Source organism: Aquamicrobium aerolatum DSM 21857, assembly GCF_900113935.1.
Taxonomy (GTDB): Bacteria; Pseudomonadota; Alphaproteobacteria; order Rhizobiales; family Rhizobiaceae; genus Aerobium; species Aerobium aerolatum.
In genome coordinates, this window is sequence record NZ_FORF01000007.1 from 55590 (window position 1) to 113260 (window position 57671).

The 57671-nt window shown below is 61.1% G+C and carries 53 protein-coding genes (2 of these 53 cut by a window edge); 36 read left to right on the plus strand and 17 right to left on the minus strand.

Annotated features, from left to right (window positions below; genetic code table 11):
* The 3 genes in view from BMZ42_RS07325 to BMZ42_RS07335 are tightly spaced (each overlapping or abutting the next) and all read right to left on the minus strand, a layout consistent with a single transcriptional unit that may run on beyond the window.
* Positions 1–134: the 5' portion of an FGGY family carbohydrate kinase gene (locus BMZ42_RS07325; protein WP_091520453.1), read on the minus strand. 1288 nt of this gene lie to the left of the window's left edge; 134 of the gene's 1422 nt are visible here — the first part of the coding sequence; it begins with the start codon at positions 132–134; its stop codon lies beyond the left edge, outside the window.
* Complete coding sequence (locus BMZ42_RS07330; protein WP_091520456.1) at positions 131–1339, minus strand: FAD-dependent oxidoreductase; 1209 nt, start codon at positions 1337–1339, stop codon at positions 131–133. Before BMZ42_RS07330 ends, BMZ42_RS07325 begins: the two co-directional genes overlap by 4 nt.
* Entirely contained in the window at positions 1339–2724 is a 1386-nt protein-coding gene (locus tag BMZ42_RS07335; RefSeq protein WP_091520458.1) for an NAD(P)/FAD-dependent oxidoreductase, read from the minus strand. The genes BMZ42_RS07330 and BMZ42_RS07335 overlap by 1 nt, the downstream gene beginning before the upstream one ends.
* Before the next feature lie 175 nt (positions 2725–2899).
* Between BMZ42_RS07335 and BMZ42_RS07340 the strand changes: the two genes are divergently transcribed.
* The 4 genes from BMZ42_RS07340 to BMZ42_RS07355 are packed head-to-tail and all read left to right on the plus strand — an operon-like array spanning position 2900 to position 6639.
* The gene (locus BMZ42_RS07340; RefSeq protein WP_091520460.1) at positions 2900–3655 is read left to right on the plus strand and encodes a DeoR/GlpR family DNA-binding transcription regulator; all 756 of its coding nucleotides are present in this window, start codon (positions 2900–2902) and stop codon (positions 3653–3655) included.
* A gap of 39 nt (positions 3656–3694) precedes the next feature.
* Positions 3695–4207 (plus strand): TRAP transporter small permease subunit, encoded by a 513-nt coding sequence (locus BMZ42_RS07345; RefSeq protein WP_091520462.1) that lies wholly within the window; start codon positions 3695–3697, stop codon positions 4205–4207.
* On the plus strand, positions 4204–5535 hold the full coding sequence (locus BMZ42_RS07350) for a TRAP transporter large permease (protein WP_091520465.1): 1332 nt from the start codon (positions 4204–4206) through the stop codon (positions 5533–5535). Before BMZ42_RS07345 ends, BMZ42_RS07350 begins: the two co-directional genes overlap by 4 nt.
* 24 nt (positions 5536–5559) lie before the next feature.
* Positions 5560–6639 (plus strand): type 2 periplasmic-binding domain-containing protein, encoded by a 1080-nt coding sequence (locus tag BMZ42_RS07355; RefSeq protein WP_091520467.1) that lies wholly within the window; start codon positions 5560–5562, stop codon positions 6637–6639.
* A gap of 148 nt (positions 6640–6787) precedes the next feature.
* On the opposite strand, the gene BMZ42_RS07360 is transcribed toward BMZ42_RS07355, so the two are convergent.
* A complete protein-coding gene (locus BMZ42_RS07360; protein ID WP_091520470.1) occupies positions 6788–7870 on the minus strand; it encodes a GGDEF domain-containing protein in 1083 nt (360 codons plus the stop codon).
* A gap of 302 nt (positions 7871–8172) precedes the next feature.
* Here BMZ42_RS07360 and BMZ42_RS07365 point away from each other — a divergent pair, with 302 nt between their 5' ends.
* From BMZ42_RS07365 to BMZ42_RS07425, 13 genes are all read left to right on the plus strand, one after another.
* Positions 8173–8451, plus strand: a complete 279-nt coding sequence (locus tag BMZ42_RS07365; protein WP_091520472.1) for a helix-turn-helix domain-containing protein — start codon at positions 8173–8175, stop codon at positions 8449–8451.
* A complete protein-coding gene (locus BMZ42_RS07370; protein ID WP_091520475.1) occupies positions 8448–10163 on the plus strand; it encodes a SulP family inorganic anion transporter in 1716 nt (571 codons plus the stop codon). Before BMZ42_RS07365 ends, BMZ42_RS07370 begins: the two co-directional genes overlap by 4 nt.
* A gap of 60 nt (positions 10164–10223) precedes the next feature.
* Complete coding sequence (locus tag BMZ42_RS07375; RefSeq protein ID WP_091520477.1) at positions 10224–11366, plus strand: PQQ-dependent sugar dehydrogenase; 1143 nt, start codon at positions 10224–10226, stop codon at positions 11364–11366.
* A 143-nt stretch (positions 11367–11509) separates the two neighbouring features.
* On the plus strand, positions 11510–12136 hold the full coding sequence (gene rimP, locus BMZ42_RS07380) for a ribosome maturation factor RimP (protein WP_091520479.1): 627 nt from the start codon (positions 11510–11512) through the stop codon (positions 12134–12136).
* A gap of 47 nt (positions 12137–12183) precedes the next feature.
* The gene (gene nusA, locus BMZ42_RS07385; protein WP_091520721.1) at positions 12184–13800 is read left to right on the plus strand and encodes a transcription termination factor NusA; all 1617 of its coding nucleotides are present in this window, start codon (positions 12184–12186) and stop codon (positions 13798–13800) included.
* A gap of 9 nt (positions 13801–13809) precedes the next feature.
* Positions 13810–14487 (plus strand): RNA-binding protein, encoded by a 678-nt coding sequence (locus BMZ42_RS07390; protein WP_091520481.1) that lies wholly within the window; start codon positions 13810–13812, stop codon positions 14485–14487.
* Positions 14484–17087 (plus strand): translation initiation factor IF-2, encoded by a 2604-nt coding sequence (gene infB / locus BMZ42_RS07395; RefSeq protein ID WP_091520483.1) that lies wholly within the window; start codon positions 14484–14486, stop codon positions 17085–17087. The genes BMZ42_RS07390 and infB overlap by 4 nt, the downstream gene beginning before the upstream one ends.
* Positions 17088–17196: 109 nt before the next feature.
* Complete coding sequence (rbfA, locus tag BMZ42_RS07400; protein ID WP_091520486.1) at positions 17197–17604, plus strand: 30S ribosome-binding factor RbfA; 408 nt, start codon at positions 17197–17199, stop codon at positions 17602–17604.
* Positions 17604–18593, plus strand: coding sequence for a tRNA pseudouridine(55) synthase TruB (truB, locus tag BMZ42_RS07405; RefSeq protein ID WP_091520488.1), 990 nt, complete (start codon positions 17604–17606; stop codon positions 18591–18593). Before rbfA ends, truB begins: the two co-directional genes overlap by 1 nt.
* A gap of 358 nt (positions 18594–18951) precedes the next feature.
* The gene (locus tag BMZ42_RS07410) at positions 18952–20628 is read left to right on the plus strand and encodes a sensor histidine kinase (RefSeq protein WP_091520491.1); all 1677 of its coding nucleotides are present in this window, start codon (positions 18952–18954) and stop codon (positions 20626–20628) included.
* A 145-nt stretch (positions 20629–20773) separates the two neighbouring features.
* Positions 20774–21043: a 30S ribosomal protein S15 gene (gene rpsO, locus BMZ42_RS07415; RefSeq protein WP_091520494.1), complete on the plus strand. Its 270-nt coding sequence runs from the start codon at positions 20774–20776 to the stop codon at positions 21041–21043.
* Positions 21044–21360: 317 nt separating this feature from the next.
* Positions 21361–23511, plus strand: a complete 2151-nt coding sequence (pnp, locus tag BMZ42_RS07420; RefSeq protein ID WP_091520496.1) for a polyribonucleotide nucleotidyltransferase — start codon at positions 21361–21363, stop codon at positions 23509–23511.
* A 77-nt stretch (positions 23512–23588) separates the two neighbouring features.
* Entirely contained in the window at positions 23589–24617 is a 1029-nt protein-coding gene (locus BMZ42_RS07425) for a class I SAM-dependent methyltransferase (RefSeq protein ID WP_091520498.1), read from the plus strand.
* A 56-nt stretch (positions 24618–24673) separates the two neighbouring features.
* Here BMZ42_RS07425 and fabI read toward each other — a convergent pair whose 3' ends face one another.
* Genes fabI through fabA form a run of 3 tightly spaced genes read right to left on the minus strand, consistent with a single transcriptional unit; the run spans position 24674 to position 27279 of the window.
* Entirely contained in the window at positions 24674–25480 is an 807-nt protein-coding gene (gene fabI / locus BMZ42_RS07430) for an enoyl-ACP reductase FabI (protein ID WP_091520501.1), read from the minus strand.
* A gap of 15 nt (positions 25481–25495) precedes the next feature.
* Entirely contained in the window at positions 25496–26716 is a 1221-nt protein-coding gene (gene fabB, locus BMZ42_RS07435) for a beta-ketoacyl-ACP synthase I (protein WP_091520504.1), read from the minus strand.
* Between the two features lie 47 nt (positions 26717–26763).
* Entirely contained in the window at positions 26764–27279 is a 516-nt protein-coding gene (gene fabA / locus BMZ42_RS07440) for a 3-hydroxyacyl-[acyl-carrier-protein] dehydratase FabA (RefSeq protein ID WP_091520506.1), read from the minus strand.
* 252 nt (positions 27280–27531) lie between these two features.
* On the opposite strand from fabA, the gene irrA reads away from it, so the two are divergent.
* From irrA to olsA, 5 genes are all read left to right on the plus strand, one after another.
* Positions 27532–27960 carry an iron response transcriptional regulator IrrA gene (gene irrA / locus BMZ42_RS07445; RefSeq protein ID WP_280139862.1) on the plus strand — a complete coding sequence of 143 codons (429 nt, stop codon included), beginning with the start codon at positions 27532–27534 and terminating at the stop codon, positions 27958–27960.
* A 129-nt stretch (positions 27961–28089) separates the two neighbouring features.
* Complete coding sequence (locus BMZ42_RS07450) at positions 28090–30264, plus strand: malate synthase G (protein ID WP_091520725.1); 2175 nt, start codon at positions 28090–28092, stop codon at positions 30262–30264.
* 18 nt (positions 30265–30282) lie between these two features.
* Entirely contained in the window at positions 30283–30930 is a 648-nt protein-coding gene (gene tsaB / locus BMZ42_RS07455) for a tRNA (adenosine(37)-N6)-threonylcarbamoyltransferase complex dimerization subunit type 1 TsaB (protein ID WP_091520511.1), read from the plus strand.
* Entirely contained in the window at positions 30927–31415 is a 489-nt protein-coding gene (rimI, locus tag BMZ42_RS07460; protein ID WP_091520513.1) for a ribosomal protein S18-alanine N-acetyltransferase, read from the plus strand. Before tsaB ends, rimI begins: the two co-directional genes overlap by 4 nt.
* On the plus strand, positions 31412–32203 hold the full coding sequence (gene olsA / locus BMZ42_RS07465; RefSeq protein ID WP_091520516.1) for a lyso-ornithine lipid O-acyltransferase: 792 nt from the start codon (positions 31412–31414) through the stop codon (positions 32201–32203). The genes rimI and olsA overlap by 4 nt, the downstream gene beginning before the upstream one ends.
* On the opposite strand, the gene BMZ42_RS07470 is transcribed toward olsA, so the two are convergent.
* The 3 genes from BMZ42_RS07470 to lepA form a co-directional block, all read right to left on the minus strand.
* Complete coding sequence (locus tag BMZ42_RS07470; protein ID WP_091520518.1) at positions 32187–32372, minus strand: hypothetical protein; 186 nt, start codon at positions 32370–32372, stop codon at positions 32187–32189. The two genes, olsA and BMZ42_RS07470, sit on opposite strands and share 17 nt — an antisense overlap.
* Before the next feature lie 4 nt (positions 32373–32376).
* Positions 32377–32820: a D-aminoacyl-tRNA deacylase gene (gene dtd, locus BMZ42_RS07475; protein ID WP_091520521.1), complete on the minus strand. Its 444-nt coding sequence runs from the start codon at positions 32818–32820 to the stop codon at positions 32377–32379.
* 202 nt (positions 32821–33022) lie between these two features.
* Positions 33023–34831 (minus strand): translation elongation factor 4, encoded by a 1809-nt coding sequence (lepA, locus tag BMZ42_RS07480; protein WP_091520522.1) that lies wholly within the window; start codon positions 34829–34831, stop codon positions 33023–33025.
* Positions 34832–35038: 207 nt separating this feature from the next.
* Between lepA and BMZ42_RS18430 the strand changes: the two genes are divergently transcribed.
* Positions 35039–35857: a type IIL restriction-modification enzyme MmeI gene (locus tag BMZ42_RS18430; protein WP_342028929.1), complete on the plus strand. Its 819-nt coding sequence runs from the start codon at positions 35039–35041 to the stop codon at positions 35855–35857.
* A 13-nt stretch (positions 35858–35870) separates the two neighbouring features.
* A complete protein-coding gene (locus tag BMZ42_RS07485; RefSeq protein ID WP_342028931.1) occupies positions 35871–38456 on the plus strand; it encodes a class I SAM-dependent DNA methyltransferase in 2586 nt (861 codons plus the stop codon).
* 50 nt (positions 38457–38506) lie between these two features.
* Here the strand turns inward: BMZ42_RS07485 and BMZ42_RS07490 are convergent, their stop codons facing one another.
* Positions 38507–39751 (minus strand): DNA recombination protein RmuC, encoded by a 1245-nt coding sequence (locus tag BMZ42_RS07490; protein WP_091520524.1) that lies wholly within the window; start codon positions 39749–39751, stop codon positions 38507–38509.
* A gap of 114 nt (positions 39752–39865) precedes the next feature.
* Between BMZ42_RS07490 and def the strand changes: the two genes are divergently transcribed.
* The 4 genes from def to truA are packed head-to-tail and all read left to right on the plus strand — an operon-like array spanning position 39866 to position 42580.
* Positions 39866–40393 carry a peptide deformylase gene (gene def / locus BMZ42_RS07495; protein ID WP_091520526.1) on the plus strand — a complete coding sequence of 176 codons (528 nt, stop codon included), beginning with the start codon at positions 39866–39868 and terminating at the stop codon, positions 40391–40393.
* 2 nt (positions 40394–40395) lie between these two features.
* Positions 40396–41331 (plus strand): methionyl-tRNA formyltransferase, encoded by a 936-nt coding sequence (fmt, locus tag BMZ42_RS07500; protein ID WP_091520528.1) that lies wholly within the window; start codon positions 40396–40398, stop codon positions 41329–41331.
* On the plus strand, positions 41328–41831 hold the full coding sequence (locus tag BMZ42_RS07505) for a GNAT family N-acetyltransferase (protein ID WP_091520530.1): 504 nt from the start codon (positions 41328–41330) through the stop codon (positions 41829–41831). The genes fmt and BMZ42_RS07505 overlap by 4 nt, the downstream gene beginning before the upstream one ends.
* A gap of 2 nt (positions 41832–41833) precedes the next feature.
* Entirely contained in the window at positions 41834–42580 is a 747-nt protein-coding gene (gene truA, locus BMZ42_RS07510; protein WP_091520532.1) for a tRNA pseudouridine(38-40) synthase TruA, read from the plus strand.
* On the opposite strand, the gene BMZ42_RS07515 is transcribed toward truA, so the two are convergent.
* On the minus strand, positions 42574–43170 hold the full coding sequence (locus tag BMZ42_RS07515) for a transporter (protein ID WP_091520535.1): 597 nt from the start codon (positions 43168–43170) through the stop codon (positions 42574–42576). The genes truA and BMZ42_RS07515 overlap by 7 nt on opposite strands.
* Position 43171: 1 nt before the next feature.
* Complete coding sequence (dapE, locus tag BMZ42_RS07520; protein WP_091520729.1) at positions 43172–44362, minus strand: succinyl-diaminopimelate desuccinylase; 1191 nt, start codon at positions 44360–44362, stop codon at positions 43172–43174.
* Positions 44363–44509: 147 nt separating this feature from the next.
* On the opposite strand from dapE, the gene BMZ42_RS07525 reads away from it, so the two are divergent.
* The 6 genes from BMZ42_RS07525 (at position 44510) to BMZ42_RS07550 (ending at position 53158) form a co-directional block, all read left to right on the plus strand.
* Positions 44510–46123, plus strand: a complete 1614-nt coding sequence (locus BMZ42_RS07525; protein WP_091520536.1) for an EAL domain-containing protein — start codon at positions 44510–44512, stop codon at positions 46121–46123.
* A gap of 72 nt (positions 46124–46195) precedes the next feature.
* Positions 46196–49009 carry a [protein-PII] uridylyltransferase gene (locus BMZ42_RS07530; protein WP_091520539.1) on the plus strand — a complete coding sequence of 938 codons (2814 nt, stop codon included), beginning with the start codon at positions 46196–46198 and terminating at the stop codon, positions 49007–49009.
* Positions 49010–49021: 12 nt separating this feature from the next.
* A complete protein-coding gene (gene murJ, locus BMZ42_RS07535; RefSeq protein WP_091520541.1) occupies positions 49022–50620 on the plus strand; it encodes a murein biosynthesis integral membrane protein MurJ in 1599 nt (532 codons plus the stop codon).
* Positions 50621–50785: 165 nt separating this feature from the next.
* Entirely contained in the window at positions 50786–51853 is a 1068-nt protein-coding gene (gene trpS / locus BMZ42_RS07540) for a tryptophan--tRNA ligase (protein WP_091520543.1), read from the plus strand.
* A gap of 85 nt (positions 51854–51938) precedes the next feature.
* Positions 51939–52430: a universal stress protein gene (locus tag BMZ42_RS07545; protein WP_091520546.1), complete on the plus strand. Its 492-nt coding sequence runs from the start codon at positions 51939–51941 to the stop codon at positions 52428–52430.
* A gap of 146 nt (positions 52431–52576) precedes the next feature.
* A complete protein-coding gene (locus tag BMZ42_RS07550; RefSeq protein WP_091520547.1) occupies positions 52577–53158 on the plus strand; it encodes a NifU family protein in 582 nt (193 codons plus the stop codon).
* Positions 53159–53348: 190 nt separating this feature from the next.
* Here the strand turns inward: BMZ42_RS07550 and BMZ42_RS07555 are convergent, their stop codons facing one another.
* Entirely contained in the window at positions 53349–53966 is a 618-nt protein-coding gene (locus BMZ42_RS07555) for a L,D-transpeptidase (protein WP_091520549.1), read from the minus strand.
* Positions 53967–54229: 263 nt separating this feature from the next.
* Between BMZ42_RS07555 and cueR the strand changes: the two genes are divergently transcribed.
* Entirely contained in the window at positions 54230–54634 is a 405-nt protein-coding gene (cueR, locus tag BMZ42_RS07560) for a Cu(I)-responsive transcriptional regulator (protein WP_091520552.1), read from the plus strand.
* 38 nt (positions 54635–54672) lie between these two features.
* Complete coding sequence (locus tag BMZ42_RS07565) at positions 54673–55173, plus strand: MmcB family DNA repair protein (RefSeq protein ID WP_091520554.1); 501 nt, start codon at positions 54673–54675, stop codon at positions 55171–55173.
* Positions 55174–55180: 7 nt separating this feature from the next.
* Here BMZ42_RS07565 and BMZ42_RS07570 read toward each other — a convergent pair whose 3' ends face one another.
* From BMZ42_RS07570 to hrpB, 3 genes are all read right to left on the minus strand, one after another.
* Positions 55181–55747, minus strand: coding sequence for an ActR/PrrA/RegA family redox response regulator transcription factor (locus BMZ42_RS07570; RefSeq protein WP_091520556.1), 567 nt, complete (start codon positions 55745–55747; stop codon positions 55181–55183).
* Between the two features lie 66 nt (positions 55748–55813).
* Positions 55814–57127, minus strand: coding sequence for an ActS/PrrB/RegB family redox-sensitive histidine kinase (locus BMZ42_RS07575; protein WP_091520558.1), 1314 nt, complete (start codon positions 57125–57127; stop codon positions 55814–55816).
* An 87-nt stretch (positions 57128–57214) separates the two neighbouring features.
* Positions 57215–57671 carry the 3' portion of an ATP-dependent helicase HrpB gene (gene hrpB, locus BMZ42_RS07580; RefSeq protein WP_091520560.1) on the minus strand. It continues 1997 nt past the right edge of the window, so the window shows 457 of its 2454 coding nt (coding positions 1998–2454); its start codon lies off the right edge, out of view; its stop codon occupies positions 57215–57217.

The window sequence follows — 57671 nt, forward strand, 5'->3', positions numbered from 1 at the left end:
GGATCATGCTCGACATGGTCCGGGGCAGGGTAGATCTGCCGGTGCTCGACGGAATGAATGAGGCTGATGCCGGTCTCGTCCAGCAGTAGCGCGCGGGTCGAGGTCGTGCCCTGATCGATTGCAAGAACTCTCACTGTTCCTCCAGCATGATCTCCACCGGCGCGCCGCGCGGCGGTAGCGGCAAGGTGATGCGCCGTTCGGGACGGCTGTCGATCTTCTGCGACGCATATTCGGCACCGCCGGCGCGCGCGACGATGCGGCCCTTGGCTGGTCGGTTGACGCGCAACTGCAGGCATGTGTGGGCGCGTTCGTCCGCTTCAGCGACACGTTGTGGCATCACCCAAGCGAGCGCATCGCCGGTGAGCGTTACGGGATGCGTCGTGTCTTGGCCCAAGGATCCGGCAAGTGCTGCGCGGATCGATTTTGCCACGGCGATGCCTTCAGCCCAACTCCAGCCGGCTGTTTCGACGGGGCGCAGGAGATTGCCCGCGGCAAAATAGGCCGGATCGCTGCATCTGCCGACACTGTCGATCACCGGGCCGCCGGTTGCGGCGTCCTTTGCCAGATGGCTGCCGTCGAGCAGCGCCGCTTCCGGTCGGAACTTGCCGCTGATGATGACGCCGTCCGTTTCGATGCTGCGCGTTCCACTGGGGCCGTCGATCACGATACGCTCGACGCGCTCGCGTCCCTCAATCGAACGGATCGAGGTTGAAAGATGCAGTGCGATTCCGTTGAGGCGCGGAAAGAGTGCGGCAGGCCAGCGTGCCGTTGTCTGCGGGTTCGGCTCGATCATTGCGACGGGTTCGATCCCTGCGTGACGGCAGGTCATGATCGCAGAGAAGGAAACGAGCTCGGTGCCGAGAATGACGGGGCGGCGGAACGGGCGCTTGCCTTCGAGATAGACCAGCCCCTGAAGCGCACCGGTGGGAAGAATGCCGCCTGGTTTCTCTCCGCCGATAAGACGTTGCGCGCGTGAGCTTTCACGCACGCCAGTGGATAGCAGCACGAATCTCGCGCGGATTTCAGACACGCCCGCATCGCAGGTCACCGTCACGCGCGGGCCGGGTTCAAGTCGCACGACATTGACTCCGTTGGCGATCTGGACGCCGGCTTCTTGCGCCCGTTTCACAAGGGCGCGTGCGTAGTCGGGGCCCTTCATCAGTCGGTGAAATTCGCGTATACCGAATGGATAATGGCCGCAATGGCGCGGAATCCCGCCTGCAACTGCCTCGCGCTCGACGACCAGAACCCGCGCGGTTCTGGCAAGGATTGTCGCGGCAGCGAGGCCTGCAGGTCCTGCACCAATCACAAGGACATCGGTTTCCAGCGGCAAGTTCATTACGCCTTCTCCGCCATCGGCCGGTCGAAGTGGCCTTCGGTGAGGCGGGCAAGTTCGGCCGAGCAGAAGAAGCCCTGGCAGCGGCCCATGGTGACGCGCGTGCGTCGTTTCAGGCCGGCGAGGCTGCGCGCAGGCAGGGGGCCGTCAAGCGCGGCAAGGACTTCGCGCCGAGTCGTCATCTCGCAATGGCAGACGATGCCGCCATGGCCCTCGCTCTGCCAGTCGCGCGGAAAATATTCGCTGATGTTGGAGACAACCGGCCAGGCCGGATCAGCCGGTTTGGTCAAGTCGAGTGCCGCCAGCTTCAGCACATGCTGCGCAATACCAAGGGCCGCCGACAGCCCCGTCGAGCGGATACCGCCGACGGTGATGTAGCTCTTGTCATGCGCCTTGATGCAATAGTCCTTGAACTCGGTTGCGGGGCGCAGGCCTGCATAGATCGCGCTGACCTGATGATCCCTAAGCGCGGGCAGGATTTCCTCGCCGCGCTTTTTGAGCGCTTCGAGCGTTTCGGGAACCAGTGTCGCATGTTCTCGGTCGTCCTGATCTTCCGCCGTTGGGCCGACCAGCAGGTTGCCGAAGGCGGTGCGGCAGACGACGACGCCCTTGGTGATCTTGTTGGGAACGGGCAGCAGTATGTGCGAGGCCAGTTGCGCTGCCGGCTTGTCGTAGACGACGAACTGCCCCTTGCGCGGCTTCATGTGGAAATCGCGTCGGCCGATCAGCTTTTCGTCGAGAAGATCGCCCCACAGGCCGGCCGCGTTGATGACAAGTCCGGCCTGAACCGTCCCGCGGCTTGTTTCCAGCGACCAGTCGATGCCGTCGCGGCGGCCGCCGGTCACTTCCGCGCCGCGCAGCACCTGCGCCCCGTTCTCGATCGCCTGCAGCAGATAGGCGAACGGCGCCGACCACGGGTCGATCAGATATTCGCGTGGCACGCGGAAAGCTGCCCGCGCACCCGCGCCAAGACCGGGTTCAGCACGCCGCATTGCGGCTTCACCAAGTGGCTCGACATCGGCGACGCCGTTCTGGCGTGCCTGCTCCATCAGCGAGGGAAGAAGCGCCTTTTCTTCCTCGCTCCACGCGATGACAAGCGCGCCGGATTTGATGAGGGGGAGGCCGAGACGGCCATGGATTTCGAGGTATTCGGCATAGCCCGCTGCAATACAGGCCTGTTCGAGCGACCCCACGGGCGCATCAAAACCGGTGTGCAAGATCGCGGAGTTGCCTTTGGACGCTCCATCGAGAATGTCGGACGCCTTGTCAATGATGGCGACGCTTGCGCCTTCGAGCGCAAATCGACGCGCCAGCGCGCAGCCGACGATGCCCGCGCCGATGATAGCAACGTCGAAACGTCCGGAAAGGGCGAAAACATCGTTCGACATGGAGCTTTCTGACTGTTTTGTCGCTGAAATCTGCGTGCTAATGACCGAATAGTCAATTGTGTATGAAAAATATGCCCATTTTCCCACATTAAACCCAGAGCATGTGTTGACACGGTCACTTGAGTCGCCAAGATTGTCGTAGCCAACCGGGAGGGGTGGCAGAGGGGGATGCTGAGTGAAGCCACGACGTCGCCAGGCTGGCATTATTGCGCTCGTCGAACGGGACGGCGAGGTCACGGTTGATGGCCTTGCAGATGAATTTCAGGTTTCAGCCGAAACGATCCGCCGTGATCTGGCGTTACTTGCTGAAACCGGAATGCTTCTGAAGGTGCATGGCGGCGCGCGGCGCGTGCGCATGATCGCCGAGGGATCGTTCGACGAACGGATGAACGAAGCTGCCGCCGGGAAGGCGGAAATTGCTCGCAAACTCGCTCACATGATCAGGCCCGGTGATGCCTTCTTCATCGACACGGGGTCGACGACGCTTGCCTGTGCCCAGCGTCTCAGTGAAACGCCGGAGCTGACGGTTGTCACCAATTCTGTCCGCATCGCGCATGTCATGGCGCGCGGCAGTGGCAAGGCCACCGTTCACCTCGTCGGCGGCATCTTCGATCCGGATAATGGCGAAACGGTCGGGGCGGACGCCATCGAGCAGATTGGCCGTTTCCGGGTCGATTACGCCATCATCGGCGCGGCAGCTGTCGATGTGTCGGCAGGTATCTTCGACGCCGATTTCAACGAAGCATCGGTAGCGCGCGCAATGTGCGCCAACGCACGAAAGATCGCCGTCGTCGCTCATTACGACAAATTCGCTCGCCAGGCAGCCCACCGCATTCGTCGGCTTGGCGAAATCGATGTGCTCGTTTGCGATATCCCGCCGGGGGAAGAAGAGATCTCCATCATCAAAACCGCAGGGGTGGCGTTGTCGTGACATCATCCAATACGAGAAGCTCAACCCGAAAGGTAATAGATGTCTTCGGTCATTAGATCCTATGTGCGGTTGATGGACCGCCTGGCGGATTTCATCGGTGAGTTCGCCAAATATCTGATTTACCTGATGATTGCCGTCCTCCTTTTCGATGTCATTTCAGACAAGGCTTTCAGCACCGTCCAGAACTGGACGGTCGAGATGGCGCAGTTCACGCTGGCAGCTTTCTATTTCATGGCAGGCCCGCAGACGCTGAAGGATGACAAGCATGTGCGTCTCGACCTGATCTATTCGCATCTGTCCGACCGGGCGAAAGCGATGATCGACATGGTCACCGTGTGGATCGTGATTTTCTACCTGTCGGTCATGCTGTGGGGCGCGACCTCGTCGCTGAAATATTCCTGGGCGACCAATCAGAAACTTCCCTCACTGTGGGCGCCGTCGTTGGTGCCAATCAAGGTGCTCATGGTGGTCTGCATCGTGCTGATGATCCTTCAGTGCTTTTCCATTTTCTTCAAGGACGTCGCCAAGGTGCGAGGCAAGGTGCTTGCATGAGCCATGAAATGATCGCTCTCATGATGTTCGCCGGCATGGTTTTCCTCATGCTGACCGGACAGAGGGTTTTCGCAATGATCGGCGCAGTCGCCGCCGCGAGCGCACTGTCCCTTTATGGCAATGCTTCCGCGGAACTGCCGTTCAATGCGGCGTTCAAGCTATTTTCCTGGCATGCGCTGCTGACACTGCCGCTATTCGTTTACATGGGCCACATGATGTCGAAGAGCGGCATCGCCGAGGAACTCTACCAGATGATGCATGTCTGGTTCGGCAAGCTGTCCGGCGGCCTTGCGCTGGGGACCATCTTCCTGATGGTCATCATCAGTGCGATCAACGGCCTGTCGGTGGCCGGCCTTGCGATCGGCTCTGCCATTGCGCTTCCCGAAATGCTGCGACGCGGCTACGACAAGGTGCTTATCACCGGCGTGGTGCAGGGTGGGTCTACGCTTGGGATCCTGTTGCCGCCGTCGGTGGTGATGGTGCTGTTTGCGGTAATTGCCCGCCAACCCGTGTCCGATCTGTGGCTGGCCGGCGTTTTCCCGGGCCTGCTCATGGCGGTCATTTTCGCCATCTACGTCTATGTCCGCGTCAAGCTGAACCCTTCTCTGGCACCGAAGCTGAGCGAGGAAGAACTCGCGATGCCGCTCAGTGAGAAACTGAAGCTTCTGCGCGCCGGCATCATCCCCGTCCTCATCTTCGTCTTGATGATCGGCCTGTTCGTCACCGGCAATACCAGCCTCCTGGAAAGCGCTGCCGTCGGCGCGACTTCCGCGACACTGGCGGCGGCCTGGAAAGGGCGTCTTTCCTGGTCGCTGATCAACGAGACCGCGCGCGAGACGATGTCGATCTCGGCTCTGTTCATGTGGGTGATACTTGGTGCGCTCGCGTTCTCGTCGGTGTTCGACGGCATCGGCGCAGTGCGCGCGATCGAGAATGTGTTCATCCACAATTGGGAACTGTCGCCGTGGATGGTCATCGTGCTGATGCAGCTGAGCTTCATCGTGATGGGCATGTTCCTTGATGACACCGCGATGCTCGTCATCGTCGCGCCGCTCTATATCCCGCTGGTGGCTGCCCTCGATCTGGGTATTGAAAACCAGATGATCTGGTTCGGCATTCTCTACACGATGACCTGCCAGATTGCCTATATCAGCCCGCCCTTCGGCTACAATCTGTTCCTGATGCGTGGGTTGGCTCCCAAGGAGATAACGCTGGTCGACATCTACAAGTCGATCTGGCCGTTCGTTCTGATGATTATGTTCACCATCGCGCTGATCATGATGTTCCCGCAGATAGCGACATGGCTTCCAAGCTACGTCCGTGGATAGAAAAGAAAACCGAAGGAGAGTGGAATGACTGGAATCATCAAGCCGCAATCGCCGTCCGAGCGCATTCTGGCCACCCGCCGCAAATTCCTGACCGTTGCTGGTCTGGCAGCACCGGCAGCGCTTGCCGCGCCTGCGATTGTGCGCGCCCAGGCACCGATCAAGTGGCGTTTGCAGACCTATTCTGGCGCGCCGCTTGGCGCTCATGTGATCAAGCCGCAGATCGACGCCTTCAACGCGGCAGCCAATGGCGAGATGGAAATCGAGCTCTACTACGCCGACCAGCTGGTGCCGACCGCCGAGCTGTTCCGTGCGTTGCAGAACGGCACGCTCGATGCGATTCAGTCCGACGAAGCGACAATGGCGTCGCCGGTCGACATCGCTGTCTTCGGCGGCTACTTCCCGTTCGCTACGCGCTTCAGCCTCGATGTGGCGTCGATGTTCATGTATTACGGCCTCGACAAGATCTGGGAAGAAGCCTACGCCGAGGTCGAGAACGTTACCTATCTGTCGACGGGTGCATGGGATCCGCTCCACATCTTCACCGTCAACAAGCCGATCCGCAGCCTTGCCGACCTCAACGGTCTTCGTGTTTTCGGCGTGCCGACGGCCGGTCGCTTCCTGTCGAAGTATGGCTTGATCCCTGTCACCGTCCCCTGGGATGACGTTGAAGTTGCCATGCGCACTGGCGACCTCGATGGCGTCGCCTGGTGCGGCTTCACCGAAACCTACGAGGTCGGCTGGGCCGATATCTGCAAATACGCCCTGTCCAACTCGATTACCGGTGCATGGTTCGGCTCTTACTTCGCCAACACCGCCAGCTGGGAAAAGGTGCCGCCGCATCTGCAGCAGCTCTACCGTAGCACGATCGACCAATCGCACTACTACCGCAACGTCTGGTACTGGGGCGGTGAGGCGCAGTTGCGCGTCCACGGCGAGAAGATGGAGCAGACGCAGCTTCCGGCCGACGAGTGGGCACAGGTAACGAAGGATGCCGAAGGCTTCTGGGATGAGATGGCAGCCGGCTCCGACCGCGCGGCTCGCGTCGTGGAAATCTTCAAGCGCTACGCAGCCGACCAGCAAAAGGCTGGCTATCCGTACCGCTGATCGATGTCGTACCTGGAGCGACGCGCGGACTAAGTCCCCGGGTCGCTCCAGATCAGCACCGTGCTGGCGGCCCCTTCGGTAATCTTTGCTGCATGATCGGCCACAGGTCAGGCACTCTTTGTGCTGCCTGTCAGTAATTGCACGATCGCTACTTGTAGAGTTGCCAGTTTTTCGTGAAATTGCCGTCTGAAAGGGAGGAGAAGCGGGTTACGCGATTTCTCCCGCCGCTTTTCGCGCTGTAGAGTGCCCGGTCTGCTTTGGTGTAGAGATCGTCCGGGTTCTGCGCCTGTGTAGCCATGCAGGTGCCCACAGATACCGTGATGGGGCCGTAGTTTGCTCCGGAGGCAACGTTGATGAACGGGGCAGTCATGATTGCCTGTCGGATGTCGTCGCCGAGTTGCGCGCACGCCTCCTCGCCAAAGCCGTCGAGGATCAGGGCAAATTCCTCGCCACCGGTCCGGGCAACGAAAGTGCCGGGCTTGGCAGTTGCGGTAATGATGTTCGCAATGATCTGAAGGATGCGGTCGCCAACCGGGTGTCCAAATCTGTCATTGATCGTTTTGAAGCGGTCGATGTCGATCATCAGCAGGGCGCTGAATGTGATATTCCGGTTCGATGCATAAATTTCGGTCAGACGACGATCGAAGGCGCGGCGGTTTCTGAGCTGCGTCAGTGCATCTGTTTCTGCAAGGCGCTTATACTCTTCCAGCTTCAGTTTCACATCGTGCAGTTCACTTGACTTGGTGATGATGGATTGGGTGGTCACACCCTGATGCTCCAGCGACTTGCGTGTCGCTGCAACCGTCACATTGACGATCTTTTCCAAAAACTCGCTGGTAAATTCCTGCCGAGTGCTGAGCCCGTTCGACGTTTCGTCGAGAATCCTGCCGTAAGCTTCGATGGCATGGCGTTCTTTTTTCAGAAGCGCCAATATTTCATCCAGCCGGGTGGTGACCTCCCGGTGAGCGTCGGATACGAGCTTTTCGGTGCTGCGGCTGAGGAATTTTTCGGCGATTTCATCCAGCTGCTTTTGCGAGGGGCGGCTGCCAAGCGCAGAAAGCGCGTCGGTCAGCTCTTTCGAGCCGGCAGTCATCGCCTCATAGAAAAGTTCGTAGTTGCGCGGCAGCCCGGCGACGCCAAGCTGACGCATCGCCAGCACAACTGATGTTGCAGAATCGCTGCGCTGGGCGCGCGGCGGGCTACTCCCGCGGCTTTCATTCTGCTCGGGCATTTTTAGTGTTCTTGCGACCATACCAGGCGCATCCCCCAAGTGCCTGCAAAGCCAAGTCCGCGAGTCGGAAAACGGCCCGCGTTTGCTCTGCAGTCACATCCCCTCCGATTCTGCGTGTACCGCTTGACGGTCTGCAGTCCGGCAAAGCTAACGCAGCGTCATTAAGCTTGAGTTAAATTAGCAAAGACCGCTTTTGCCTGTCGTCGCAAGGCGAAATGCGCTAAAACTACGCATCACAGTTTACGCCAATCACCTCTCTATGTATGTTTTAGACATCATTATTCAACGGCAGACAGTTAATCTTGATCACAGGAATGCAAATGCGCGCCGCACGGGCTCTTGTCGGGCTGGACCAGAAAAAGCTGGCGGCGCTCGCCAGCGTGTCTTTGCCGACGGTCCAGCGCATGGAGGCGAGCGACGGTGTTGTTCGCGCGACCGTGGATACGCTCATGAAGATTGTCGATGCTCTTGAGCGCGCAGGAGTCGAATTGATTGGCGACAACCAACCCAGCAATGCTGGTGGTCGCGGCGTGCGCCTCAAGGAGCGCAGCGACAATTCCCGAGAGATCCAGACAAAATGAGCAAATTTCCTGTGTCGCGAAGTCTCAATCCCGGATCTTCGCCGAATTTCCGTGAGTTGTTCACCCCAAAGCTGGTGACAGTCTTGCGGGAGGGCTACGGGCTCGCGCAGCTGCGTGCTGACGCGATTGCCGGATTGACGGTTGCGATTGTTGCCTTGCCGCTTTCGATGGCAATCGCCATCGCTTCAGGTGTCTCCCCGGATCGCGGCGTCTACACTGCGATCGTTGGCGGTTTTCTTGTATCACTTCTGGGGGGCAGTCGGTTTCAGATCGGCGGTCCTGCCGGAGCGTTTATCATCCTCGTCGCTGCCAGTGTTCAGCGGCACGGCATCGACGGGCTGGTGCTTGCGACGGCAATGTCCGGCGTCATGCTGATGATCGCCGGCTATTTGCGGCTGGGAACCTACATCAAGTTCATCCCCTATCCGGTGACGGTTGGGTTCACAGCCGGGATCGCGGTGATCATCTTTGCCAGCCAGCTGCGCGACCTGTTCGGTCTGAGACTGGACGACCCAGAACCCGGCGCGCTGGTCGAAAAGCTCGGTGTGTTGGCGTCCGTGGCCGACACGCTCAATCCGCAGGCTCTGCTCGTCGCCGTTGGCACAATAGCCATCATCGTTATTACCAAACGCCTTCGGCCGAACTGGCCAGGGATGCTGATTGCGATTGCCTTTGTGTCCATCGCGACTACGCTTCTGACGCTGGACGTCGAGACCATCGGGTCCCGCTTCGGCGGTATCCCGCGCACCCTGCCTTTGCCGGTCTTGCCGGAATTCTCCCTGGCAAAAGCTCAGGCAGTTCTGCCTGATGCCATCGCTTTCACGCTGCTGGGTGCAATCGAATCTCTTCTGTCAGCCGTCGTCGCGGATGGGATGACCGGTCGTCGCCATCGTTCCAACTGCGAGCTCGTGGCGCAGGGCGTCGCCAATATCGGGGCAGCTTTTGTGGGCGGTGTGCCGGTCACGGGCACCATCGCCCGAACGGCGACAAATGTACGCTCCGGTTCGGTAGGGCCTGTATCCGGCCTTCTCCATGCGGTGTTCCTGCTGCTCTTCATGCTGATCGCCGCTCCGCTCGCCTCCTATATTCCGCTGGCGGCGCTTGCCGGGCTGCTCGCGGTGGTGGCGTGGAACATGGTTGAAAAATCTGCGATCTCTTCCCTGTTGCGCTCTTCATGGGGCGATGCGGCGGTGGTCTCGATCACTTTTCTGCTCGTCATCTTCCGCGACCTGACAGAAGGTATCGTTGTCGGCTTCGCTTTGGGCGCGCTGCTGTTCATCCATCGCATGGCTACGACGATCGTCGTGGAGGAGGACGTGCCAGACAGTGCCGAGACGACGCCTGCAGTGCACGAGGCGGAAGCTGCAACGCAGTCGAACACGTCGGTCTATAGGGTGTCGGGCGCGTTCTTCTTTGGAGCAGCGGCGACGGTCGGCACGGTCCTTGACGGCATCATCGGTCGCGACGGCAATTTCGTGCTGGACTTCAGCAAGACGCCGTTGATTGATTCGACCGCGGCCAATGTCGTTGAAAGCGTAGCACGCAAGGCGCAGCGCGCCGGCGTGCGGATGTTCATCACGGGCACGTCGCCATCGGTCCGCCAGACCTTGATAGCCAACGGCGTTCGAGCACCGCTTGTGACCTACGAGCCGACGATCGCGGCCGCGCTCGATCAATTGCGGAATGTCCCGTTGCGGTCTTCTCCCTATTGAGGGGGAGACAACGAGGTTTTATCCGGTCACCATGGCGGGCCCGCGAACAGAGGATACGTCATGACCCGCAAAGCGCTGACATCGATTGCCTTCGGCCTTGGCCTCATGTTGGCGACACCTTTGCAGGCGGCAGTCGATGAGGTTTTCACGGCTGAAGATGGGCCGATCCGGGTGACGAGCTTTGTCGAGGGGCTGTCTCATCCGTGGGCAATGGCCTTCCTGCCAGATGGCGGATTGCTTGTAACGGAACGTGCCGGATCGTTGCGTCATGTGACGTCCGATGGCCAGCTGTCCGCTCCGTTGCGCGGCGTGCCATCGGTCGTGGCGCAGCGCCAGGGCGGTCTGCTGGATGTCGTGCTTGATCCTGAGTTTGCCCAGAACCGTCTAGTCTACCTCAGCTATGCTGAAGCCGGGATGGGTGGCAGCGGCACGGCGGTTGCGCGTGGGGTTCTGGAGGAGGGCGCTTCCGCATTGCGGGATGTTCGGGTGATCTTCCGGCAAAAGCCGAAGGTTGTCAGCAGCGGCCACTATGGCTCGCGCCTCGTATTTTCACCTGAAGGACATCTTTATATCACCATGGGTGATCGCGAATCCTTTCGCGACAACGCGCAGGACCTGACCACCCACATCGGCACCATCGTGCGCATCAACCCTGACGGCACGGTCCCGCAGGACAATCCGTTTGTGGGCCAAGCGGATGCGCTGCCGGAAATCTGGGCCTACGGCGTGCGCAATTCGCAAGCTGCGGCGACTCATCCTGAGACTGGCGTGCTGTGGGAAATCGAACACGGCCCGCGCGGCGGCGATGAACTGAACATCATCGAGGCTGGCGGCAATTACGGCTGGCCGGTCGCGACTTTCGGGGTCGAATATTACGGGCTTCGCATTGGCGAGGGCATCACGTCGGCACCCGGTATGATCGACCCGATCCATCAGTGGACCCCCGTGATCGCTCCATCAGGGATGATGTTCTATCAAGCAGATGCTTTTCCTCGCTGGCAGGGGAACCTGTTTGTCGGCGGGTTGGGATCTACCGCACTCGTGCGCCTTGAGCTTGATGGCGACACTGTCACGCGTGAGGAGCGGCTTCTAGAAAAACTGGGTCTGCGCATTCGTGACGTCGCGCAAGGACCGGACGGCGCGATCTATGTGGCGACAGACGAGAAGAAGGGCGAAATTCTGCGCATTGCGCCAGCGGATTGATGTTTCCACCGCAGTGATCGCTGGTGACCTTGATAAAATAACGGGATTGCTTTATATCTCGCTCAAATTCTTGGTCGATATGGCGAAGAGTGGGTCCACCCGGTCCCGCTCTTTTTTGTTGGCAGCGACCGTTTGGAGACACGATGACATCGGCATCTGCTGAAGGAAATAGCGGCGACGATCGCCTGATTCGCGAGACGGGCATTGATGCTCGCGTTGCATCCATCATTCTTCCGGTCATGGAAACTGCCGGGTTTCGTCTGGTTCGCGTTCGCCTGTCGGCGCAGAACGGTGCTACCCTTCAAATCATGGCAGAACGCCTCGATGGCACGATGACCGTTGAAGACTGCGAAGAGCTGAGCCGGGCTGTTTCGCCGATTCTCGATGTGGAAGATCCGATCGACAAGGCGTATCATCTCGAAGTGTCGTCGCCGGGTATCGACCGGCCGCTGGTGCGTCAGCGCGACTTTGAGCTCGCTACCGGTCATCTGATCAAGATGGACACCGCGGTCATCGTTGCCGATCGCAAGCGCTTCCGCGGCAAGATCGTGTCTGCTGACGACAATGGCGTCACCATTCTGCGCGACCAGGCCAGCTACGGCGACGAGCCGAATGTCACCGTCCCGTGGGATGCGATTTCCGACGCGCGGCTTATCCTGACTGACGATCTGATCAGCGAAACGCTGAAGCGCGACAAGCAGGCAAAGAAATTGCGTGGCCTCGAAGACGATGAGGCCGACGTTCAGGACGAAGACGAAAACACTAACTGAGAACGAGCACCCGGCCAGGGCCGGCGGATTTGCCCGAGGAGACCAAGATGGCAGTCAGTGCAAACAGACTGGAGCTTCTGCAGATTGCAGATGCGGTCGCACGCGAAAAGTCGATCGACAAGCAGATCGTGATCGCGGCGATGGCCGATGCCATTCAGAAAGCGGCGCGCTCGCGCTACGGTCAGGAAACCAATATCCGCGCCGACATCAACCCGACCACCGGTGAGATGAAACTGCAGCGCCTGCTCGAAGTTGTCGAGAACGTCGAAGAATATGCTCGCGAAATCGCCATCGTCGATGCGCGCACCCGCAACCCTGACGCGCAGATCGGTGACTTCATCGCTGAGCAGCTTCCGCCGATGGATTTTGGCCGTATCGCGGCGCAGTCGGCCAAGCAGGTCATCGTCCAGAAGGTGCGGGAAGCCGAGCGTGATCGTCAGTTCGACGAGTACCGCGACCGCGTTGGCGAGATCGTCAACGGCACCGTCAAGCGCGTCGAGTATGGCAACGTGGTTGTCGACCTTGGTCGCGGCGAGGCGATCATCCGTCGCGACGAACTGATCCCGCGCGAAAACTTCAAGTACGGCGATCGTGTCCGCGCATACGTCTATGACGTGCGTCGCGAGCAGCGCGGTCCGCAGATTTTCCTGTCGCGTACCCATCCGCAGTTCATGGCGAAGCTGTTCACCATGGAAGTGCCGGAAATCTACGACGGCATCATTGAGATCAAGTCGGTGGCCCGCGATCCGGGTTCGCGCGCAAAGATCGCCGTGATCTCGCGCGACTCGTCGATTGATCCGGTGGGTGCCTGCGTTGGTATGCGCGGCAGCCGTGTTCAGGCGGTTGTGGCCGAGCTTCAGGGCGAAAAGATCGACATCATTCCGTGGTCGCAGGACGCGGCTGCCTTCATCGTCAACGCCTTGCAGCCGGCTGAAGTGGCCAAGGTCGTTCTCGACGAAGACGCTGAGCGCATCGAAGTCGTGGTGCCTGACGATCAGCTGTCGCTGGCTATTGGTCGTCGCGGTCAGAACGTGCGTCTGGCTTCGCAGCTGACCGGTTGGGATATTGATATCCTCACCGAGCAGGAAGAGAGCGAGCGCCGTCAGAAGGAATTCGTCGAGCGTTCCAACCTGTTCATGGACGCGCTGGACGTAGACGAGATGGTCGGCCAGGTGCTGGCGTCGGAAGGCTTCACTTCGATCGAGGAAGTCGCCTATGTCGAGGCTGAGGAAATCTCCTCGATCGATGGTTTCGACGACTCGACCGCAGATGAAATTCAGACCCGCGCCCGCGAGTATCTTGAGAAGATCGAGACCGAGCACGACGAGAAGCGTCGCGCACTGGGTGTCGAGGACGAACTGCGTGAACTGCCGGGCGTCACCACCGCGATCCTGGTCGCGCTGGGCGAGGACGGCGTCAAGACGGTTGAGGATTTTGCAGGTTACGCAATCGACGATCTCGTCGGTTGGAAAGAGCGCAAGGACGGAGAGACCAAGTTCTATCCCGGCGTGCTTGCAGATTTCGGCGTCACCCGCGCCGATGCAGAACAGATGGTAGTTGCCGCACGGCTCAAGGCTGGCTGGATCTCGGAAGATGATCTGGTCGTCGAAGGCGAGGAAGACCTCGCTGAAGAGGCTGTGGCAGAGGACGAAGCCGGCGCATGATGCGTACGGATGGAAGCAGTACCCTTGAAAGCAAAGAACGAACGCACATGTATAGTGACACGCCAGGTGGGCGAGCCGGACGGCTTGCTGCGCTTCGTGCTGGGTCCCGATATGTCGGTCGTTCCCGATCTCAAGCGGCAGCTTCCAGGGCGCGGTTGCTGGGTCACAGCTGACCGTGCCCACGTCGAGGAGGCAGTGCGAAAGAATTTGTTCGCACGTGCCTTCAAGGCAAAGGTGACTTTGCCTGAAGACCTCGGTGGAATGGTCGACAGATTGTTGACACAGGCGACGTTGGGGTCGCTTGGGCTGGCCCGCAAGGCCGGCCAGCTCGTATTGGGCGCTGCCAAGGTGGAAACCAACGTGCGTACCGGCAAGGCATTGTTCGTGCTGCACGCACAGGAAGCGTCGCCCGATGGCGTTCGCAAGATCGATCAGGCCCGCCGCGCTGTGGTCTGGCAGGAAGGCCCCTCCATCCCGGCCTACAATCTCTTTTCGGAAGCCGAATTGGGTTTGGCATTGGGGGGCACTAATGTGATACATGCAGCCGTGCTCGCCGGTGATACGGGCAAGGCGGTGCTCAAGCGCGTGGGTGCGCTTAACCGATACAGGGGCGGTTCCCCCGAAGAGCGGATTGCGGTTGCGGCGACCGGCGATCATGATGACGCCGCAGCAGAGGATACGGAATGAGCGATACCAACGACGACGACAAGACGCTGAGCGTGAACACGAAGAAGACCCTGACGATGAAGCGTCCCGGCAGTGAGACGGGGACTGTGCGTCAGAACTTCTCGCACGGACGCACGAAAGCGGTCGTCGTGGAAACCAAGAAGCGCAAGTTTGCGATGCCTGGCGAGAAGCCCGAGGCCGCCGTCCAGCAGCCTGCTGTGACGTTGAAGCCGCGTGCCCCGCAGCCAGCTGCGCCTCAGGCTCCAGCACGTCCGACGCCGCCGCGTCCGGCGCCGCGGCCTGCTGCGCGCTCCGGAATGGTTCTGAACACCCTGTCGAACGAAGAGATGGAGGCACGCCGTCGCGCGTTGCAGGATTCTCAGCTTCGTGAGGTAGAAGAGCGCAAGCGCGCTGCTGAAGAGGCAAAGCGCCGCGCCGAGGAAGATGCACGCCGCGAGAAGGAGCGCGAAGAATCCGCGCGCCGCCAAGCGGAAGAGGAGCAGCGTCTGCAGGCAGAGACGGAAGCGCGTCGCCGTGCCGAGGAAGAATCGCGCCGCCGTAACCCTGTCGTCGAGCCGGTGGTCAAGCCTGCGGTCGTTGAAGAGGAACAGGAAGAGCGCAAGCCACGAGGTGCTGGTGCTGCGGGTGCGCCTGCTGGCGCCGCTATCAAGCGTGGCCCGATCAAGCCTGAAGTTGCAACCCCCAAGCCGAAGGCGAAGGGTGAGGAAGAGCGCCGTCGCGGCAAGCTGACCCTCACGGCTGCGCTGTCCGGTGACGAGGCCCGTGGTCGTTCGCTGTCGTCGATGCGTCGTCGCCAGGAAAAGTTCAAACGTGCGATGCACAACGAGCCGCGTGAGAAGATCGCGCGTGAAGTCGTGCTGCCCGAGACGATCACCATTCAGGAACTCGCCCAGCGTATGGCTGAGCGCGCCGTTGATCTGGTCAAGTTCTTCATGAAGCAGGGCCAGATGATGAAGCCGGGCGACGTGATCGATGCTGATACCGCCGAGTTGGTGGCGTCGGAATTCGGCCACACCGTCAAGCGGGTCTCCGAATCCGATGTTGAAGAAGGCATGTTCAACATCGAGGACAAGGCAGAAGATCTGAAGTCGCGTCCGCCGGTGGTGACCATCATGGGCCACGTCGACCACGGTAAGACTTCGCTGCTGGACGCGTTCCGCAACGCCAATGTGGCATCCGGTGAAGCCGGTGGCATCACCCAGCACATCGGTGCCTATCAGGTCGAGCAGAACGGTCAGAAGATCACCTTCCTCGACACGCCGGGTCACGCCGCCTTTACCGCGATGCGTGCCCGTGGTGCGCAGGCAACCGACGTCGCCATCCTCGTGGTGGCGGCTGACGACAGCGTGATGCCGCAGACGATCGAGTCCATCAGCCATGCAAAGGCTGCCGGTGTGCCGATCATCGTGGCGATCAACAAGATCGACAAGCCGACGGCTGATCCGACAAAGGTCCGCACCCAGCTTCTCCAGCACGACGTGTTCGTCGAGTCGCTTGGCGGTGAGATTCTGGACGTCGAAGTTTCGGCGACCAAGAAGCTCAACCTCGACAAGTTGCTCGAGGCGGTTCTGCTGCAGTCCGAGATTCTCGACCTCAAGTCGAACCCGGATCGCACCGCAGAAGGCGTCGTCATCGAAGCCAAGCTCGACAAGGGCCGCGGCCCGGTTGGTACGGTTCTCGTTCAGACCGGTACGCTCAAGGTCGGCGACATCATCGTTGCCGGCAGCGAGTGGGGCCGTGTGCGTGCGCTGGTCAACGACCGTGGCGAGCAGATCAAGGAAGCAACGCCGTCGACCCCGGTCGAGGTGCTGGGTCTCCAGGGTCCGCCACAGGCCGGCGATCGTTTCGCAGTGGTCGAGAACGAAGCCCGTGCTCGCGAAATCTCTGAGTACCGTCAGCGTCTTGCACGCGACAAGGCGGTTGCCCGTCAGGCTGGCCAGCGCGGTTCGCTGGAACAGATGATGTCGCAGCTCCAGACCAGCGGCCTCAAGCAGTTCCCCCTGGTTATCAAGGGCGACGTGCAGGGTTCTGTCGAAGCCATCGTGGCAGCGCTCGACAAGCTCGGAACCGACGAAGTTCAGGCGCGTATCGTACATGCTGGCGCAGGTGCCATCACGGAAAGCGACGTCTCGCTCGCCGAGACTTCGGGTGCCGTGATCATCGGCTTCAACGTCCGTGCCAACAAGCAGGCGCGTGCGGCAGCTGACCACATCGGCATCGAGGTGCGCTACTACAACATCATCTACGATCTCATCGACGACATTAAGCAGGCCATGTCCGGTCTGTTGTCGCCAGAGCGTCGCGAGACGTTCGTCGGTAATGCCGAGATCCTTGAGGTGTTCAACATCACCAAGATCGGCAAGGTCGCGGGTTGCCGCGTCACCGAAGGCCGGATGGAGCGTGGTGCAGGCGTTCGTCTTATTCGCGACGACGTCGTCATTCACGAAGGCACGCTCAAGACCCTCAAGCGCTTCAAGGACGAAGTGTCCGAAGTGCCGGTCGGCCAGGAGTGCGGCATGGCGTTCACCAACTACGAAGATCTTCGTGCCGGCGACGTCATCGAGGCCTTCCGCGTCGAGATGATCACCCGCTCGCTCTAAGAGCGGGATCGAAGCAAGTCATCACTGGGCGGTGGGTTAAACCCGCCGCCGGTTTGCGCTTTGAATCGGCGTCGGTCCTATCCCGGCTGCCGCGAGCAAGGAATTTGTCATGTCCCGCAATGCCAGTTCAGGTCCTTCGCAACGTCAGCTTCGCGTCGGCGAACAGGTGCGTCACGCACTTTCCGAGGTGCTGCAGCGCGGCGAAGTGCAAGACGAGGTGATCGAAAACGCCGTGATCTCGATCACGGAGGTGCGCATGTCTCCAGACCTGAAGATCGCCACCGCCTATGTCTCGCTTCTGGGGACCGATGATGGTCAGGCGGTGATCAAGGCATTGGCCAGGAACGCAAAGTTCATTCGCGGCCGAGCCTCAGGCGCACTGCGTCAGATGAAATACATGCCGGAGTACCGTTTCCGGCTCGATACCAGCTACGACAACATGGCCAGGATCGACCAGCTGCTGCGCTCGCCGGAAGTCGCGCGCGATCTGGGCGACGACGACAAAGAAGAGAATTGATGTCGCGACATCGCAAGAAGAAGGGCCGGCCCGTCTCCGGCTGGATCGTGCTCGACAAGCCGCACGGCATGGGTTCCACCGATGCAGTGTCGAAGATCAAGTGGCTGTATGGCGCCGAGAAGGCTGGCCACGCCGGAACGCTTGATCCCCTCGCCTCCGGAATGCTGCCGATTGCCTTGGGCGAGGCAACCAAGACCGTTCCCTATGTGCAGGACGGCGCGAAGATCTATCGTTTCACGGTGACCTGGGGCCAGGAGCGTACCACCGACGATCTTGAAGGCGAGGTCACCAAAACCTCTGACCTGCGTCCCGACGAGGCGTCCATCCGCGCACTGCTGCCCAACTATACCGGGCTCATCATGCAGACGCCGCCACAGTTCTCGGCGATCAAGATTGCTGGCGAGCGTGCCTATGATCTGGCGCGCGGCGGTGAAGCTGTTGAAATTCCGGCCCGTGAGGTCGAGATTGGCCGTTTCGATCTGCTCGAGATGCCCGATGCGAACACGACTGTGTTCGAGATCGAATGCGGCAAAGGCACCTATGTGCGCTCGCTGGCGCGCGACCTCGGACGTGATCTGGGTTGCTACGGCCACATTTCATTCCTGCGCCGCACGGAAGTCTATCCGTTCACGGCCGACGATCTGGTCACTCTCCCCGAGATCGAAGAAGCGATGGCGAGCGTGCCCATGATTGCTCCCGAGCCGCGCGAAGGCGACGAGCGTCCGCGCTCACCGCGCCCTGGTCCCGAGCAGTGGAAAGCAATGGATACGCTGGTACTCGACACCGGTGCCGCGCTCGACAGTCTTCCGCAGGTGATCGTCAACGACGATTCCGCCAGCCGGTTGCGGCTTGGAAATCCGGTGATCGTGCGTGGTCGCGACGCACCTGCCGAAGCCGAGGAGGCCTGTGCCTTCGCACGTGGTCAGCTGGTTGCGATCGGTGCGATTGAGGCTGGTATGTTCAAGCCGAAGCGGGTGTTTGCCGGCTAAAGCATGTCGCTCGAAATTGGGAACCGGTTTCGGGATCAAGACATGCGTAATAACAAGAACCTAAAGCGCAAGGAGCGGATCTGAAAGATCGCGACGCGCTTTAGGATATGGGCTGGAGTGGCAGGGAAACGACGCTCTCCAGCGCCCAAGTCATTGTTTCGACGCAATTTCCCCCGCACAGCTGGTGTGGGCGATCCGGACCTTATGGTCGCGGATGCATCGGTGCGATCGGTATGCTTGCGAAAGTGAGGTATTTTCCTTACGTCATCTGGCAGGCATAGTTGGTCGCGAACGAGGGGACACCGTGCCGAAGAGAAAGAGAGCGTCAACTGAGGCTGTGGCGACGGCTTCTGCGCCAATGTCGTCGACGCGTTCCGCGCGCCGCGTCGGTCGCATCTCGATTGTCTCAGTTCTCATCTTGCTGATGGCCGCAATCGTCGTGCCTGGCATGTTCTTCTCGCTTGTTCTGCTGCAAAGGAACAATCAGGCCCAGCAGACGATGCTGTCGTCGCTGGCAGAGGTCACCGCCAGCTCCATTACTGAAAGCGTGGACCGTCAGTTGACGGGCATGTTGACGACCCTTCGTGTCCTGGCGACATCACATCACCTCCACTACGACAGCTTTGAGGATTATTATCTAAGGGTCGGAGACGCACTGGCCGGCAGTGGTGCCTATCTCATCGTGACCGATGCGAACTTCCGGCAGCTTATGAATACCCGCATGCCCTACGGCACTGCGCTTGGACCCATCAATGATCTGGAGACCGCCCGGCAGGTCATGACGACTGGCAGGCCCGGCGTTTCGAAGGCGTTTTTCGGCCGGACGGCGGGAAAATGGGTGTTCAATGTCCTGCTGCCAATTCCCAATCCGCGCGGCCTCGCGCGCCTTCTCATCCTTACGCATGACGCTGAGCATCTGGCGCCGGTTCTGGCGAGAAGCAGCCTTCGTGGTGGATGGAACGCGGTCGTCACCGATTCTGACGGCGTGGTTCTGTCTTCGTCGGTTTCGGCCGATGACATCGGAAAGCCGTTCTTTCTGAGCCAGGCCTCGACACCGTCACCGGGTGTCCAGAGTCAGAAAATCAATGTTGGTGGCATCGCCTATGAGTTGATCCAGACCGCTTCCGCCGTCAGTGGCTGGCGGATTTTCGTCTGGGCGCCGTCCGCAACGTTACAGGCTCCGCTCGCCCATTCGCTGCGCATGCTGGCGCTTGGAGGCATCGCACTGGTTGCTATCGGCATTCTCCTGGCGTGGCTGTTGGGCCGACAGATCGCGTCGCCGATCCGCCGTCTGGCACGCGATGCGCGCAGTCTGGGTGCCGGCGAGAAGGTTGAGCCGGTGGATTATCTGGTGACCGAAATCGCCACCGTGTCGCAGGCGCTCGCCCATGCTTCGACTGACAGGCTTGCGGCGGAAAACGAGATCCGCTTCCTCATGCGCGAGGTGGCCCACCGCTCCAAGAACCAGCTGACTGTCGTCTCATCCATCGCAAAGCAGACGGCGCGACACGCCCGGACCCTTCCGGGATTCCAAGACAGTTTTCTCAAGCGTATTCACGGACTCGCTCGCTCAACCGATCTGCTGATCGCTGGCGGTGTGGCTGGCATTGAGCTGCGTGAACTCGTTGATGCGCAGCTGGAGCCGTTCCGTCCCGCGGATGGTGATCGGGTCGAGGTCAAGGGCGATTCCGTGCGCCTGTCTCATCAGGCCGCTCAGACAATCGGTCTGGCCTTGCACGAGCTGGCAACCAATGCGGCAAAGTATGGCGCGTTCTCGATGCCAGAAGGCAAACTCGCCATCAGCTGGAAAACATCCGGCACACACCTCGAAATGGTATGGCGCGAATTTGTACCGAAGATGCGCCGACGTAGTCGGACCACCGGTTTCGGCACAGAGGTGATAGAGCGGATGCTAGGCGGTGCACTTTCCGCTGCCATCGAGCGTATTTTTCATCGCAACGGTCTTGAGTGCCGCTTCTCCATTCCGATGGATCGCTTGCTGCCGGACCGTGAGCCCCGCGCCGCCGAGGTCTGATCCTTCGATTTCACTGGCAATGTGGGTCGTTTTGCCCTATATGCCGCCCCACATACGCTGACGAGGCGCATGTTTAACGGCCCCTGCTGGACGACATCCTGGCTGAGGGCGACCTGTTTCCACTCACATACAAAGGAAAAACGCGATGTCGATTACCGCACAGCGTAAATCGGAACTGTTGGCAGAATTCGCAACCACCAAGGGCGACACCGGCTCGCCGGAAGTTCAGGTTGCAATCCTCTCGGAACGTATCCGCAATCTGACCGAGCACTTCAAGGGCCACAAGAAGGACAACCACTCCCGTCGTGGTCTTCTCGCTCTCGTCTCCCAGCGCCGCAGCCTGCTTGATTATCTCAAGCGCAAGGATGAAGCGCGCTACCAGACGCTGATCGAAAAGCTCGGCCTGCGCCGCTAAGCAATCTGACCGGCGGGCGTAGCGTTCGCCGGTCATTTCTTCCTATCGGGGTGAACATTTCTCACCCCTTCCAGGCTCCGCCTTGATAAGGCAAGGCACGGAGCCGCCCCTGGACAGGGTCATGGGGCAGGATTGCAGGGCGCTTTCGGCGGTTGTCCGTCGCCCGCGCATCATGATCGAAGCGTGTTCGGGTTTCGGCTCTTGATGCACCATTGAAGCGTCCCGTTGTCTTGCCCGTGGCTCGTTCCAAACGAAGCCAGGAGATGGCCGCGCAGCCCGTTGGCAGCCGACCATGTCTCCGCATTGAAGGACAGAATATGTTCAATCACCACAAAGTCGAAGTCGAGTGGGGCGGTCGTCCGCTGATCCTCGAGACCGGCAAGATCGCGCGTCAGGCTGACGGCGCTGTTCTGGCTACCTACGGCGAGACCGTTGTTCTCGCGACCGTCGTGTCGGCCAAGGAGCCGAAGCCCGGTCTCGATTTCTTCCCGCTGACCGTCAACTACCAGGAAAAGACCTTCGCCGCCGGCAAGATCCCTGGCGGCTATTTCAAGCGTGAAGGTCGTCCGTCGGAAAAGGAAACCCTCGTTTCCCGCCTGATCGACCGTCCGATCCGCCCACTTTTTGCTGAAGGTTACCGGAACGACACGCAGATCGTCGTCACCGTTGTCCAGCATGACCTTGAGAACGATCCAGACATTCTGGCAATTGTTGCCACCTCGGCGGCTCTGACCCTTTCGGGCGTTCCGTTCATGGGTCCGATCGGCGGCGCGCGCGTTGGCTATATCGACGGCGAGTACGTCCTGAACCCGCACATCGACACGATGCCGGAATCGAAGCTCGACCTGGTTGTCGCTGGCACCTCTGATGCCGTGCTGATGGTCGAGTCGGAAGCCCAGGAGCTTCCGGAAGACATCATGCTTGGCGCGGTGATGTTTGGTCATAACGCCTTCCAGCCGGTCATCGATGCGATCATCAAGCTGGCCGAAGTTGCTGCCAAGGATCCGCGCGATTTCACAGCGCCGGATTATTCCGAGCTTGAAGGCGAGATGCTCAAGCTGGTGGAAGGCGAACTGCGCGAAGCCTACAAGAACACCGTCAAGCAGGACCGTTATGCCGCCGTCGACGCCGTCAAGGCGAAGGTGAAGGGGCATTTCACGCCTGCGGAAGGTGAAGAGGCAAAGTGGTCCTCCGAGCAGATCGCAACCGTGTTCAAGGAATTGCAGGCGAAGATCGTTCGCTGGAACATCCTCGACACCAGTTCGCGCATCGACGGTCGCGATCTGTCGACCGTGCGCGCAATCGTGTCGGAAGTCGGCATCCTGCCGCGCACCCACGGCTCGGCCCTGTTCACGCGTGGCGAGACGCAGGCGATCGTGGTGGCAACGCTTGGAACCGGTGAAGATGAGCAGTTCATCGACTCGCTGACCGGCACCTACAAGGAACGCTTCCTGCTGCACTACAACTTCCCGCCCTATTCGGTCGGTGAGACGGGTCGCATGGGTTCCCCAGGTCGTCGCGAAATCGGTCACGGCAAGCTCGCATGGCGCGCAATCCGTCCGATGCTGCCATCGGCTGAGCAGTTCCCGTACACGCTGCGCGTCGTCTCCGAGATCACCGAGTCCAACGGCTCGTCCTCGATGGCTACCGTCTGCGGCACCTCGCTGGCTCTGATGGACGCTGGCGTCCCGCTGCAGAAGCCGGTTGCCGGTATTGCCATGGGTCTGATCAAGGAAGGCGAGCGTTTCGCAGTCCTGTCCGACATCCTTGGCGACGAAGATCACCTCGGCGACATGGACTTCAAGGTCGCGGGTACCGATGCAGGCATCACCTCGCTGCAGATGGACATCAAGATCTCGGGTATCACCGAAGAGATCATGAAGGTCGCTCTAGACCAAGCAAAGGGTGGCCGTGAGCACATCCTCGGCGAGATGGCCAAGGCGATTGCCGAAGGCCGTTCGGAGCTGGGCGAATTTGCACCGCGCATCGAAGTGATGCAGATTCCGACCGACAAGATCCGCGACGTGATCGGTTCGGGCGGCAAGGTCATCCGCGAGATCGTGGAAAAGACCGGCGCCAAGATCAACATCGAGGACGACGGCACGGTCAAGATCGCTTCGTCTAACGGTAAGGAAATCGAGGCTGCGCGCAAGTGGATCCACACGATCGTTGCAGAGCCGGAAGTCGGTGAAATCTACGAAGGCACGGTCGTCAAGACTGCCGACTTCGGCGCTTTCGTCAATTTCTTCGGCCCGAAGGACGGTCTGGTGCATATCTCGCAGCTGGCTGCTGATCGCGTCCAGAAGACCACCGACGTCGTCAAGGAAGGCCAGAAGGTCTTCGTCAAGCTCATGGGCTTTGACGAGCGCGGCAAGGTTCGCCTGTCGATGAAGGTTGTCGATCAGGAGACCGGCAAGGAAATCGTCAAGGAAGCCAAGAAGGAAGACTCGGAAGAGGCCGACGCCTGATTTTCCTGACTGCTTGAACCGGGACGGGCGCGGCCGCAAGGCCTGCGCCCGTTTCCTTTGCAAGGATAGTATCGACGATGAACGATGGATCGCTGAAGACGCTTTTTCATCCCTTTGAGGCCGGATTGCTCGACAGCCCCGGCCTGAATGAACACGTCTTGTTCATCAACGCCCAGCCGGACTTTCGGCTTCCGGAGGGGTTTCCTTCCACAATCACTCTGCAGCAGGATTTCCGGCCGACGTTCCGCGCACTGGAAGCCACGCCGCACACAGTCCGCCCTCAGCCGGACGGCGAGGGCTATGGGTTGGTTCTGGTGCTTGCCGGGCGTCATCGCGGCCAGAATGAACTCTGGATCGCCGAGGCGCTGAAACGCGCCCGCATCGGGGCGCGCATCGTCGTGGCAGGCGGCAAGACCGATGGTGCCGCAAGCCTGCGCAAGCGCATGGCGTCCCTTTATCCCGTCGATGATCACGCTTCCAAGAACCATGGTGTCGTTTTCTGGTTGACGAAAACGGATGGCGACGCGCCAGCCCACGCAATCGAGGCACTCGAAAGCGCCAACCCGCCGCTCATTCTCGACGGCGGTTATCTCACGGTGCCGGGCGTGTTCTCGCAGGAGCACGCGGATGCGGGGTCGACGCTTCTCGTCGCGAACCTGCCATCCAGCCTGAAGGGCCGTGTTGCCGATTTCGGCGCCGGATGGGGATATCTGTCAGTTTCGCTTGCGGGGCTGTCGTCGGAGATCGCGGCCATCGACCTGTTCGAGGCGAGCTTTACCGCCTGCATCGCGGCCAAGGCCAATATGAGCAATCTGGCAGCGAATATCGACTGCCGTGTGCATTGGTACGATTTGCTCAAGGAGCCGGTGGAGCGTCGCTTCGATGCGATCATCATGAACCCGCCATTCCATCAGGGCAGGGCAGCGGAGCCATCCATCGGCGAAGGCATGATCCGCGCGGCGTCTGCGGCCCTCAAGCCGGGCGGCAAGCTGTTCATGGTGGCCAACCGGTCGCTGCAATATGAGCCGCTGCTGCAGGCTGGCTTCGCCCGTTCGGGCGAGACCGTCAGAGACGAGCGCTTCAAGGTCCTCTGGGCGGTACGCTGAAAACAAAAAAAGCCGGGAGATCACATTGATTTCCCGGCTCTTTAATTATTGCTCGATCAGTCCTGATCTGTGCGCTTCAACTCTTCCAGCGTCGGCATCGAAACGACGTGATAGCCCGAATCGACATAGTGGATTTCACCGGTCACCGCCGACGACAGGTCTGACAGCAGGTAGAGCGCGGAGCGGCCAACTTCATCCGGGCCGATGGCGCGACGCAGCGGCGAATTGCGCTGCTGGTAGGTGTACATCAGCCGCGCATCGGCGATTCCTGCGCCTGCAAGGGTGCGCACCGGGCCAGCCGACAGGCCGTTGACGCGGATGCCGCGTGGGCCATAGTCGTTGGCAAGATAGCGCACGCTGGCTTCCAGTCCGGCCTTGGCAACGCCCATGACGTTGTAGTTCGGCATCACCCGCACCGAACCCGCATAGGTCAGCGTCAGCATCGAGCCGCCGTCGTTCATCATGCCGGCCGCATGGCGGGCAACTTCGGTGAACGAGTAGCAGGAGATCACCATCGTGCGCACGAAATTGTCGCGCGTGGTGTCGGCATAAAGACCCTTCAGCTCGTTCTTGTCGGAGAAGCCGATCGCGTGGACGATGAAGTCCAGCGATCCCCACTCGGCCTTCAACGTATCGAACACCGAGGCAACCGAGGCGCTGTCTTCGACATCGCAGGGCAGCACCAGCTTGGTGCCAATCTTTTCGGCCAGCGGCTTCACGCGGCGGCCAAACGCATCACCCTGATAGGTGAATGCCAGTTCCGCGCCGTGCTTTGCCAGTTCCTGCGCGATTGCCCAGGCGATCGAGTGGTCGTTGGCAACGCCCATGATCAGGCCGCGTTTGCCCTTCATCAATCCGTCCATCTGTAGTGCCCCCGATCAGCCCTGGTAGCGCTGGAACACCAGCGTCGCGTTGGTGCCGCCAAACCCGAACGAGTTCGACAGGACCGTGTCGATCTTGGCGTTGTCGATGCGCTCGCGCACGACCGGCATGCCTTCGAATTCAGGGTCGAAATTCTCGATATGCGCGCTTTCGCCGATGAACCCGCCCTGCATCATCAGGATCGAGTAGATCGACTCCTGTACGCCAGCCGCGCCCAGCGAGTGGCCGGTGAGGGACTTGGTCGAGGTGATAGCCGGCAGCTTGTCGCCGAACACTTCACGGATCGCGCCCATTTCCTTGGAATCGCCGACCGGGGTCGAGGTGCCATGGGTGTTGATGTAATCAACGTCGCCGGTCACCGTGGACAGCGCCTGGCGCATGCAGCGGATGGCACCTTCGCCGGAAGGCGCGACCATGTCGAAGCCGTCTGAGGTCGCACCATAGCCGACGATCTCGGCATAGATGGTCGCGCCACGCGCCTTGGCGTGCTCGAGTTCCTCAAGAACCAGAACGCCAGCGCCGCCGGCGATAACGAAACCGTCGCGGTTGAGGTCGTAGGCGCGTGAGGCGGAAGCCGGCGTGTCGTTGTATTTGGAGGACATTGCGCCCATCGCATCGAACAGGTTCGACATTGTCCAGTCGAGATCCTCATGGCCGCCAGCGAACACCACGTCCTGCTTGCCCCACTGGATCAGCTCATAGGCGTTGCCAATGCAGTGCGCCGAAGTCGAGCAGGCCGAGGAGATCGAGTAGTTGACGCCGTGGATCTTGAACCAGGTCGCAAGCGTTGCCGAAGCGGTCGACGACATTGCCTTGGGCACGGCGAACGGCCCGATGCGCTTTGGGCTGTTGTTCTTCGCGGTGATCTCGGCAGCTTCCACGATGGTCTTGGTGGACGGGCCGCCGGAGCCCATGATGATGCCGGTGCGCTCGTTGCTGATGTCGCTGTCTTCCAGACCCGACGAGGCGATCGCCTGCTGCATGGCGACATGGTTCCACGCCCCGCCCTTGTGCAGGAAGCGCATGGCGCGCCGGTCGACCAGATCGGTCGGGTCCAGCGTCGGCATGCCCCACACCTGGCTGCGGAAGCCGTGCTCGGCAAAGTCATTCGAGAATGAAATGCCGGATTTTGCGTCCCGCAGGGATGCTTGGACTTCGTTCGCATCATTTCCGATTGCGGAAACGATACCGATCCCGGTTACGACCACTCGTCTCATGTGAGGCTCCCTTATCTGGGCTTGGCGATGCATGCCTGGGCCGAAGCTCAGGCAGCTTCCTGCTTGGAAAGGCCCACGCGCAGGTCGCTGGCCTTGTAGATCTGTTCACCGTCTGCCTTGAGCCAGCCATCGGCCGTGCCCAGAACCAGACGACCGCGCATGACGCGCTTGAAGTCGATGCCGTACTCGACCTTCTTCACCGAAGGCGTCACCATGCCCTTGAACTTCACTTCGCCGGTCGACAGCGCCATGCCCTTGCCGGGCTCGCCGAGCCAGCCAAGGAAAAAGCCGGTCAGCTGCCACATGGCGTCGAGGCCAAGGCAGCCTGGCATGATCGGGTTGCCGGGGAAGTGGCATGGGAAGAACCACAGGTCGGGATGGATTGCGAGTTCTGCGCGGACAAAGCCCTTGTCGAATTCGCCGCCAGTTTCACTGATTTCCGTGATGCGGTCGAACATCAACATTGGCGGAGCAGGCAACTGGGCGTTGCCGGGACCGAAAAGTTCCCCTCTGGAGCAGGCAAGAAGGTCTTCGTATTCGTAGCTCGACTTTTGTTCGAACATGGTCCTCGCTCTTTCGTCCCCTGGGGCCGGTCCTGGCCGTTTGACTGCGACCGCTGGCCGCCTTAGTGGGAATTCCCTACCACAGACTGTTTGGCGCGGGAAACCGTCGAGGGCTGTATTCCGCAGCTATTGCCAGGTCAATCGGCTGCTATTGATCGATTAAGCCCGAACGAATATATGTTGTCATGGTGGACACACCAAGAAATTGGCTCCAAGCGTCAGAAAATCTTTGGAAAAAGGACGAGTGCCGGCTTGATAGAAGCACCCTTTGAGCATTGGGAGAGCACCGAGAAACGCGTGCGCGAGGCTGGACTGCGGCCCACGCGTCAACGCGTCGCGCTTGCTGGCTTGCTTTTCGCCAAGGGAGACCGGCACCTTTCCGCTGAAGAGCTTCATGAAGAAGCCGTCAGCGCCGGCGTCGCGGTTTCGCTCGCCACCGTCTACAATACGCTGCACCAGTTCACCGGTGCCGGATTGTTGCGTATTCTGGCGATCGAGGGTGCACGCACCTATTTCGACACCAATACCTCAGATCACCACCATTTCTTCATCGAAGGTGAGAATAGGGTGATGGATATCGGGTCTGGTCCCGTTTCGGTGACCAACCTGCCTGAGCCACCAGAGGGCATGGAAATCGCAAACGTCGATATTATCGTACGATTGCGTCCGAAGTCGAACTGACCCACCAGTTCTGATAGGCCAGCTTTCACTTGAAGCTATGTCTCGCAAACCTGCGATTGACCCCGTGTGCCCGTCATGGTGAAAGCGGCGGGTAATCAATCGCCTGCCAGCAGCATCGGAGGAATCAAGATGACGCAGTATGTCGAAATTCACGGTCTGAAAGTCGCACAGGCGCTTCAGCAGTTCGTGGAAACCGAGGCGCTTCCAGGAACGGGTGTAGTCGCGGACGCTTTCTGGTCGGGTTTTTCGGCCATTGCGCATGAACTCGCTCCGAAGAACAAGGCTTTGCTCGCCAAGCGTGGTGAGTTGCAGGCCAAGATCGACGCCTGGCATCGCGAAAACGGTGCGCCTTCCGATTTCGGCGTCTATCAGGACTTCCTGCGCGAGATCGGCTACCTCCTGCCGGAAGGCCCGGAGTTCAAGGTGTCGACGGCAAATGTCGATCCGGAAATCGCGACCATGGCCGGACCGCAGCTGGTGGTGCCGGTGATGAATGCGCGCTACGCCCTCAACGCCGCCAATGCGCGCTGGGGCTCGCTCTACGATGCGCTTTACGGCACCGATGCCATTTCGGAAGAAAATGGCGCCGACAAGGGCAAGGGCTACAACCCTGTGCGCGGCGACAAGGTCATCGCCTGGGCGCGCAACTTCCTCGACACCAGCGCGCCGCTTGAAGGTGCCAGCTGGGTCGACGTGAAAAGCCTTGCCGTTGCTGACGGTCGCTTGTCGGTTGCGCTTGAAAACGGCACCACGACTGGCCTTGCCGACGCAGCACAGTTCGCCGGCTACCGTGGCGATGCCGCGACGCCCTCGTCGATCCTGCTACGCAAGAACGGTCTCCACGCCGAAGTCGTGATCGATCGGGACAGCCCGATCGGCAAGACTGACAAGGCCGGCATTGCCGATGTGATCCTCGAATCGGCACTCTCCACCATCCAGGACTGCGAAGACTCGATCGCCGCCGTCGATGCGGAGGACAAGGTCGATGTCTACCGCAACTGGCTCGGCCTGATGAAGGGCGACCTCGCTGAGGAAATCGAGAAGGGTGGCAAGACGTTCACCCGCAAGCTGAACCCTGATCGCGACTATACCGCGCCGGATGGCTCCAGCCTGACCTTGCCGGGTCGTTCGCTGATGCTGGTGCGCAACGTTGGTCACCTGATGACCAACCCCGCGATCACCCTGCAGGATGGCAGCGAGATTCCAGAAGGCATCATGGATGCCGCCATCACCGCGCTGATCGCGCTGCATGACGTTGGGCCGAACGGCCGCCGCGCCAACAGCCGCGCCGGTTCGATGTATGTCGTCAAGCCGAAGATGCATGGCCCGGAAGAAGTCGCTTTGGCCGTCGAGCTGTTCGACCGTGTTGAAAAACTGGTCGGCATGACGCCCAACACCATGAAGATGGGCATCATGGACGAAGAGCGTCGCATGACGGTCAATCTCAAGGAAGCGATCCGCGCTGCCAGCGAGCGCGTCGTGTTCATCAATACCGGCTTCCTTGATCGCACCGGCGACGAAATCCATACCTCGATGGAAGCGGGCCCGATGATCCGCAAGGGCGACATGAAGCAGTCGGCCTGGATTGCCGCCTACGAACAGTGGAACGTCGATATCGGCCTCGAATGCGGCCTGTCCGGTCATGCGCAGATCGGCAAGGGCATGTGGGCGATGCCTGACCTGATGGCGGCGATGCTTGAGCAGAAGATCGTGCATCCGAAGGCCGGCGCGAACACCGCATGGGTTCCGTCTCCGACCGCAGCCACGCTGCACGCCACGCACTATCACATTGTGAACGTGCAGGCTGTTCAGAACGAGCTCAAGAGCCGCGAGCGCGCAAAGCTGACCGACATCCTGTCGATCCCGGTTGCCGTGCGTCCAAACTGGACTCCGGAAGAAATCCAGTACGAACTCGACAACAATGCCCAGGGCATTCTGGGCTATGTCGTGCGCTGGATCGATCAGGGCGTTGGCTGCTCCAAGGTGCCGGACATCAACGATGTCGGCCTGATGGAAGATCGCGCGACGCTGCGCATCTCGGCGCAGCACATGGCCAACTGGCTGCATCATGGGGTCGCAACCAGCGATCAGGTGATGGAGACGATGAAGCGCATGGCAGCTGTCGTTGATCGTCAGAACGCGGATGATCCGCTCTATCGTCCGATGGCGGCTGACTTCGACAATTCGATCGCTTTCCTTGCCGCCTGCGACCTGGTGTTCAAGGGCCGCGAGCAGCCGAGCGGCTACACGGAGCCCGTGCTCCATGCGCGCCGTCTGGAGCTCAAGGCGCGCGACCGGGGCTGACACGACCAGGGGGCGCCGTTGCGCATTCTCGCCATCGATACGGCAGCAAGTCTTTGCGCGGCCTGTGTGTTTGACACGCAGGCCGGCGAACTTGGCCGCTCGGTTCTCGACCTTGGAAAAGGTCACGCCGAGCATTTGATGGGCGTGATCGACGCGGCGCTCGCCAACGCGAACATTGCGATGGACGACCTCGACGCTGTTGCCGTTTCGGTCGGGCCGGGATCGTTCACGGGTGTGCGTGTCGGCGTGGCCACCGCTCGAGGGCTCGCCCTTGCACTTGGCAAGCCTGCAATAGGCATCACAACTCTTGAAGCGCTCGCGCTTGGCGCGCGGGATGCTGATGGACCACGCCCGACGCTCGTGCGGATCGAGGCGGGCCGTGGACAGGCCTATGTCGCCGAGTTTGCCGCAGATGGTACGCCGACGCGCGCGCCCGTTGCGCTCTCGCTCGAAGAGGCCGACCGCCTCGTCTCCGATGCCGATGCGCAGACCCTCGTAATCGCAGGCCGCTCCACAAGCGACGTTCTTGCTTATGCGCAATTGGCGGCGGCCAAACTGGCTGCCAATCCCGGCGCGGTGCCTGAGCGCCCGAAACCGCTCTACCTGCGCGATGCCGATGCCAAGCCTCAGGGGGACTTCGCCCTGCCGCGAAAGTCCGGCGCATGAAGCTGCCCTTTCTTGGCGTCGATTTTGTGGTTGAGGCACTTGGCGAAGACGACGTTCGCCACCTTCCGGCACTCCACGCCGAAGATTTTGTCCGGCCGTGGACGACACATGAATTTGCCAGCCTCCTCGAGCAGGATCCGGTGTTCGGTTTTGCCGTGCGGCAGGTAGGTACACGCAACAATGCGCTTGCCGGTTTCGTCCTTGCCCGGCTGGTGGCGGGCGAGGGCGAAATCCTCACCATCGCCGTGGCACGCGCCCACCGCCGCCGCGGTCTTGGCCGCGACCTGATGGAGGCGGTGCTGCGCGAACTTCACGCCCAGCGCGCCGAGGCCCTTTTCCTTGAGGTCGACGAGACCAATGCTGCGGCCAGCGCGCTCTATCGCCGCCTTGGTTTCCGTGAGGTCGCGCGCCGTCCTGCCTATTATGAACATACGGGAACAACACGGCGCACCGACGCGCTGGTCATGCGGCGTGATCTGCGATGATCGGCTGGCTGCGGCTTGTCCTCGGTCTTGCCATCGTTGCCATCGCCACGCCGCCGATGGCGCTGTGGCAGATGATGGCGCTGCGCACGGGGTGGGCGGACGAGGGCACCGCGCCCCGCTTGTGGCATCACCTCGTCACCCGCGTCCTTGGCATCCGCATCCATGTCCATGGCCAGATGGCAACCCAGCGCCCTCTGCTCATTGCGTCCAACCACATCTCCTGGACCGACATCATGGTACTCGGCTCGCTTGCCGATCTGCATTTCATCGCCAAGTTGGAAGTTGGGTCTTGGCCGCTCCTCGGTCGTCTCGCAAAACTCCAGCGTACGGTGTTTGTCGACCGCGGCGCACGCCGCAAAGCGGGCGCGCAGGTCGGTGAGATCGCCAGTCGCATCTCTGATGGCGACCCGATGGTGCTGTTCCCCGAGGGCAGCACCGGCGATGGCAACGTCCTGCTGCCGTTCAAATCGACATTGTTTGCCGCAGCGGCGTCAGCCATGAACGGCGAAGGCGGCGAGCCGCCGGTGATTCAGCCGGTCGCCATCGTCTATACCCGCCTGCAGGGCCTCCCGATGGGCCGCGGGTTGCGCCCGCACATCGCCTGGATCGGCGACCAGACGCTGGTGCCTCACCTCACGTCGCTGCTGCGCACGGGGGCGGTAGACGTCGAGGTGCATTTCGGCACGCCGATCAGCGTCGGGCCCGGTCTTAGCCGCAAGCACCTTGCCCGCGATGTCGAACAGCAGGTGCGCATGATGATGGCGGCTGCGCTCAGGAACCCGCGCTGACCGACCCGATATCGCGATCCTGCTCCAGCGTCAGCGGCACGATCTGACGCTCATCGACCGCTGGTGGCAAAGGTGCTGGGCGGGATGCCGGCGCGCGTGGTGCCGTAGCGCAACCGACCAGCATCGCTACCAGACCGAACACGAGGATCGCCTGCAAATTTCGGCGCATCCGCCTACTTCGCTGCCGTGTCGAGCCAGATCGTCACCGGTCCGTCATTGACCAGAGCAACCTTCATGTCAGCACCGAAGATGCCGTTCGCGACGGGAACATTCTGCGCCGCAACGACGCCTGAAAAATGCTCATAGAGCCGCTTGCCCTCATCGGGCGCGGCTGCCGTTGAAAATCCGGGACGGTTGCCCTTGGTTTCGGCTGCCAGCGTGAACTGGCTGACTACCAGCGCCGATCCACCAATATCGGCGAGCGAGCGATTCATGCGTCCGTTCTCGTCAGAGAAGATTCGCAGCTTGACGATCTTCTGCGCCAGCCACTCGGACTCCGCTTCGCTGTCGCCCTGCATCGCACACACGAGGACGAGCAACCCCGCACCGATCTCCCCCACCACTTCCCCGTCAACCGTCACCGATGCCGAGGAAACCCGTTGTAACAGCGCGCGCATGTGCAAGCCTCTTTATGTCAAACGAATGCGGGAGAACCTAACCTTGGCTTGCTGTGAAAGAGCTTAAGACGCCGCGTGCTCGTCACCAGCAAGTTCAGGCAGTGCCATCCTGCAATTGCGATCTACGTCGAAAACACAAAAGGCCGCGCGAGGGCGTCGCACGGCCTTTTGTCTTTAATCTTCAAGAAAGTCGGGCCCACACCTACTCGTCGCCCATCTTCAGCGCTTCGATGAAAGCCGTCTGCGGGATTTCGACGCGGCCGAACTGGCGCATGCGCTTCTTGCCTTCCTTCTGCTTTTCCAGAAGCTTGCGCTTGCGCGACACGTCGCCGCCATAACACTTGGCCGTCACGTCCTTGCGCAGGGCCGAGATGGTTTCGCGCGCGATCACCTTGCCGCCGATTGCTGCCTGGATCGGAATCTTGAACATGTGCTTGGGGATCAGATCCTTGAGCTTCTCGCACATCACACGTCCACGCTTCTCGGCGGCCGAACGGTGAACCAGCATCGACAGTGCGTCGACCGGCTCTTCGTTGACGAGGATCGACATCTTGACGAGGTCGCCCTCGCGATAGTCGGTCAGCTGGTAGTCGAACGAGGCGTAGCCCTTGGAGATCGACTTGAGGCGATCGTAGAAGTCGAACACGACTTCGTTGAGCGGCAGATCGTAGGTCACCATGGCGCGCTTGCCGACATAGGACAGGTCGGTCTGCAGCCCGCGTCGGTCCTGGCACAGCTTGAGGATTGCGCCGAGATAGTCGTCCGGCGTCATGATCGTGGCGCGAATCCACGGCTCTTCGATATGGTCGATCTTGACCACGTCGGGCATGTCGGCCGGGTTGTGGAGCTCGATCATCGAGCCGTCATTCATGTGCATGTGATAGACCACAGACGGCGCGGTGGCGATCAGGTCGAGGTTGAACTCGCGCTCCAGCCGCTCCTGAATGATCTCCAGATGCAACAGGCCAAGGAAGCCGCAGCGGAAGCCGAAGCCGAGCGCTGCCGAGGTCTCCATCTCGAACGAGAACGAGGCGTCGTTGAGGCGCAGCTTGCCCATGGCAGCGCGCAGATCCTCGAAGTCGTCCGCGTCGACCGGGAACAGGCCACAGAACACCACCGGCTGTGCCGGCTTGAAGCCGGGCAGAGCGGCGGCGGTCGGACGCTTTTCGTCAGTGATGGTGTCGCCGACGCGGGTGTCGGCCACTTCCTTGATCGAGGCGGTGATGAAACCGATCTCGCCGGGGCCAAGCTGGTCGACCATGACCATCTTGGGCGTGATGACGCCGACGCGGTCGACGCCATACTTGGCGTTGGTCCCCATCATGCGGATGTTCTGGCCCTTCTTCAGCGTGCCGTCGATGACCCGCACCAGCACGATCACGCCGAGATAGGTGTCGTACCAGGAGTCGACCAGCATCGCCTTCAGCGGCGCGTTGATGTCGCCTTCCTTGGGTGCGGGCAGCTGGTGGACGATGGCCTCCAGAACATCGTCGATGCCGATGCCGGTCTTGGCCGAGATCAGCACGGCCTCGGAGGCGTCGATGCCGATGACTTCCTCGACTTGCTCGCGAACCCGGTCGGGCTCGGCGGCGGGAAGGTCTACCTTGTTCAGGACGACGACGATCTCGTGATTGTTGTCGATCGCCTGATAGACATTGGCGAGCGTCTGCGCCTCGACGCCCTGCGAGGCGTCGACGACGAGCAGCGAACCCTCGCACGCAGCCAGCGAACGCGAGACTTCATAGGCGAAGTCGACGTGGCCGGGCGTGTCGATCAGGTTGAGGACATAGTCCTCGCCATTGCGCGCCTTGTACTCAAGGCGAACGGTATTGGCCTTGATGGTGATGCCGCGTTCGCGCTCGATGTCCATGGCATCGAGCACCTGCTCCTTCATCTCGCGCATTTCCAGCGATCCGGTCATCTGGATCAGCCGGTCGGCGAGGGTGGATTTGCCATGGTCGATATGGGCGACGATGGAGAAATTGCGGATGTGAGAGAGCGGTGTTGTCATTGCCGCGCTTTAGCAGGGGCAGCAAGGGTTAACAAGCGTTGCGATGATCGCAGGGCGCTGGCCGGCGCGATATGCAATTTAAAGTTGCTTTTTCCTTAAAATACATCTTAAGTTGTAGTGTGTCTGATTGGGGCAGGCATGGGGCGCGCGAATGGCTGTTTGGCGGGGCGGCCATTCGCGACAGCCTCGCGTTTGGCGGAGGCAGACATGGAGATCGAGGCGTTTATGACGCGCTGGACATCACGCGAAGGTGGTGCCGAGCGTGCGAATTTCCCGATGTTCGCGACCGAGGTGTGCGATCAGATCGGTGTGGCGCGTCCAGATCCCGCTGGGTTTGAGCGTAAATACAATGACTATGTGTTTGAGCGGGCGGTGCGGCGGCGCGATTGCACCGATGCCGTGTCGTCGCTGCGCATAGATCTTTACAAGCGCGGTTGCTTCATCATGGAAGCCAAGCAGTCGCGACTGCCGGGCGGGTATAAAGCGATGCCGCAGCGCTACGAGACGCTGGCGCATGCGTCGGAGTCCGGCCAATGGGACATGCAGATGCGCAATGCGCGCCAGCAGGCTGAAAATTACGGCCACCTGCTCGACCCGGATCATCCGGCGCCGCCGTTCATCATCGTCTGCGACGTTGGCCGCGTGTTCGAGCTGTTCGCCGATTTTTCCGGCACCGGGCGTGGCTACAGTCAGTTTCCGGACCGCAAGAACTTTCGCGTGCCGATTGAGGCGCTGCGTCGGCCGGAAGTGCGCGAGATGTTTGCGCGGATCTGGACTGATCCCTACAGTTTGGATCCCGCACGCCAAACCGCTCGGGTGACCACGGCGATCGCCGAGCGCCTAGCGGTGGTCGGCCGTTCGCTTGAAAAGAGATATCCGGCCGAAGAGGTGGCGCTTTTTCTGATGCGCTGCATCTTTTGCATGTTCGCTGAAGATGTGGATCTGCTGCCGAAAGGAAAGTTCACGGCGCTGCTGGGAGGAGTGTGGCGGTCGGTCACCGGCAACGCTGGTGCAGATGCTGCATGATCTTTGGGGGAAGATGGATAATGCGGATCACAATCAGCGTTACTTCTCGTATTTTTGCGCCGACGTCCGGCATTTCAACGGAAATCTCTACCGTAACGCCCGCATCCTCGAACTGAGTGGTGAGGAAATCGGCGAACTGGCAGCGGCTGCAAAGCACAACTGGATCGACGTTGATCCCGCGATCTTCGGCACGCTGCTGGAGCAGGCGCTGGATCCGACGGAGCGGCGCAAGCTTGGAGCCCACTACACACCGCGTGCCTATGTCGAGCGGCTGGTTGAGCGGACCATCCTTGACGTGCTGCGCGATGAATGGCGTGCGGTGTTAAAGAAGGCCGAAGACGCCAGGGAGTGCGCCGACGAGCGCAAGGCACTGGCGCTGGTTCAGGCCTTCCATCGCCGCTTGTGCACGACGACGGTGCTCGATCCAGCCTGCGGGACCGGGAATTTTCTCTACGTCGCGCTTGAGATGATGACCAAGCTTGAGGGCGAGGGGCTTGAAACTCTCGCAGGGCTCGGCGGCAACGAGGTGCTTGGTCTCGACGACGAAACCGTCAGTCCACGGCAGTTTTTCGGTCTGGAGAAAAATCCGCGCGCCGCAGCAATTGCCGAGCTGGTGGTTTGGATCGGCTATCTGCAACAGCATTACCGTACCCGAACCGGGCACCCGAAGGAGCCGATCCTGCGCACGCTCGACACCATCAATTTCGGCCGCCGCACTGGGTATGACGCCGTGCTTGCCGGTGGTTGCGGTGATGGGATTGCGCTGGCGGAAAGCGATGCGGAGCCGCGACGACCAGAGTGGCCGGAGGTGGAGTTCATCATTGGCAATCCGCCGTTTCTTGGCGGTAAGGATATCCGCGCGCGCTTGGGCGCCGACTATGCGCAAGCTCTTTGGCATGCGCATCCGCAAATCAACAGGAGCGCCGACCTCGTTATGTATTGGTGGGACCGGGCTGCGGAACTCCTGACGCGCAAGGGCACGAAGCTGAAGCGCTTCGGGTTCGTGACCACGAATTCGATCAGTCAGGTTTTCCAGCGACGGGTGATGGAGCGGCATCTCAACGCGGACAAACCGGTCAGCATCCTGTTTGCCATACCAGACCATCCCTGGACGAAGGCGACAAAGGATGCAGCGTCGGTCCGCATCGCGATGACAGTGGTGGAAAAGGGAACGCGGGAAGGGCAGCTCTACACGGTGAGCCATGAGCAAGGACTGACGAGCGATACACCGACAATCGACTGCATTGTCCGCAACGGAGTTATCAATGCTGATCTTTCGGTTGGTTTGGAGTTGACGCGAGCGGGTGCCCTGAAAGCCCAAACAGGGCTATGTTCAAGGGGCGTTCAATTGATGGGTGCTGGTTTCATCGTGGACGCTAGCCGACTGGAGCAGCTTGGCTTCGGTAGCCGCCTTGGGTTTGATGACTACGTTCGTCCTTATCGCAACGGCAAAGATCTCACCGACCGTCCGCGGAACAAGATGGTGATCGATCTGTTCGGTTTATCCGCACAGGAGGTCAGAACCAGATTTCCGGAAATCTATCAGTATCTCACCGAGCGGGTCCGCTACGATTTGGGGGCTGACGGCAAACCCAAGACTGACAAGGATGGGCGCAGGACTGGACGCGAGTGGAACAATCGCGCGTCATATCGGGAGACATGGTGGAGCTTCGGGGAGCCGCGCAGAAACCTGCGACCGGCATTGGAGGGGCTTGAGCGTTACATCGTCACCGTAGAAACGGCAAAGCACCGAGTGTTTCAGTTTTTGGATACCAGTATACTGCCTGACAACAGGCTGGTGTGTTTTGCAACGCAGGACGCCGCTCATCTGACGGTGCTATCGTCGCGAGTACATCTGATTTGGGTGCAGGCCAACAGTGGACTGCTAGAGGATCGACCGATCTATACGAAGTCCCGCTGCTTCGATCCGTTTCCCTTTCCCGACCCGTCTTTCGTTCTGCGCCAGCACCTGCGTTCGGCGGGCGAAGAGCTTGACGCGCTGCGCAAGCGGGTTCTGGACGAACATGCCGATCTCACCCTGACAGGGCTCTACAATGTCCTGGAGAAGGTGAAGGCGGGAGCAGCGTTGTCTGCCAGGGAGGAGGCTGTGAAGCAGCGCGGTTACGTGCTGATCCTGAAGGATTTGCAAGAGACGATCGACCGCCTGACGGTCGCTGCCTATGGCTGGCCGCAGGATCTTTCCGATCATGACGTGCTGACACGGCTGGTTACGCTCAACGCTGAACGTGCGCGCGATGAGGCCGAGGGCCGCGTACGATGGCTGCGGCCGGACTATCAGATGCCGCGTGCGAAAATTCTGGTCGCGAAAACGCAGGAACTGCCACTGGAAGCAATCGTCATCTCGATCGATCGCGGCAAGCCGGTGTTCCCTCGAGATCGCCACGAACAGCCGCTGGCGGTCGAAGCCGTGCTGGCGGCAAGCGGGGGAGCGCTGGACGCGCTGGCTGTCGCGCGGTTGTTCAAGGGCGGCGGGGCGCGGATCGAGCCGAGGGTCGCACAAATCCTGCTGACGCTGGCGCGCTATGGCCATATTTCCGCGCTGCCCGACGGGCGCTTTGTGATGAGGCTGGTCGCATAGTCCAGAATTGCGTTTGCGGTACCTAAGACAGGGTGTCCCTCATCTCCACCCTACTCCCCATCCTCCACCACATGCAGCCGCAGCCGCCCGTGCGCGGCGGTGTCGGTGGCGGTAGCGCGGGACTCCGGTGCGGTGGGAGCCGGCTCCCCCAGTTCCAGCGCTTCGATCTTCGCGCCGCGCCTGGTGACCTTTTCCGACGACGTCAGGATCAGGTCGATGTCGCGGTTGGCTTGCAGGAAATGGCCCTGCAGCTTGCGCACCCGTTCGTCCAAGCGGCCGACATCTTCCATCAGCCGTGACACCTCGCCCTGGATCAGATGCGCCTGCTCGCGCATGCGCGCATCCTTGAGCACGGCCTGGATCACCTGAATCGACAGCATCAACAGCGACGGCGAGACGATGACGATGCGGGCGCGGTGGGCGCGCTGGACGAGCGCCTCGAAGTTCTCGTGGATCTCGGCGAAAATCGACTCCGACGGCACGAACATGAAGGCCGTTTCCTGCGTTTCGCCGGTGATCAGATATTTGTCGGCAATCGCCTTGATATGCACCTCGATATCGCGGCGGAACGCCTGCGCGGCGATCTTCTGCGCCTCGGGCCCGCCTTCTTCGGCGGCCGCACGAATGGCGTTGAAGGATTCCAGCGGGAATTTTGCGTCGATGACGAGGTCGGGCGCGCCATTGGGCATGCGCACGAGGCAGTCTGGCCGATTGCCGTTCGAGAGCGTCGCCTGGAACTCATAGGCGCCATGCGGCAGCCCGTCGGCGACGATCGCCTCCATGCGGCTCTGGCCGAACGCACCGCGCGTCTGCTTGTTGGACAGAATGTGCTGGAGCTGGACGACCTGGCCGGCGAGCGACTGGATGTTGTTCTGCGCCGTGTCGATGACCGCCAGCCGCTCCTGCAGTTTGGCAAGGTTCTCGTGGGTGGATTTGGTCTGCTCGGTGATCGAGTGGCCAAGGCGCGAGGTCATGCCGTCGAGACGTTCGCTGAGCGCCTTGGTCAGTTCCGCCTGCCTGCTGCCGAAGACTTCCGCAATCGTGCCGATGCGCCCCTGCATCTCAGCCTGCGCGCGCATGATCTCGGCCATGCGCTCTTCGGCGAGGCGGGCGCGGGACGCTGCCTCCTCGGCAATCTGCGCCTGCGCGCGGGCGGCGCGGCGCATCGCCATGACAGGGATCGCAATGACCAGCGCGAGGCCGATCAGCGTAACGGCCAGCACGTGACCGAGCGTGAAAATGCTCGCGCCAAGCTGCGCCACGGGCTGGGAAAGGAGGGAGCCGAAATCGTTCATCGCGTCAGGATAGTCGATTCGGGGGCACGATAGTAGACCAAACCGTGAACAAATGTGAAGGGACGGTTGCAAAACCCGTTGACGGGTCCGGGCGGACCTATTACCTGACCTTCCATGATCAGACCCCTCATCATTCTCCCCGATCCGGTCCTGCGCCAGCTGTCCAAGCCGCTGGAGCGCGTTGACGATTCCGTGCGCAAGCTCGCCGACGACATGCTCGAGACGATGTACGACGCGCCGGGCATCGGCCTTGCCGCGATCCAGATCGGCGAGCCAGTGCGCATGCTGGTGATCGACCTTGCCAAGGAAGACGAGCCGAAGGCGCCGCAGGTGTTCATCAACCCGCAGGTCGTGGCCACCGGCGACGAAGCCTCGGTTTATGAGGAAGGCTGCCTGTCGATCCCGGATTATTATGCCGAGGTCGAGCGTCCGGCGACGCTGACGGTCAGCTATGTCGACCGTGACGGCAAGGAGCAGACAGTGGAGGCCGACGGCCTCCTGGCGACCTGCCTGCAGCACGAGATCGACCATCTCGACGGCGTGCTGTTCATCGACCACATCTCCAAGCTGAAGCGCGACATGGTCATGCGCAAGTTCAAGAAGCTGGCCAAGGACAAGGTTCCCGGCCGGCTCGTGGGCTGAGGATGGCGCTGCGCGTCATCTTCATGGGCACGCCGGAATTTTCGGCTGCAACTTTGCAGGCCGTAGCCGACGCTGGCCATGAGATCGTCGCCGTCTATTCGCAGCCACCGCGCCCTGCGGGCCGTCGCGGGCTGGAGCTGACCAAGTCGCCGGTGCACCTGCTGGGCGAGAGCCTTGGCGTCGAGGTGCGCACGCCGACCTCGCTGAAGGGCGAGGACGAGCAGGCCGCGTTTGCGGCGCTCAATGCCGATGTCGCCGTGGTGGTGGCCTACGGGCTGCTGTTGCCGAAGGCGATCCTCGAAGGCACGCGGCTTGGCGCGTTCAACGGTCACGCATCGCTGTTGCCACGCTGGCGAGGCGCCGCGCCGATCCAGCGCGCGATCATCGCGGGTGATGCCGAAACCGGCATGATGATCATGAAGATGGATGTCGGGCTCGATACGGGTCCGGTGGCGCTGACTGAGCGCGTGGCGATCGGTCCGGACATGACGGCAGGCGCGTTGCACGACGCGCTGATGGGCGCGGGCGCAAGCCTGATGGTCGAGGCGCTGGCACAGCTGGAAGCCGGAACGCTGACGCTGACGCCTCAGGACGAGGACGGCGCGACCTACGCCAAGAAGATCGACAAGGCCGAAACGCGCATCGACTGGTCGCAAGCCGCAAGCGACGTGCACAACCGCATCCGCGGCCTGTCGCCATTTCCGGGTGCTTGGTGCGAGATGGAGTTTGGCGGCAAGGCGGAGCGTGTAAAGCTACTGGGCTCGACGTTGGCTGACGGGAACGGCGCGCCGGGGACGGTGCTGGATGATGCGCTGACGATTGCGTGTGGGACAGGGGCCGTGCGGCTGACGGAATTGCAGCGCGCCGGTGGCAAGGCGCTGGTCGCGACGGACTTTCTGCGCGGGGCCAAGCTGGCCAAGGGCGAGGTGCTGTCATGAGCGGGCTGACGATCCGCGCGGCGCGCGATGGCGATCGCGAAGCGATCCGCTGGCTGTGCGAGGAAGCCTTCGGGCAGCCAAGCGAAGGCAAGCTGGTCGACGCATTGGTCGCCGATGGCGATGACGTCTTGGAACTCGTGGCCGAAAAGAACGGGCAGATCGTCGGGCACGTGCTGTTTTCGACGTTGATGGTGGAAAGCCAGAACCGCAGCTACTCCGCCGTGGCGCTGGCACCGCTCGCGGTGAGCCCGACGGTGCAGAAGCAGGGCATCGGCAGCGCGCTGGTGGACGAAGCGCATCGCCAGTTGCGACTTGCGGGCGAGACGCTGAGCGTCGTTCTGGGCGATGCGGCTTATTACGGGCGGTTCGGATACACCCACGCGCGCGCGGCAAGCTTTGACTGCGAATGGCAGGGCGAGCATCTGCAGGCACTCGACTGGAGCGCCGATGCGCCGACCAAGGGCAAGCTCGTCTACGCTGCCGCATTCTCGGCGCTCTGACGATGCCCCGCTATCGCATCGACATCGAATATGACGGACGCGGTTATGCCGGGTGGCAGCGGCAGGCAGCGGACCAGCACTCGATCCAGGCGGCAATCGAAAAGGCGATCTTCGCCTTTACCGGCGAGATGGTGACGATCCGGGGTGCCGGGCGCACGGATGCGGGCGTCCATGCGATCTGCCAGGTGGTTCACGTTGATCTTCAAAAGGAGATGGACCCGGACAAGGTGATGGGCGCGCTCAACGCCCATCTGAAGATTGCCGGGGAGACCGTCTCCGCGCTGCGCGCCGAGCGCGTCAGCGAGGAATTCGACGCCCGGTTTTCAGCCAAGGCACGGCATTATCTATATGTCATCCTCAACCGGCGCGCGCCGGCGGCGCTGATGGGGGGCAATGTCTGGCATGTCCCGCGTGAACTGGACGCCGAGGCGATGCACGAGGCGGCGCAGCGCCTTCTCGGCAAACATGATTTTACGACGTTTCGCTCGGTCCAGTGTCAGGCCGCAAGTCCTGAAAAGACGCTGGATCGTCTCGATGTCGTGCGCAATGGCGATCTGATCGAAATCACGACCTCGGCGCGCTCGTTCCTGCACAATCAGGTGCGTTCGATGGTCGGTTCGCTCAGGCGTGTGGGCGAGGGCGGGTGGAACGCAGACGATCTGGAAGCCGCGCTGAAGGCAGCGGACCGTTCCCGCTGCGGGCAGGTCGCCCCTGCCGACGGGCTCTATCTGGTACGCGTCGATTACTGAACCGGCGTGATGCCGAAGAGGTCTTGCAGCAGGAACAACAACAGGATCGCGAAGAACAGCGCGCCGACGAAGACGCCGCTCGCCATCATCGGTCCCTTGTTGAGTGCCGCATTGGTCAGACGCCACGACAGGACCAGCGTTCCAAGGAAAATCAGCAGCGATAGGCTGATCGTCAAATCCGCCGCGCCGGGAAAGATCAGGTTCAGCAGCGAGGCCGGCAGCATGAACCAGGCAAACAGAGCATTGCCCCAGTTGGTGGCGACGACATAGGGCACGAACCGGTCTTTGACCCCGATCACGCCCGCGACAAGCGCCAGCGCCGCCATCGGCAACACCCAGACGCTGAGATCGACCATCGCGAGACGGACGATGAACGACACCCGCTCGCCCAAGTTCGACGCCGTACCATAGGCTTCATTCGCTATCGGCACCCAGCCGACCACAAGCACTGGCAGCGCCACCACAATGGCAAAGAAGGAATTCCAGAAGCCGTCGACAGACAGGTCAAGGAGACGGATGCCGTCTCGCTTGCCGAGCATCATCTGCCACGCGCCGTATAGATGCCGCTGGATCTCCTCCGACGGGGGCATGTCAGACGAACCAGTCCTGCAGGAAGCGCTGGTAAATTCTGGTCAGGGTCTCTAGGTCATCTAGCGCCACGCGCTCGTCCACCATGTGCATGGTCTTGCCGACCAGGCCGAATTCGACCACCGGGCAATAGTCCTTGATAAAGCGGGCATCCGATGAGCCGCCGGAAGTGGAGAGTGCAGCCCGGCGTCCCGTGATTGCCTCTACGGCGGCGCCCATGTGTTCGATCAGCTTTTCGCTGCGGGTCAGAAAGACAGGACTTGGTCTGCCGGTCCAGATCAGTTCATAGACAATCGGCTCGGACCGGCCTTGGCGCAGACGCGTCGAGCCAGCCGCCTTCTCAAGCCGTTTCTCGATCTCGGCTTGGAGATTCTCGGCGCTCCAGCTGTCGTTGAAGCGGATATTGAACGCGGCCTCGGCGCGCGCCGGGATCACATTGACTGCGGGGTTGCCGACGTCGAGCGTCGTGACCTCCAGATTGGTCGCCTGAAACTCGGCGGTTCCTTCATCCAGCGCAGGATGCAGGAGTGCGTCAACCAAGGTGACAATGCCGGGAACGGGATTGTCGGCAAGATGCGGATAGGCGGCGTGGCCCTGGCGGCCGTGAACGATCAGGCGACCGGAGATCGAACCACGCCGGCCGATCTTGATCATGTCGCCGAGCGTCTCGGGATTGGTCGGCTCACCGACGATGGCAGCATCCCATTTCTCGCCACGTGCAGCGGCCCATTCGAGCAGCTTGACCGTCCCGTTGATCGCGGGGCCTTCCTCGTCGCCGGTAATCAGAAGGGAAACTGAGCCCTTCAGCGGGCCGTTTTGTTCGACATGGCGTGCAACAGCAGCCACGAAACAGGCAATGCCGCCCTTCATGTCGACCGCGCCGCGCCCGTACATCATGCCATCGGCGATTTCCGCGCTGAAGGGTGGGTGCGTCCAGGCCGCTTCGTCGCCAACCGGCACGACATCGGTGTGGCCGGCAAACATCAGGTGAGGGCCATTGCCGGACAGGCGGGCGTAGAGATTCTCGACGTCGGGCGTGCCTTCTTCGGAAAATGTCTGCCGATCAACGGCGAAACCCAGGGGATTCAGCATCTCTGCCAATGAAGTCAATGCACCGCCTTCCGTCGGGGTGACGGATTGGCAGCGGATCAGGGTGGCAAGATTGGCGGCGGGGTCGGTGGGGAGTGTGGTCATCATGAGCAGGATGGATAATCGAATCTGTGCCGCCTGTCACCGGTCGCATCGACGCCATCGCCTGAAGGCCGAATTTTGGAAGAATATTGCGACGTTAACCGGAATTTGAGGTCTTGCTGCTTGGATATTCGTGGTTTGGGGGCTTCCATGGCGAAATTCGCCCGCATTTTCATTGTGCCGAAACATCGGCTCTGGCTGAATATTCTGATCAGTTTGCTGACGTTTGGAGCCATGGTGGTTTCGGCCGCATGGTATTCCATTCATAGCTCGGTCGAGACCATGGAAATGGAAATGGTCGAAGCCGAAGAGCACTTCGCCGAGCTGCGGCAGCGCCTCACCGATACTTTTGCCATTGTCGAGCGTGATGTGACTGCAACGCCCTGCAGCGCTCCGTTCATGGCCCAGCTGCGACGTGTTGCATTCCTGCCAGATGGCTTGAGCGAGTTTCTCTATGCCCCTCGGGGTAAGGTGGAGTGCTCCACGGCGAGCCATCGGTTTGAGCAAGCGATTGATTTCGGCAAGCCCGACATTGTCCGCACATATGGCAGGCTTTGGGTGAACCGCGACCTCGGCGTCCTCGGCCTTGACGGCGAGCGCGGAACGATCGTGCTGAGAGGCAATATCGCGGTTGTGGTGCCGATATCCGCCGCCCGGTTTTCGAAGCCGGATTGGCTTGATGTGGAAGGCGTGATCCGTGCGGACACCGGCCAGTGGTGGCATCGCGGCGGAGACGAGGGCATCTATGAGCAGGTGAAGGCAGGCGGTGAGCATTGGCTCCTGTCTGGCATGCTCAGCAATTTTTCCTGTGGGCCGTTGGGCCTGCATTGCGTTGCCGTCAGAATCAACCTGCCAGCGCTGATCAGCAGCCAGCGACCGCTCATCGACGCAGTTGTGGTGATGATGGCGGTGCTGTCTTTGTTTCTGACCCGCGAATTTGACAAGATGATGCAGCGCTACTGGTCGTTCGAATCGCGTTTGCGCCGCTCGCTCGATGCCAATTCAGTGATGTGTGTCTACCAGCCGCTGATGTCACTGGAGCACAACGAGATCGTCGGATGTGAGGTGCTGGCGCGATGGCGGGACATCGACGGCAGCACGGTCTACCCTGATCGCTTTCTGCCGCTGATCGAGCAGGAAGCGGCGACGCTGAAATTCACCGAGCTTGTTGCAAGGCGCGCTTGCGATGAGCTGTCCCGGATGTTGCCGGCAGGGCGCAGGCTGCAGGTGAATTTCAACATCTTCCCGTGCGATCTCGATCACAAGAAGCTGCTTGCCGTCTATGCCGGGTTTCTCGCACAGCCTGAGCGGTTCGACGTAGTCCTCGAAATCATCGAGAGTGAGGAGATCCCGCCCAACGCGCAGCACGAAATCGAGATGCTGCGTGCGGCCGGGGTCAAGACCTTCATCGATGATTTCGGCTCGGGCTATTCCACCATGCAGAGCCTTGCGGCGCTCTCGGTCGACGGCGTGAAGCTGGATCGTTCCTTCGCCATGGCGGCGGATGACACCATGATGGGACGAATGCTGCACCATGCGGTCGAAATGATCCACGCCACAGGCCGGGTGATGGTCATCGAAGGCGTGGAAACGCAGGAGCGACTGCGGCTTTTGAGGAAGATGAAGACGCAGATCGACCTGGTGCAGGGCTACTATATCTCCCACCCGCTGCCGATTGCCTGTTTCATCGACTATCTGGAGGCGCGCGCAGTCGAGCCTGTCCAGCCACGTCGGCGCAAGAAGCCGGCAGTGGTTGCAGCCTGAGCGCGGCATATCTAAATCCCGCAAATCGGTTTATAGACTTGCAGCTATCAGAAGACGGCCAGATCGGCATGCATGGCGAAAATTTCCCTCAAGCTTGACGAGATCATCGATGCTGCGGCGCTACGCCGGCAGTTGAGCGATCTGACAGCGCCGACAGGCGGCGACGGATCCGGTGCGCAGGTGCGCCTGAAGGTGCTCGCACTCTTGAAGAAAACGCTGGCCGATGGTCGAGCCGCGACTCAGACCCTATTGATGGAAGATGGTGGCGGGGCCGCCTGTGCGGCACGGCTGTCGCATCTGATGGACGAAACCATCAGTGCGCTCCACGCCTTCGCCTGCGCCCATGTCTGCGTCCGCAGCAACCCCTCATCGGCCGAGCGGATGACGGTCGTGGCAACTGGTGGCTATGGTCGTGGCACGCTCGCGCCGGGCTCCGACATCGACCTGCTTTTCGTGCTGCCCTACAAGCAGACGCCGTGGGGCGAGCAGGTCGCGGAATATATCCTCTACATGCTGTGGGATCTTGGGCTGAAGGTTGGCCACGCAACCCGCAATATCGATGAGTGCGTGCGGCTGTCTCGCACCGATGTCACCATCTGCACATCCATCCTCGAAGCGCGGTTCCTGACCGGAGATCGGGAACTGTACGACACGCTGCTGCAGCGCTTTGACGAGGAAGTGGTTCAGCAGACGGGGCCGGAATTCGTCCATGCCAAGCTGGCGGAACGTGACACGCGTCATGCCCGTGGCGGCGAAAGTCGCTATCTCGTCGAACCCAATGTCAAGGAAGGCAAGGGTGGGCTTCGCGACCTGCAGACGCTGTTCTGGATCGGCAAATATGTCTACCGCGTGCCGACCGCCGAGCAACTGGTCGGCAAGGGCGTCTTTACGCGCCGGGAATATCTGCAATTTCGTAAGGCCGAGGATTTTCTCTGGGCCGTGCGCTGTCACATGCATTTTCTGACCGGCCGCGCGGAAGAGCGGCTGCATTTCGACATCCAGCGCGAGATTGCGTCGCGGCTGGGCTATACCAGCCACCCGGGCCTGTCCGATGTCGAGCGTTTCATGAAGCACTATTTCCTGACCGCCAAGACGGTTGGGGATCTGACGCGTATTTTCTGCGCGGCGCTGGAGGAGGAGCAGGCCAAGCATGTTCCCGGCTTCAGTCGCATCCTGCCGACCTATTCTCGCCGCAAGCGCAAGCTGGCAGGCACCAGCGATTTTATCGTCGACAACCATCGTATCAATATCGCCGACGACCAGGTGTTCGAGCGCGATCCTGTCAACATGGTGCGGCTGTTCTGGTTTGCCGACCGCCACGGCCTTGGATATCACCCCGACGCGCTGAAGCTTCTGACGCGCTCGCTCAAGCTGGTTGACCGGACGCTGCGGCGCAACGCCGAGGCCAACCGCCTGTTCATGGATATTTTGACCTCGGATCGCGATCCCGAGCTCAATCTTCGGCGGATGAACGAGGCGGGGCTGCTCGGCCGTCTGATTCCCGAATTCAACAAGATCGTCGCGATGATGCAGTTCAACATGTATCATCACTACACGGTCGATGAGCATCTGATCCGCTGCGTCGGTGTGCTGGCGCAGATCGAACATGGCGAGGCGGAGGATATTCACCCGCTGACGCATGCGCTGCTTCCGGATTTGCGTGCCCAGCGAGACATTCTCTACGTGGCGGTGCTGTTTCACGACATCGCCAAGGGTCGGCCGGAGGAGCATTCGCAAGCCGGCGCCAAGATTGCGCGGCGGCTGTGTCCACATATGGGTTTCAGCGCCGCCGATACCCAAACCATTGCATGGCTGATCGAGAACCATCTCGTAATGTCGCTGGTGGCGCAGACGCGAGACCTCAACGACCGCAAGACGATTCAGGATTTTGCCGACACGGTGCAATCGGTGGAGCGGCTGAAAATGCTGCTGATACTGACAGTGTGCGATATCCGAGGTGTCGGGCCCGGCGTGTGGAATGGCTGGAAGGGCCAGTTGCTCCGCACGCTCTACTTCGAGACGGAATTGCAGTTGACCGGAGGCTTTTCGGAAGTTGCACGATCGGAACGTGCCCAGATGGCGAAAAGCGAGCTGGAGCAGGCGCTGGCGGATTGGCAGCCTCAGGATCGCAAGGCCTATCTCGCTCTGCACTACGAAAACTATCTGCTGACGGTCGATCTTGAAGATCAGGTGCGCCATGCGGTGTTCATTCGCGACAGCGACAAGGCCGGCAAGCCGCTGGCAACGATGGTGCGCCCGCACGAATTCGAGGCGGTGACGGAAATTACCGTGCTGTCGCCGGATCACCCGCGGCTCTTGTCGGTGATCGCCGGGGCATGTGCTGCCGCCGGCACCAACATCGTTGACGCCCAGATCTTCACGACGGTGGACGGGCGGGCGCTGGACACCATTCTCATCAGCCGAGAATTCGAACATGACGACGATGAATTGCGCCGGGCGCAACGGGTCGGCAAGCTGATCGAGGATGTCTTGTCGGGGCGCTCCTATCTGCCGGAGATGATTGCCAAGCGCACCAAGCCAAGACGCGGTGCCAAGGCGTTCCAGGTTCAGCCCAGAGCTGAGGTCCGCAACGCGCTGTCGAACCGTTTCTCGGTGATTGAGGTCAAGGGTCTGGACCGGCCAGGCCTTTTGTCCGAGATCACCGGAGCAATCTCGGATCTGTCGCTCGACATCGCTTCAGCTCATATCACCACTTTTGGTGAAAAGATCATCGATACGTTCTATGTCACCGACCTCACCGGGCAGAAGATCGACAGCCCGACCCGGCAGGAAAGCATCCGCAAGCGGTTGATTGCCGTGATGGAGGGCGATACCGAGCGCAATGGCAAGCGAACGAGCCGCATTGCCAGAGTGACAGCAGGATAACGGACAGGCGCGATGGGATTGATCAGGAAATTCGCGACGGTCGCGTCCGGCACGATGGCGAGCCGCGTGCTTGGGTTTACACGTGAGATGCTGATGGCGGCTGCGTTGGGCACTGGCCCGGTGGCCGGCGCGTTCTATGCCGCGTTCCTGTTTCCCAACACCTTTCGCCGTCTGTTTGCCGAAGGCGCCTTCAACGCCGCCTTCGTGCCGTTGTTTGCCAAGGAAATCGAAGTCAATGGCATGGACGGGGCCCGGCGCTTCTCCGAAGAAGTGTTCGGCGTGCTGTTTTCAGTCCTCGTGGTGCTGACGCTGGCGATGCAACTGGCGATGCCGGTTTTGGTGGCGACGATCATTGCACCCGGCTTTGCCGCCGATCCTGAAAAATACGATCTGACCGTCGCGCTAGCGACGATCATGTTTCCCTATCTGATGTGCATGTCGCTCGGCGCGATGATGGCCGGCATGCTCAATTCACTGCGGCGCTATTTTGCGGCTGCCATTGCGCCCGTCTTCCTCAACATCATCCTCATCATCGTCTTGGCCTGGGCGTGGTGGAGTGGTCGCGACGAGATGCAGATCGGCTATGATCTGGCCTGGGGCGTGCTCGCATCAGGACTGGTACAATTGGCGATCGTCTGGATTGCTGTGCGCAAGGCCGGCATCCGCGTCGGCTTCAAGCGTCCGCGCCTGACGCCGAACGTCAAGCGTCTGTTGTGGCTTGCAGCGCCCGCCGCGATCACCGGCGGCATCACCCAGATCAACACGCTGATCGGCACGGCAATCGCCTCGGGCCAGGACCGCGCGGTTCCTGCTCTGGCACAGGCCGACCGGTTCTATCAACTGCCGCTCGGCGTGGTCGGCATCGCCGTCGCCATTGTGCTTTTGCCGGAACTGGCGCGTGCCCTGCGGGCCGGCAATGACGGCGAAGCGGCCAACTTGCAGAACCGTTCGGTGGAGTTCGTCCTGTTCCTGACCTTGCCGGCAGCGGCAGCGCTGCTGGTGATCGCCGAACCGATCATCCGCGTCCTTTATGAACGCGGCGCTTTCACCGCCGACGATACGACGCTGGTGGCGTCGATCCTGTCGATCTTCGCGCTCGGCTTGCCCGCCTTCGTGCTGATCAAGGCATTCACACCCGGCTATTTCGCCCGTGAGGACACCCGCACGCCGATGTATTTTGCGGGGGTGTCGGTGGCGGTCAACATCACACTGGCGCTGACCTTGTTTCCCTCGATGGGCGCGCCGGGCATCGCGGTCGCATCGGCTGTTGCAGGCTGGATCAATGCGCTGCTGCTGTTTGCCGTGCTGGTCAAGCGCGGCCATTGGGGGCGCGATGCCGGTCTGATGAAGCGCGCGCCCTTGCTGGTGCTATCCTCAGCGCTGATGGGGATCGCGCTGCACTTCGGCATGCAGTTGTTCGCGCCGTGGCTCGGATCGCAGGCCAGCCTTGTCGAACAGCTTGGCGCGCTGGCACTCCTCAGCCTTGCCGGCATGGCGCTCTATTTTGCGCTGGCCTTCATCACCGGCGGCGCAAACCTGCGCTCGGTTTTGCAGAGCCTGAAGCGTAGGCCGGGACAGGCAACCTTGCCTGCCGACGATTCAGCCTCCTGACCATCTCAGGCCGCGTCGACGTCGGGCAAGGACGGACGCGGCACAATCTTGTTCAATTCATCGCCGACTGGCAGCCACTTGATCCGCGCCGCGCCATCCGTCATAAGCGCCAACGCATTGTCCTCGCCTTGAAACAAGGCCCTCCACCAGCCCCGGACCAGTCACATGAACAGTTTCAAGCCTCTCGTTTTCTCGGGTGTCCAGCCCACCGGAAATCTGCATCTCGGCAATTATCTCGGCGCGATCCGCAATTTCGTCGCGCTGCAGGACCATCACGATTGCATCTATTGCGTCGTCGACATGCATTCGATTACCGCGCAACTTGTCCAGCCGGATCTGCCTTCGCAGACGCGCTCGATTACCGCTGCTTTTCTGGCAGCCGGCATCGACCCCAAGAAGCATATCGTCTTCAACCAGAGCCGCGTGATGCAGCACGCCGAACTGGCGTGGATCTTCAATTGCGTCGCGCGTATCGGCTGGATGAACCGCATGACGCAGTTCAAGGACAAGGCCGGCAAGGACCGCGAGAACGCCTCGCTGGGTCTGCTTGCCTATCCGAGCCTGATGGCCGCCGATATCCTGCTTTACCGTGCAACGCATGTGCCGGTGGGCGAGGACCAGAAGCAGCATCTGGAACTGACCCGCGATATCGCCGCCAAGTTCAACAATGACTTTTCGACAAAGATTGCCGAACTGGGCGTGGGCGTCGAAATGGAAGTCGGCCAGGAGACTGTCCATGGCTTCTTCCCGATCACCGAGCCGCTGATCGAAGGCCCGGCAACGCGGGTGATGAGCCTGCGCGAAGGCACCAAGAAGATGTCGAAGTCCGACGCCTCGGACCTGTCGCGCATCAACCTGACCGACGACGCCGACACCATCGCCAAGAAGATCCGCAAGGCCAAGACCGATCCGGCGCCATTGCCGTCGGAACTGGATGGGCTCAAGGATCGCCCGGAAGCGGACAACCTCGTCGGCATTTACGCCGCCCTTTCGGGACGCAGCCGCGAGGACGTCATCAGCGAGTTCGGCGGCCAGCAGTTCTCGGTGTTCAAGCCCGCGCTTGTTGACCTTGCGGTGAACAAGCTTGCGCCGATTGCCGACGAGATGCGCCGTCTGGAGGCTGATACGGCCTATATTGACAGCGTCCTGCGCGACGGTGGCGAGCGGGCTGGCGCGATTGCGGAGGCCAACATGAAGACGGTGCGCGAAATCGTCGGCTTTCTGTCGAATTGAGCCTGCACGAAAACCGCGCGGCGGCGACTTGCCCGCTGCGCGGTCGGATGGCAGATTGCGGATTCCAACGAGGGCAGGAGTCCATATGGTTTCCAAACGTCTGAGCCGCGAGGAAGGTCACCGGCGCAAGTTTCTTGCGATCGTCGACGACACGCCGGAATCGGAGCGCGCCATCGCCTACGCCGCCCGCCGTGCCCGTTCGACTGGCGGAGCGGCGGTGCTGCTCTATGTCATCGAGCCCGGCGATTTCCAGCATTGGCTGGGTGTCGAGCAGATCATGCGTGAGGAGGCGAGCGCAGCCGCAGCCGCCGCACTGGCAGCGCAGGCGGCAAAGGTGCGCGAACGCGTCGGTATCGAGCCGGAACTGGTCGTGCGTGAAGGAAAGCCATCCGAACAGATCCACAAGCTGATCGAGGAAGACCAGGACATCGCGATTCTGGTGCTGGCGGCGGGTAACGCCAAGGAAGGCCCAGGGCCACTCGTTGCGTCGATAGCTGGCAAAGGCGCAGCCTTCCCGATCCCCGTCACGGTGGTGCCGATGAGCATCTCGGACGAGGACATCGAAAGCTTCACCTGATTGTTTTCATGGCTGCTGATCCCCATATGTAGGAGACAGGCAGGGTGGCGGCATGCGCGCCGGTCACTTGCGCGCGATTGCACTTGCAGTCGGCCGCCGAAAGCCGTATTTAGAATTATTCCAAACTAGTTTGAGGGAGAACGTCGATGTTCATCCAGACAGAAGCCACACCGAACCCCTCGACCCTGAAGTTCCTGCCGGGCAAGGTCGTGTTGCAGGAGGGCACTGCAGATTTCCGTGACGCCGAAGGCGCACGCGAGACATCGCCTTTGGCTGGTCGTCTGTTTGACGTGCCCGGCGTGACCGGTGTCTTCTTCGGCTATGACTTCGTCACCGTCACCAAGGAAGACGGCCCCGACTGGCAGCACCTGAAGCCGGCCCTGCTGGGCTCGATCATGGAGCACTTCATGTCCGGCCAGCCGGTCATGGCTTCGCAGGCTGCGACCGATGCCCGTGAAGCCGCCGAAGCCGATGAAGAGTTCTACGACAAGGCGGATGAGGAGTTGGTTCTGACGATCAAGGAACTGCTCAATACACGCGTGCGTCCGGCCGTGGCGCAGGATGGCGGCGACATCACCTTCCGCGGCTATGAGAACGGCACCGTGTTCCTTCACATGAAGGGTGCATGTGCCGGTTGCCCGTCATCGACGGCAACGCTCAAGCACGGCATTCAGAACTTGCTGCGCCATTTCGTGCCGGAAGTTCAGCAGGTCGAACAGATCGTCTGATTGGTCTTGAGCTAAAGCATGTCTCCCGAAAGTGGGCACCGGTTTCGGGATAAAGACATGCGTAAAAACAAAGAGCTAAAGCGCAAGGAGCGAATCTGAAAGATCGCGACGCGCTTTAGATGAGAAAAAAACCGGGCATCTAGCCCGGTTTTTTATTGCGACGTCAGTTGTTGCCCAGACGGCTCGCAGTCTATTTCACGATCACCTTGGCGCCATTCTCAGCGCGCTCGTAAAGGTCGATGATGTCCTGATTCATCAGGCGGATGCAGCCAGATGACGTGGCCTTGCCGATGGAGTTCCATTCCGGCGTGCCATGCAGGCGATAGCCGGTGTCGCCGCCCTTGTTGAACAGGTAGAGCGCACGGGCGCCCAGCGGATTGCTCAACCCGCCCGGCTGTCCAGTACGCCACTTGGCCAGTTCCGGCTGGCGCTTGATCATTTCGGAAGGTGGCGTCCAGGTCGGCCATTCGCGCTTCATCGCGATCCGCGCGCTACCCTGCCATTCGAAGCCCTCGCGCCCGACGCCGATGCCGTAACGCATGGCCCGGCCTTCGGGCATCACGAAATAAAGAAACTTTTCCTTGGTATCGACGATGATCGTGCCGGGCTTCTCGTCGGTCCGGTAGGCAACGACCTGACGGTGATATTTGCGCTCGACCTTCTCGATCGGGATCTTTGGAAGCTGGTAGCCAGCGTCCTTCACCGACACATAGGAGGAGGTGAAGATCTGTTCGCTGCTGGTGGTGCAGCCGGCCAGCGCGGCCATGGCGCCAAGCGCCGCAATCATGAGAATTCTGTTGGGTCGCATGCGTTCCAAACCGGAGGTGTGTTGCCTGAACGAAAGCTGGCAAACCGGTTTCGCTCCGATTCATGCCATCATTTCGACATGATTTTGACGCGCCCGGCAAGGTTTGCCAAGAGTGCTTCTGCGACGAAGCTTTCGTAACGTCACGATTGTCTGGTGCAATATGGTAATTGCGCAACATCTGTCGCACCGGAGAAGTATCGCGCTTTGCGACTGCTTGAAACTGTCGTCAAGGTGGACGACTTGAAAGGCAAAGGAGCCATGCCATGAATGTTTCAGCTGCCGCGCGTCGGTCTGGCCTGCCGGCAAAGACCATCCGCTATTATGAGGAGGTAGGGCTTCTCAAGCCGCTGCGCGCCGAGAACGGCTATCGAGATTACTCTGACGACGATGTGCACATGCTGGCGTTCCTGAAACGCGCGCGGGGTCTCGGCTTCAGCATCGAGGATTGCCGCCAGCTGGTGTCGCTCTATCGCGATCGCTCGCGCACCAGCCACGATGTGCGCGAAATTGCGGTCGCTCATGTTGACATTCTGGGCGAGAAGATCCGCGAGATGCAGGCAATGCAGCGCACCTTGAAGACGCTGATTTCCGCATGCCATGGTGACCACCGGCCGGACTGCCCGATCCTTGAGGACATGGCAGGAGTGTTGCAGCCGCACACGCACTGAGGCTTCACGGGGCTGCCGGCAAATGGCAATGTCCAGCCATGGCAATCATTTCACCGATTCCGATCAATCCGCTTCATGACGGGCGTCAATCCGAGCGCGCCATGGTCGTGCGCCGCGGCGTGCAGCGCCTTCTCCTGGCGATGGGCGCGGTCGTCCTGCCGGAAATCTCGCTGTCGACCGGGCGGCGTGCCGACCTCGTGGCGCTGACCCGCAAGGGCGACATCTGGATCATCGAGATCAAGTCGTCGGTCGAGGATTTCCGCGTTGACCGCAAATGGCCCGAATACCGGCTGCATTCTGACCGCTTCTTCTTTGCCACTCACCCCGACGTTCCCGCCTCGATCTTCCCGGAGGAGTGCGGTTTCATCCTGTCGGATGGCTATGGCGCGGAGATCATGCGCGATGCGCCCGAGCACCGGCTTGCCGCCGCCACGCGCAAGGCGCTGATGCTGCGGATTGCGCGTGCTGGCGCGGCGCGGCTGACGGCCGCCGAACTGGCTGGCGTTGCTATTCCGGCCCTCGACGGCGAGAGCGAGTAGGCTTCAATCAGCGCGGGGCGCGCTTGGCGAGGATGCGTTGCAGGGTGCGGCGGTGCATGTTGAGACGGCGCGCCGTTTCCGACACGTTGCGGTCGCACATCTCGTAGACGCGCTGGATGTGCTCCCAACGCACGCGATCCGCCGACATCGGATTTTCCGGCGGCACAACACGCTCGGTCGAGGTGCGGATGAGCGCTGCAAACACATCGTCGGCGTCGGCAGGTTTGGACAGATAGTCGATTGCGCCAAGCTTGACCGCCGTGACTGCCGTGGCAATGTTGCCATAGCCCGTCAGAATGACCGCGCGCGCATCCTCGCGGCGCTCGCGGATGGCAGCGACGACGTCGAGGCCGTTGCCATCGCCAAGGCGCATGTCGACCACCGCATAGGCGGGTGGCGTGATCTTGATGCGGGCAATCGCTTCTTCGATCGACTCGGCGGTTTCAACTTCGAAGCCGCGTCCTTCCATGGCGCGCGCGAGGCGGGTCAGAAAAGGCTTGTCATCTTCAACGATCAGCAACGAGCGATCCGCACCAATCAGGTCCGCGGCGTCGTTGGAAATTTCCTCGGTCATCCGTGTTTTCCTGCTGCTTTTTTTCCTTATTAGGCAACTTTTGTCCGGATTACCAATGCTCAAGCTTCAGTAGCTGATTTCAGTTGGCACTCCGAACGCCAGAAACGCCTCACGCGGCCACGACACCTTGACGCGCGCGCCCTTGCCCGGCTCGCCGGCATTGGAAAAGGTGACGTTCGCACCCGAGCGCTCCAACAGCGTCTTGGCGATGAACAGGCCGAGACCGAGGCCGCCGCCGCTCTCGCCGGGGGGGCGCTTGGACATATAGGGCTCGCCGATCCGGTCGATGATCTCGACCGGAAAGCCGGAGCCGTCATCGACCAGGGTCAGCTCGATCTTGTGATCGTCCCACGACCAGTGAATCACCACGGATGAACGGGCGAAGTCGACCGCGTTTTCGATCAGATTGCCGAGGCCGTAGATCACGCCTGCATTGCGCCGGCTGATCGGCTCCGGGCCTTCGCATCGTCCCGGCGCAAGCTCAATCTGGATGCCGAAGTCGCGATGCGGTGCGATCACTTCCTCGATCAGCGAGGTGAAGGGCAGGCGCGCCAGATGGGCCTCGCCTTCGCTGGAAAGGCTGGTCAGTCGTTTCAGGATTTCGCGGCAGCGTTCGGACTGCGAGCGTAATAGGGTGACGTCTTCCTTGTAGCGCGGGTCGTTTCCAAGTGCGCGCTCCATCTCCTTGGAGACAAGCGTGATGGTGGCGAGCGGCGTGCCAAGCTCGTGCGCGGCAGCGGCGGCAAGGCCATCGAGCGCCGACAGATGCTGTTCGCGCTGCAGGATCAGTTCGGTTGCGGCAAGCGCATTGGCGAGTAGCCGCGCTTCCTCGGCAACACGATAGGCATAGACGGCGGTGAAGGCGATGGACGACACCACCGCCAGCCACATACCCGCGATGTAAAGGAAAGGCAGCCGCAGATCCGTGCCAGGATACCATGGCAGCGGCAGGTGGAAGAAGGCCAGAATGCTTGCAACCGCAACCACGGCAAGGCCCAGGAGCATCGTCCAGCGCGCCGGCAGCGAGGTGGCGGAAATCACCACCGGCACCGTCATCAGCAGCGAGAACGGGTTGGTCAGCCCGCCCGTCATGTAGAGCAGGCCGCCCAGTTGCAGCGCGTCGAACAGGAGGATGCCGAGCGCGAACATTGGCGGCAGGCGATGCGTCGCCGGATAGCGGAAGGCAAGGAACAGGTTGAGCCACGCCGACAGCGCAATGAGCGCAAAGCACAGGCTGATCGGCAGCGGGAATTGCAGCCAGTAGGCCACGATCAGCACGGCGGCACTCTGGCCGACAATCGCCAGCCAGCGCAGCCGGATCAGCGTGTTGAGCCGCAGATGATGGATTTCCTGCGATGCAGGCTGGATCAGTTCCGTCATCGTGCTTTTATGGGCTGCGTTTGGGCGCGCGCCAAGCGTTAAAGCGTTCCACAATTTCTGAATTCTCATGATTTGGGGTGGCCTGCTTCAGGTGCCCCGTGGTTTGGCGCGATTGGTCGCCTGAGCCTCGCGCGGATTTTCAGGCCAGACATGGCGCGGATAGCGCCCGCGCATGTCGGAGCGGACGTCAGCCCATGAACCACGCCAGAAGCCGGGTAGATCACGCGTCGTCTGGATCGGACGGTGCGCGGGCGACAGCAGCTCCAGCGTCAGTGGAACGGTGCCATTGGCGATGGAAGGGTGCGTATCGAGGCCAAACAGTTCCTGAACCCGGACCGCCAGAACCGGCTGGTCTTCCTCATAGCGGATCGGCACGGAGCTGCCGGACGGCGCCGAAAAATGCGTCGGGGCAAGCGCGCCGATCTTGCGCTGCATCTCGTGTGGCACCAGCGACATCAAGCCGTTGCACAAGGTTTCGCTGCCGATGCGTGCCAAACTGGTCTCGCCCGACAGGAACGGCAGCAGCCAGTCATCGAGGCTGGCA

Bases quoted from the DNA above. Each gene is read 5' to 3' on its own strand.
- BMZ42_RS07550 (WP_091520547.1), top strand. From the start codon at position 52,577: ATGTTCATCCAGACAGAAGCCACACCGAACCCCTCGACCCTGAAGTTC.
- rimP (WP_091520479.1), top strand. From the start codon at position 11,510: ATGACATCGGCATCTGCTGAAGGAAATAGCGGCGACGATCGCCTGATT.
- BMZ42_RS07485 (WP_342028931.1), top strand. From the start codon at position 35,871: ATGGATAATGCGGATCACAATCAGCGTTACTTCTCGTATTTTTGCGCC.
- fabB (WP_091520504.1), bottom strand. From the start codon at position 26,716: ATGAGACGAGTGGTCGTAACCGGGATCGGTATCGTTTCCGCAATCGGA.
- BMZ42_RS07530 (WP_091520539.1), top strand. From the start codon at position 46,196: ATGGCGAAAATTTCCCTCAAGCTTGACGAGATCATCGATGCTGCGGCG.
- dapE (WP_091520729.1), bottom strand. From the start codon at position 44,362: ATGACCACACTCCCCACCGACCCCGCCGCCAATCTTGCCACCCTGATC.
- truA (WP_091520532.1), top strand. From the start codon at position 41,834: ATGCCCCGCTATCGCATCGACATCGAATATGACGGACGCGGTTATGCC.
- BMZ42_RS07450 (WP_091520725.1), top strand. From the start codon at position 28,090: ATGACGCAGTATGTCGAAATTCACGGTCTGAAAGTCGCACAGGCGCTT.
- BMZ42_RS07410 (WP_091520491.1), top strand. From the start codon at position 18,952: ATGTCGTCGACGCGTTCCGCGCGCCGCGTCGGTCGCATCTCGATTGTC.
- fmt (WP_091520528.1), top strand. From the start codon at position 40,396: ATGGCGCTGCGCGTCATCTTCATGGGCACGCCGGAATTTTCGGCTGCA.
- def (WP_091520526.1), top strand. From the start codon at position 39,866: ATGATCAGACCCCTCATCATTCTCCCCGATCCGGTCCTGCGCCAGCTG.
- BMZ42_RS07515 (WP_091520535.1), bottom strand. From the start codon at position 43,170: ATGCCCCCGTCGGAGGAGATCCAGCGGCATCTATACGGCGCGTGGCAG.
- BMZ42_RS07570 (WP_091520556.1), bottom strand. From the start codon at position 55,747: ATGACCGAGGAAATTTCCAACGACGCCGCGGACCTGATTGGTGCGGAT.
- BMZ42_RS07425 (WP_091520498.1), top strand. From the start codon at position 23,589: ATGAACGATGGATCGCTGAAGACGCTTTTTCATCCCTTTGAGGCCGGA.
- BMZ42_RS07375 (WP_091520477.1), top strand. From the start codon at position 10,224: ATGACCCGCAAAGCGCTGACATCGATTGCCTTCGGCCTTGGCCTCATG.
- BMZ42_RS07490 (WP_091520524.1), bottom strand. From the start codon at position 39,751: ATGAACGATTTCGGCTCCCTCCTTTCCCAGCCCGTGGCGCAGCTTGGC.
- fabA (WP_091520506.1), bottom strand. From the start codon at position 27,279: ATGTTCGAACAAAAGTCGAGCTACGAATACGAAGACCTTCTTGCCTGC.
- BMZ42_RS07525 (WP_091520536.1), top strand. From the start codon at position 44,510: ATGGCGAAATTCGCCCGCATTTTCATTGTGCCGAAACATCGGCTCTGG.
- BMZ42_RS07345 (WP_091520462.1), top strand. From the start codon at position 3,695: ATGTCTTCGGTCATTAGATCCTATGTGCGGTTGATGGACCGCCTGGCG.
- cueR (WP_091520552.1), top strand. From the start codon at position 54,230: ATGAATGTTTCAGCTGCCGCGCGTCGGTCTGGCCTGCCGGCAAAGACC.
- BMZ42_RS07360 (WP_091520470.1), bottom strand. From the start codon at position 7,870: ATGCCCGAGCAGAATGAAAGCCGCGGGAGTAGCCCGCCGCGCGCCCAG.
- infB (WP_091520483.1), top strand. From the start codon at position 14,484: ATGAGCGATACCAACGACGACGACAAGACGCTGAGCGTGAACACGAAG.
- BMZ42_RS07565 (WP_091520554.1), top strand. From the start codon at position 54,673: ATGGCAATCATTTCACCGATTCCGATCAATCCGCTTCATGACGGGCGT.
- pnp (WP_091520496.1), top strand. From the start codon at position 21,361: ATGTTCAATCACCACAAAGTCGAAGTCGAGTGGGGCGGTCGTCCGCTG.
- BMZ42_RS07370 (WP_091520475.1), top strand. From the start codon at position 8,448: ATGAGCAAATTTCCTGTGTCGCGAAGTCTCAATCCCGGATCTTCGCCG.
- fabI (WP_091520501.1), bottom strand. From the start codon at position 25,480: ATGGACGGATTGATGAAGGGCAAACGCGGCCTGATCATGGGCGTTGCC.
- rbfA (WP_091520486.1), top strand. From the start codon at position 17,197: ATGTCCCGCAATGCCAGTTCAGGTCCTTCGCAACGTCAGCTTCGCGTC.
- BMZ42_RS18430 (WP_342028929.1), top strand. From the start codon at position 35,039: ATGGAGATCGAGGCGTTTATGACGCGCTGGACATCACGCGAAGGTGGT.
- BMZ42_RS07330 (WP_091520456.1), bottom strand. From the start codon at position 1,339: ATGAACTTGCCGCTGGAAACCGATGTCCTTGTGATTGGTGCAGGACCT.
- BMZ42_RS07470 (WP_091520518.1), bottom strand. From the start codon at position 32,372: ATGCGCCGAAATTTGCAGGCGATCCTCGTGTTCGGTCTGGTAGCGATG.
- BMZ42_RS07390 (WP_091520481.1), top strand. From the start codon at position 13,810: ATGGAAGCAGTACCCTTGAAAGCAAAGAACGAACGCACATGTATAGTG.
- truB (WP_091520488.1), top strand. From the start codon at position 17,604: ATGTCGCGACATCGCAAGAAGAAGGGCCGGCCCGTCTCCGGCTGGATC.
- lepA (WP_091520522.1), bottom strand. From the start codon at position 34,831: ATGACAACACCGCTCTCTCACATCCGCAATTTCTCCATCGTCGCCCAT.
- BMZ42_RS07350 (WP_091520465.1), top strand. From the start codon at position 4,204: ATGAGCCATGAAATGATCGCTCTCATGATGTTCGCCGGCATGGTTTTC.
- BMZ42_RS07335 (WP_091520458.1), bottom strand. From the start codon at position 2,724: ATGTCGAACGATGTTTTCGCCCTTTCCGGACGTTTCGACGTTGCTATC.
- murJ (WP_091520541.1), top strand. From the start codon at position 49,022: ATGGGATTGATCAGGAAATTCGCGACGGTCGCGTCCGGCACGATGGCG.
- rpsO (WP_091520494.1), top strand. From the start codon at position 20,774: ATGTCGATTACCGCACAGCGTAAATCGGAACTGTTGGCAGAATTCGCA.
- BMZ42_RS07545 (WP_091520546.1), top strand. From the start codon at position 51,939: ATGGTTTCCAAACGTCTGAGCCGCGAGGAAGGTCACCGGCGCAAGTTT.
- dtd (WP_091520521.1), bottom strand. From the start codon at position 32,820: ATGCGCGCGCTGTTACAACGGGTTTCCTCGGCATCGGTGACGGTTGAC.
- BMZ42_RS07355 (WP_091520467.1), top strand. From the start codon at position 5,560: ATGACTGGAATCATCAAGCCGCAATCGCCGTCCGAGCGCATTCTGGCC.
- BMZ42_RS07555 (WP_091520549.1), bottom strand. From the start codon at position 53,966: ATGCGACCCAACAGAATTCTCATGATTGCGGCGCTTGGCGCCATGGCC.
- nusA (WP_091520721.1), top strand. From the start codon at position 12,184: ATGGCAGTCAGTGCAAACAGACTGGAGCTTCTGCAGATTGCAGATGCG.
- BMZ42_RS07575 (WP_091520558.1), bottom strand. From the start codon at position 57,127: ATGACGGAACTGATCCAGCCTGCATCGCAGGAAATCCATCATCTGCGG.
- olsA (WP_091520516.1), top strand. From the start codon at position 31,412: ATGATCGGCTGGCTGCGGCTTGTCCTCGGTCTTGCCATCGTTGCCATC.
- rimI (WP_091520513.1), top strand. From the start codon at position 30,927: ATGAAGCTGCCCTTTCTTGGCGTCGATTTTGTGGTTGAGGCACTTGGC.
- BMZ42_RS07505 (WP_091520530.1), top strand. From the start codon at position 41,328: ATGAGCGGGCTGACGATCCGCGCGGCGCGCGATGGCGATCGCGAAGCG.
- trpS (WP_091520543.1), top strand. From the start codon at position 50,786: ATGAACAGTTTCAAGCCTCTCGTTTTCTCGGGTGTCCAGCCCACCGGA.